Source organism: Streptomyces sp. NPDC098781 (genome assembly GCF_044759995.1).
Lineage (GTDB): Bacteria > Actinomycetota > Actinomycetes > Streptomycetales > Streptomycetaceae > Streptomyces.
Genome location: NZ_JBIWAK010000015.1, coordinates 57,672 through 103,851, shown reverse-complemented (window position 1 = coordinate 103,851; position 46,180 = coordinate 57,672). Strand labels below are relative to the sequence as shown.

The 46,180-nt window shown below is 71.4% G+C and carries 46 protein-coding genes, 3 tRNA genes and 1 other RNA gene (1 of these 50 running past the window's edge); 23 read left to right on the top strand and 27 right to left on the bottom strand.

Translation table 11 applies throughout. The features are described 5' to 3' along the window. Positions 1-276: 276 nt before the first annotated feature. Positions 277-2,769 (bottom strand): MFS transporter, encoded by a 2,493-nt coding sequence (locus ACIQWG_RS39410; RefSeq protein ID WP_404105505.1) that lies wholly within the window; start codon positions 2,767-2,769, stop codon positions 277-279. Positions 2,770-2,782: 13 nt separating this feature from the next. Then, positions 2,783-3,232: a MarR family winged helix-turn-helix transcriptional regulator gene (locus ACIQWG_RS39405; protein ID WP_404105502.1), complete on the bottom strand. Its 450-nt coding sequence runs from the start codon at positions 3,230-3,232 to the stop codon at positions 2,783-2,785. 206 nt (positions 3,233-3,438) lie between these two features. Here ACIQWG_RS39405 and ACIQWG_RS39400 point away from each other — a divergent pair, with 206 nt between their 5' ends. Next, entirely contained in the window at positions 3,439-3,633 is a 195-nt protein-coding gene (locus ACIQWG_RS39400) for a hypothetical protein (protein WP_404105499.1), read from the top strand. A 41-nt stretch (positions 3,634-3,674) separates the two neighbouring features. On the opposite strand, the gene ACIQWG_RS39395 is transcribed toward ACIQWG_RS39400, so the two are convergent. From ACIQWG_RS39395 to ACIQWG_RS39350, 10 genes are all read right to left on the bottom strand, one after another. Next, positions 3,675-4,451 carry a hypothetical protein gene (locus ACIQWG_RS39395; protein WP_404105496.1) on the bottom strand — a complete coding sequence of 259 codons (777 nt, stop codon included), beginning with the start codon at positions 4,449-4,451 and terminating at the stop codon, positions 3,675-3,677. Positions 4,452-4,507: 56 nt separating this feature from the next. Continuing rightward, on the bottom strand, positions 4,508-5,419 hold the full coding sequence (locus tag ACIQWG_RS39390; protein WP_404105493.1) for an RNA polymerase sigma factor SigF: 912 nt from the start codon (positions 5,417-5,419) through the stop codon (positions 4,508-4,510). Positions 5,420-5,687: 268 nt separating this feature from the next. Next, entirely contained in the window at positions 5,688-6,542 is an 855-nt protein-coding gene (locus tag ACIQWG_RS39385) for an RNA polymerase sigma factor SigF (protein ID WP_404105490.1), read from the bottom strand. 157 nt (positions 6,543-6,699) lie between these two features. After that, on the bottom strand, positions 6,700-6,993 hold the full coding sequence (locus ACIQWG_RS39380) for a Dabb family protein (RefSeq protein WP_404105487.1): 294 nt from the start codon (positions 6,991-6,993) through the stop codon (positions 6,700-6,702). Beyond that, entirely contained in the window at positions 6,990-7,406 is a 417-nt protein-coding gene (locus ACIQWG_RS39375; RefSeq protein ID WP_404105484.1) for a cytidine deaminase family protein, read from the bottom strand. Before ACIQWG_RS39375 ends, ACIQWG_RS39380 begins: the two co-directional genes overlap by 4 nt. Before the next feature lies 1 nt (position 7,407). Next, on the bottom strand, positions 7,408-7,587 hold the full coding sequence (locus tag ACIQWG_RS39370) for a hypothetical protein (protein ID WP_404105481.1): 180 nt from the start codon (positions 7,585-7,587) through the stop codon (positions 7,408-7,410). A gap of 166 nt (positions 7,588-7,753) precedes the next feature. Continuing rightward, positions 7,754-7,841: transfer RNA gene (locus tag ACIQWG_RS39365), tRNA-Ser, on the bottom strand. A gap of 55 nt (positions 7,842-7,896) precedes the next feature. Beyond that, positions 7,897-8,328: a tRNA adenosine(34) deaminase TadA gene (gene tadA / locus ACIQWG_RS39360; RefSeq protein ID WP_404105517.1), complete on the bottom strand. Its 432-nt coding sequence runs from the start codon at positions 8,326-8,328 to the stop codon at positions 7,897-7,899. Positions 8,329-8,393: 65 nt separating this feature from the next. Then, a complete protein-coding gene (locus ACIQWG_RS39355) occupies positions 8,394-8,924 on the bottom strand; it encodes a hypothetical protein (protein ID WP_404105514.1) in 531 nt (176 codons plus the stop codon). Between the two features lie 314 nt (positions 8,925-9,238). Continuing rightward, positions 9,239-9,433 (bottom strand): hypothetical protein, encoded by a 195-nt coding sequence (locus ACIQWG_RS39350; protein ID WP_404105478.1) that lies wholly within the window; start codon positions 9,431-9,433, stop codon positions 9,239-9,241. A 137-nt stretch (positions 9,434-9,570) separates the two neighbouring features. Between ACIQWG_RS39350 and upp the strand changes: the two genes are divergently transcribed. Then, positions 9,571-10,206 carry a uracil phosphoribosyltransferase gene (gene upp / locus ACIQWG_RS39345; RefSeq protein WP_404105474.1) on the top strand — a complete coding sequence of 212 codons (636 nt, stop codon included), beginning with the start codon at positions 9,571-9,573 and terminating at the stop codon, positions 10,204-10,206. 94 nt (positions 10,207-10,300) lie between these two features. On the opposite strand, the gene ACIQWG_RS39340 is transcribed toward upp, so the two are convergent. Next, positions 10,301-10,939 carry a LytR C-terminal domain-containing protein gene (locus tag ACIQWG_RS39340; protein ID WP_404105471.1) on the bottom strand — a complete coding sequence of 213 codons (639 nt, stop codon included), beginning with the start codon at positions 10,937-10,939 and terminating at the stop codon, positions 10,301-10,303. Positions 10,940-11,049: 110 nt separating this feature from the next. Further along, positions 11,050-11,346 (bottom strand): type II toxin-antitoxin system VapB family antitoxin, encoded by a 297-nt coding sequence (locus tag ACIQWG_RS39335; RefSeq protein WP_003999914.1) that lies wholly within the window; start codon positions 11,344-11,346, stop codon positions 11,050-11,052. A gap of 269 nt (positions 11,347-11,615) precedes the next feature. Between ACIQWG_RS39335 and ACIQWG_RS39330 the strand changes: the two genes are divergently transcribed. Beyond that, the gene (locus ACIQWG_RS39330) at positions 11,616-13,253 is read left to right on the top strand and encodes a helicase HerA-like domain-containing protein (RefSeq protein WP_404105468.1); all 1,638 of its coding nucleotides are present in this window, start codon (positions 11,616-11,618) and stop codon (positions 13,251-13,253) included. 30 nt (positions 13,254-13,283) lie between these two features. Here ACIQWG_RS39330 and ACIQWG_RS39325 read toward each other — a convergent pair whose 3' ends face one another. From ACIQWG_RS39325 to ACIQWG_RS39305, 5 genes are all read right to left on the bottom strand, one after another. Further along, positions 13,284-13,409 (bottom strand): hypothetical protein, encoded by a 126-nt coding sequence (locus tag ACIQWG_RS39325; RefSeq protein ID WP_404105465.1) that lies wholly within the window; start codon positions 13,407-13,409, stop codon positions 13,284-13,286. A 46-nt stretch (positions 13,410-13,455) separates the two neighbouring features. Next, complete coding sequence (locus ACIQWG_RS39320) at positions 13,456-13,779, bottom strand: hypothetical protein (RefSeq protein ID WP_404105463.1); 324 nt, start codon at positions 13,777-13,779, stop codon at positions 13,456-13,458. Between the two features lie 98 nt (positions 13,780-13,877). Beyond that, the gene (locus tag ACIQWG_RS39315; protein WP_404105460.1) at positions 13,878-14,561 is read right to left on the bottom strand and encodes an HdeD family acid-resistance protein; all 684 of its coding nucleotides are present in this window, start codon (positions 14,559-14,561) and stop codon (positions 13,878-13,880) included. Positions 14,562-14,690: 129 nt separating this feature from the next. Beyond that, entirely contained in the window at positions 14,691-15,284 is a 594-nt protein-coding gene (locus tag ACIQWG_RS39310) for an HhH-GPD-type base excision DNA repair protein (protein WP_404105457.1), read from the bottom strand. 79 nt (positions 15,285-15,363) lie between these two features. Next, positions 15,364-16,083, bottom strand: a complete 720-nt coding sequence (locus ACIQWG_RS39305; RefSeq protein ID WP_404105454.1) for a siderophore-interacting protein — start codon at positions 16,081-16,083, stop codon at positions 15,364-15,366. Between the two features lie 77 nt (positions 16,084-16,160). Between ACIQWG_RS39305 and ACIQWG_RS39300 the strand changes: the two genes are divergently transcribed. From ACIQWG_RS39300 to gap, 14 genes are all read left to right on the top strand, one after another. Further along, positions 16,161-18,293, top strand: coding sequence for a penicillin acylase family protein (locus tag ACIQWG_RS39300; protein ID WP_404105451.1), 2,133 nt, complete (start codon positions 16,161-16,163; stop codon positions 18,291-18,293). Continuing rightward, positions 18,286-18,906 (top strand): GNAT family N-acetyltransferase, encoded by a 621-nt coding sequence (locus ACIQWG_RS39295; protein ID WP_404105448.1) that lies wholly within the window; start codon positions 18,286-18,288, stop codon positions 18,904-18,906. Before ACIQWG_RS39300 ends, ACIQWG_RS39295 begins: the two co-directional genes overlap by 8 nt. Then, positions 18,903-19,376, top strand: a complete 474-nt coding sequence (locus ACIQWG_RS39290; RefSeq protein ID WP_404105446.1) for a cupin domain-containing protein — start codon at positions 18,903-18,905, stop codon at positions 19,374-19,376. The genes ACIQWG_RS39295 and ACIQWG_RS39290 overlap by 4 nt, the downstream gene beginning before the upstream one ends. Next, on the top strand, positions 19,373-20,140 hold the full coding sequence (locus ACIQWG_RS39285; RefSeq protein ID WP_404105443.1) for an SDR family NAD(P)-dependent oxidoreductase: 768 nt from the start codon (positions 19,373-19,375) through the stop codon (positions 20,138-20,140). Before ACIQWG_RS39290 ends, ACIQWG_RS39285 begins: the two co-directional genes overlap by 4 nt. 204 nt (positions 20,141-20,344) lie before the next feature. After that, complete coding sequence (locus tag ACIQWG_RS39280; protein ID WP_404105440.1) at positions 20,345-22,078, top strand: copper resistance CopC/CopD family protein; 1,734 nt, start codon at positions 20,345-20,347, stop codon at positions 22,076-22,078. Positions 22,079-22,337: 259 nt separating this feature from the next. Continuing rightward, positions 22,338-23,651 carry an ABC transporter substrate-binding protein gene (locus ACIQWG_RS39275; RefSeq protein ID WP_404105436.1) on the top strand — a complete coding sequence of 438 codons (1,314 nt, stop codon included), beginning with the start codon at positions 22,338-22,340 and terminating at the stop codon, positions 23,649-23,651. A gap of 23 nt (positions 23,652-23,674) precedes the next feature. Then, complete coding sequence (locus ACIQWG_RS39270) at positions 23,675-24,652, top strand: carbohydrate ABC transporter permease (protein ID WP_404105433.1); 978 nt, start codon at positions 23,675-23,677, stop codon at positions 24,650-24,652. Next, positions 24,649-25,536, top strand: coding sequence for a carbohydrate ABC transporter permease (locus ACIQWG_RS39265; protein WP_404105430.1), 888 nt, complete (start codon positions 24,649-24,651; stop codon positions 25,534-25,536). Before ACIQWG_RS39270 ends, ACIQWG_RS39265 begins: the two co-directional genes overlap by 4 nt. Positions 25,537-25,562: 26 nt before the next feature. Further along, entirely contained in the window at positions 25,563-26,882 is a 1,320-nt protein-coding gene (locus ACIQWG_RS39260; RefSeq protein ID WP_404105428.1) for a glycoside hydrolase family 36 protein, read from the top strand. Beyond that, positions 26,879-28,879: a beta-galactosidase gene (locus ACIQWG_RS39255; RefSeq protein ID WP_404105426.1), complete on the top strand. Its 2,001-nt coding sequence runs from the start codon at positions 26,879-26,881 to the stop codon at positions 28,877-28,879. Before ACIQWG_RS39260 ends, ACIQWG_RS39255 begins: the two co-directional genes overlap by 4 nt. A gap of 18 nt (positions 28,880-28,897) precedes the next feature. Further along, on the top strand, positions 28,898-29,026 hold the full coding sequence (locus ACIQWG_RS39250; RefSeq protein ID WP_404105424.1) for a hypothetical protein: 129 nt from the start codon (positions 28,898-28,900) through the stop codon (positions 29,024-29,026). A 102-nt stretch (positions 29,027-29,128) separates the two neighbouring features. After that, positions 29,129-29,917 (top strand): Fpg/Nei family DNA glycosylase, encoded by a 789-nt coding sequence (locus ACIQWG_RS39245; protein WP_404105421.1) that lies wholly within the window; start codon positions 29,129-29,131, stop codon positions 29,915-29,917. A gap of 78 nt (positions 29,918-29,995) precedes the next feature. Beyond that, positions 29,996-30,955, top strand: a complete 960-nt coding sequence (locus tag ACIQWG_RS39240) for a GlxA family transcriptional regulator (RefSeq protein ID WP_404105419.1) — start codon at positions 29,996-29,998, stop codon at positions 30,953-30,955. Between the two features lie 126 nt (positions 30,956-31,081). Further along, on the top strand, positions 31,082-32,080 hold the full coding sequence (gene gap / locus ACIQWG_RS39235) for a type I glyceraldehyde-3-phosphate dehydrogenase (protein WP_404105416.1): 999 nt from the start codon (positions 31,082-31,084) through the stop codon (positions 32,078-32,080). Between the two features lie 60 nt (positions 32,081-32,140). On the opposite strand, the gene ACIQWG_RS39230 is transcribed toward gap, so the two are convergent. From ACIQWG_RS39230 to ACIQWG_RS39215, 4 genes are all read right to left on the bottom strand, one after another. Further along, positions 32,141-32,869 (bottom strand): GAF and ANTAR domain-containing protein, encoded by a 729-nt coding sequence (locus ACIQWG_RS39230; protein ID WP_404105413.1) that lies wholly within the window; start codon positions 32,867-32,869, stop codon positions 32,141-32,143. Between the two features lie 638 nt (positions 32,870-33,507). Continuing rightward, positions 33,508-33,729: a hypothetical protein gene (locus ACIQWG_RS39225; protein WP_404105411.1), complete on the bottom strand. Its 222-nt coding sequence runs from the start codon at positions 33,727-33,729 to the stop codon at positions 33,508-33,510. 226 nt (positions 33,730-33,955) lie between these two features. Next, positions 33,956-34,681, bottom strand: a complete 726-nt coding sequence (locus tag ACIQWG_RS39220) for a transporter substrate-binding domain-containing protein (protein WP_404105409.1) — start codon at positions 34,679-34,681, stop codon at positions 33,956-33,958. 129 nt (positions 34,682-34,810) lie between these two features. After that, positions 34,811-34,898, bottom strand: a tRNA-Ser gene (locus tag ACIQWG_RS39215). 73 nt (positions 34,899-34,971) lie between these two features. Between ACIQWG_RS39215 and ffs the strand changes: the two genes are divergently transcribed. The 6 genes from ffs (at position 34,972) to ACIQWG_RS39185 (ending at position 44,063) form a co-directional block, all read left to right on the top strand. Further along, positions 34,972-35,066: signal recognition particle sRNA small type (ffs, locus tag ACIQWG_RS39210), an RNA gene on the top strand. Positions 35,067-35,148: 82 nt separating this feature from the next. Next, on the top strand, positions 35,149-37,518 hold the full coding sequence (locus tag ACIQWG_RS39205) for a DNA polymerase III subunit gamma and tau (RefSeq protein ID WP_404105406.1): 2,370 nt from the start codon (positions 35,149-35,151) through the stop codon (positions 37,516-37,518). A 169-nt stretch (positions 37,519-37,687) separates the two neighbouring features. Further along, entirely contained in the window at positions 37,688-38,938 is a 1,251-nt protein-coding gene (gene purD, locus ACIQWG_RS39200) for a phosphoribosylamine--glycine ligase (RefSeq protein ID WP_404105403.1), read from the top strand. 427 nt (positions 38,939-39,365) lie between these two features. Beyond that, positions 39,366-41,285: a hypothetical protein gene (locus ACIQWG_RS39195; RefSeq protein WP_404105401.1), complete on the top strand. Its 1,920-nt coding sequence runs from the start codon at positions 39,366-39,368 to the stop codon at positions 41,283-41,285. A 282-nt stretch (positions 41,286-41,567) separates the two neighbouring features. Continuing rightward, positions 41,568-43,058 carry a N,N-dimethylformamidase beta subunit family domain-containing protein gene (locus tag ACIQWG_RS39190; protein ID WP_404105398.1) on the top strand — a complete coding sequence of 497 codons (1,491 nt, stop codon included), beginning with the start codon at positions 41,568-41,570 and terminating at the stop codon, positions 43,056-43,058. 105 nt (positions 43,059-43,163) lie between these two features. Then, positions 43,164-44,063 (top strand): phosphoribosylaminoimidazolesuccinocarboxamide synthase, encoded by a 900-nt coding sequence (locus tag ACIQWG_RS39185; protein WP_404105395.1) that lies wholly within the window; start codon positions 43,164-43,166, stop codon positions 44,061-44,063. Positions 44,064-44,103: 40 nt separating this feature from the next. On the opposite strand, the gene ACIQWG_RS39180 is transcribed toward ACIQWG_RS39185, so the two are convergent. From ACIQWG_RS39180 to ACIQWG_RS39165, 4 genes are all read right to left on the bottom strand, one after another. Continuing rightward, positions 44,104-44,176 (bottom strand) — tRNA-Gly (locus ACIQWG_RS39180). A 22-nt stretch (positions 44,177-44,198) separates the two neighbouring features. Continuing rightward, entirely contained in the window at positions 44,199-44,813 is a 615-nt protein-coding gene (locus tag ACIQWG_RS39175) for a response regulator (protein ID WP_404105393.1), read from the bottom strand. After that, positions 44,810-46,042, bottom strand: coding sequence for a sensor histidine kinase (locus ACIQWG_RS39170; protein ID WP_404105390.1), 1,233 nt, complete (start codon positions 46,040-46,042; stop codon positions 44,810-44,812). The genes ACIQWG_RS39175 and ACIQWG_RS39170 overlap by 4 nt, the downstream gene beginning before the upstream one ends. Before the next feature lie 37 nt (positions 46,043-46,079). Beyond that, a protein-coding gene (locus tag ACIQWG_RS39165; RefSeq protein WP_404105388.1) for an ABC transporter permease crosses the window boundary here: on the bottom strand, positions 46,080-46,180 show its 3' portion. Its footprint extends 679 nt past the window's final position; 101 of the gene's 780 nt are visible here — the last part of the coding sequence; its start codon lies beyond the right edge, outside the window; its stop codon occupies positions 46,080-46,082.

The following is a 46,180-nucleotide window of genomic DNA, read 5'->3' as shown; positions in this document are numbered from 1 at the left end:
GGTCGCCTGACTCGGTCAGGTTGGGCGCCCGCGTACGGCAGGGGCGGGCTATGGGGGAGGAGGCGGGTGGGGTGTGGGGGCAGATCCGGGGGGGGGGGGGGTGGGGGCGGGGGGGGGGGGGCCGGGGGGGGGGCCCCGCCCCCCCGCCCGGGCCCCCCCCCCCCCCCCCCCCCCCCCCCCCCCCCCCCCCCCCCCCCCCGCGCGCGGGGGGGGGGGGGGGCGCGCGCCCCCCCCCCCCCCCCCCCCCCCCCCCCCCCCCCCCGGGCCGGTGTCCGACTACTCGCCGGGGTGGGCGAGTTCGATGTCGTGGTCGTCGGCGCCCTGGCCGGTCACCGTCAGCGCGGTCGCCACCGGCGGGTAGCCCGTCGCGATGACCGTGTACTCGCCGCCGTCCAGGTCGGTGAAGGCGTACGCCCCGTCCGCACCCGTGGTGGACGTGCCCACGACGTTGCCCGCGGCGTCGACCAGGGTGACCCGGGCGTCGGCCAGCGGTCCGTGCGGCGCCCGTACGACGCCCTGGACCTGGGCACCGGCCTCCAGGTCGACCTCGACACGGGTGACCCCGGTGCCGGCGATCTCGACGGGCAGGGCGCGCGGCCGGTACCCGGCGGCGTTCACCGCGACGGTCACGGCACCCGGCACCAGCTCGGCGAAGCTGAACTCACCCTGCTCACCGGTGGCGGCGGTGGCCAGCAGGTCGCCGCGCACATCGGTCACGATCACCATCGCGTCCTTCACCGGCAGCGCGCTCTGAGCGGTACGGACCACACCGCTCAGCCCGCTGGTGCCGCTGAGCAGGATGTCGTACGCCACCGGGTCGTCGCCGTTGACGACGATCGTGGACGCCTGCGGCTGGAAGCCGTCCGCCGAGGCGATCAGGACGTACGATCCCGCGCCCGGCGCGTCCAGCGCGTAGGAGCCGTCGCCCTGCGCCACCGACCGGCCCAGCTGCCGTCCGGCCAGGGAGATCAGTGTGACGGCGGCCTGCGGCACGGGCGCGCTCTCGGCGCCGCGGACGAAACCGCGGACCGGGACACCGCCGGACGCGCCGCCGGTCTCCTCGGGGTGGGCCACCGTGGCCACGGCGGCGAGCCGCTGGGTGCCGTCGGGGGCGGCCTCGGTCTCGGAGGCGGCGACGGCCCAGCTCGGGGTCCGCTCGGGCGCGGCGGCTTCGGCCGGCTCCGGCGTCTCGGCCTCGGCGGCCTGTGCGAGGGCCCCCTTGGTCTTCAGCGGGACCTCCTTGATGAACAGCGCGAACAGCAGGGCGAGGAAGGCGATCGGCGCGGCGTACAGGAAGACGTCGGCGACGCCGTGGCCGTACGCGCTCTCGATGACCGTGCGTACCGGGCCGGGCAGCGCGTCGAGGTCGGGGATCTCACCGTGGCCGGAGGAGCCCTGCACTCCGAGCTTGGTGAGGCCCTCCTCGGCGTAGTGGGTGATCCGGTGGCTGAGCACCGCGCCGAGCGCGGAGACGCCCATGGCACCGCCGAGGGAGCGGAAGAAGTTCACGACCGAGCTCGCGGCACCCAGGTCGGACGGAGCGACCTGGTTCTGCGTGGCGAGGACGAGGTTCTGCATCATCATGCCGACGCCGAGACCCAGCAGGGCCATGAAGATCGCGACATGCCAGTACTCGGTGTCGTAGCGGATCGTGCCCAGCAGCCCGAGGCCCGCCGTCACCAGCACACCGCCGGCGATCAGCCACGCCTTCCAGCGGCCGGTGCGGGTGATGACCTGGCCGGAGACCGTCGACGAGACGAACAGGCCGACGATCATCGGGATGGTCAGCACGCCGGACATGGTCGGCGACTCGTTGCGGGCCAGCTGGAAGTACTGGCTGAAGAAGATCGTGCCCGAGAACATCGCGATGCCGACGAACAGCGAGGCCAGCGAGGCGAGCGTGATGGTGCGGTTGCGGAACAGGCGCAGCGGCACGATCGGCTCGCTCGCCTTGGTCTCGACGAAGACGAAGATCAGCAGCAGGGCGAGCGCGCCGCCGGTCATCGCGCCGGTCTGCCAGGACAGCCAGTCGTACTTGTCACCGGCGAAGGTGACCCAGATCAGCAGCAGGCAGACCGCGGCGGTGATGAAGAAGGCGCCGGCCCAGTCGACCTTGACCTTCCGCCGGACGACCGGCAGGTGCAGGGTGCGCTGGAGCACGATCAGGGCGATCACGGCGAAGGGCACGCCGACGTAGAAGCACCAGCGCCAGCCGAGCCAGTCGGTGTCGGTGATGACACCGCCGATCAGCGGGCCGCCGACCATCGCGGTGGCGAAGGTGGCGCCGAGGTAGCCGTTGTACCGGCCGCGCTCACGCGGGGAGATCATCGCGGCCAGGATGATCTGGGCCAGCGACGACAGACCGCCCATGCCGATGCCCTGCACGGCACGGAAGGTGATCAGCATCGCCGGGTTCTGCGACAGACCGGCCGCCGCCGAACCCAGGACGAAGACCACCAGGGCCAGCTGTATGAGCAGCTTCTTGGAGAAGAGGTCGGCGAGCTTGCCCCACAGCGGGGTGGACGCGGTCATCGCCAGCAGCGACGCGGTGACCACCCAGGTGTAGGCGCTCTGGCCGCCGCCGAGGTCCTTGATGATGTCGGGCAGGGCGTTGGAGACGATCGTCGACGACAGGATCGCGACGAACATGCCGAGCAGCAGCCCGGTCAGCGCTTCCATGATCTGCCGGTGGTTCATGGGAGTGCCGTCCCCGGCTCCGCTCCCGTGCTTGGCGTGGGCCCGCACACCGGCTGGTGTGGTCGTTGCCATGAAGTTCCTTTTCCTACTGGGTGATCGCGGGTGTACGGCAGTCGTCGAAGCTGGCTCTCAGCCGGGCCATGAGCCGGGTGAGCGCCTCGACCTCGTCGTCGGTCCAGTCGCTCAGCCGCTCGGCCAGCAGCTGTGTGGTCCGCAGGGACATCTCCCGGACACGGTCCTCGCCGGCCGGGGTGATGCGGAGGATGCGGCTTCGCTTGTCCGCCGGATCGGGGGAGCGCTCGATCCAGCCGCGCTCGGCGACGTGGGCGACATGGCGGCTGGTGACCGACATGTCCACGGCGAGCAGCTCGGCGAGCTTGCTCATGCGCATCTCCCCGTGGCGGGCCAGCAACGTCAGTACGGCGGCGGAACCGGCGGGGCAGTCGGACGGCAGTGTCCGTCCCATCTCCCGTTTCACGGCGCCGAAGGCGCTGAACTGGCGGACCAGCTCCTCGTACTGCGCCTGCTCGGCCATCACACCTCCTGCTCTTTGTTGCTTAGGGCAACCATAGAAGCGATTGGTTGCTACAGGCAAACAACAGGGCGGGCCGCGCCGCAAAAACTTGGCAAAGGCAAGTATTGCGGCCGTAAATGTGCAGGTGGGGCGGGTCCTGTGACCTCGTGTGCAGGCCCCGAGCCCGCACTTGGGCCGGACGGGCTGATTCGCTAGGGTCTCAGGCCATGGCTAACACCCAGGGCCCCCAGGGCAACCACGACCCCGCAGGCAGCACCCAGATGTTCCGTGCCTTCGTCGACGAGGGCCCGCAGGCCGGTCCGCAGCAGGCCGCCTCGTCCGGTCCGCGCGTCGGTCTGATCGTCGGCGTGATCGTCGCCGTGGCGATCGTGGCCGCGGTGGCCTGGCTGGCGCTCAAGTAGGCGTCGGCCGCCTCACTCCCACCGGTCGTCCCGCCGGCGCTTCACTCCCACCGGACCTCGACGTCCCGCGTCTCGATGTGCATGCCGAGCGGCACGCGCCAGGCGTCGACGCACACCGTCCAGGTCTTCTTCTCGCGCGCCCCGGCTTCGATCGGCGCCGGGAGTTCGCGCGTCGACTCGATCGTCGCCCAGTCGATGCCGAGCGCGCCGATGATGTGGGTGCCGAAGGTCACGGTGCCCGAACGCACGGGCGTGCCGCCCGAGTTGTGCAGGCCGAGCGTCACCTTCTCGCACCAGCGCTGGTCCGTGGGCTCCCGTTCGGGGTCGCCCACGGCGAGCTTCGCGGGCGCGGGCGCGGGTGCGGGGGTGGTCGCGGGCGCCGAGGGTGCCGGTGAACTGCCCGGCCCGGACGGGGAGTCGGCCGGCGAGTCCACGGGGGCGGAATTTCCGCTCGGCGTGCGGGAAGGGCTCTTCGTCCCTTCGGCTTCCGTTCCCGGAGCGGGTGCCGGTGCCTGACTCCCGTCCCGCCCGGGGGAACTGCCGCCCCCGGCACCCCCATTACCCCCACCACGGCCGCCGTCGCCGCTGTCGCTCTCCGGTCCGTCGAGCGGCACCAGCGTCACGCCGTCCGTCGGCGCGACGGCCGTACCGGAGACACGGGGCGGACCGCCCGCCGCTCCCGTGGCGACATACCCGTCACCGCCCCCGCCGCCCGCGCACGCGGCCAGCGTGCCGCCCAGGCAGACGACGGCCGCCGACGCGCCTACCAGGGCGCACCGACGGCCATGTGTCGAGGTCGTCCATATCCGGCGAAGCATCCGGCCATGGTGGCTGACGGTCCGTCAAATATGAAGGGTCGTGCGGGGATGAGCGGTCAGTCGGAGATGAGGCCCTCGCGCAGTTGCGCCAGCGTCCGGGTCAGCAGCCGGGAGACATGCATCTGGGAGATGCCGACCTCCTCGCCGATCTGCGACTGGGTCATGTTGGCGAAGAAGCGCAGCATGATGATCCGCCGCTCGCGGGGCGGCAGTTTGGCCAGCAGGGGCTTGAGGGACTCGCGGTACTCCACGCCCTCCAGGGCGGTGTCCTCGTAGCCGAGCCGGTCCGCCAGGGAGCCCTCGCCGCCGTCGTCCTCCGGGGCCGGGGAGTCCAGCGAGGAGGCCGTGTAGGCGTTACCGACCGCGAGGCCGTCGACGACGTCCTCCTCGGACACGCCGAGCACGGTGGCGAGTTCGGTGACCGTCGGGGAGCGGTCGAGCTTCTGGGAGAGCTCGTCGCTGGCCTTGGTGAGGGCCAGGCGCAGCTCCTGGAGCCGGCGCGGCACCCGCACCGACCACGAGGTGTCGCGGAAGAACCGCTTGATCTCGCCGACCACCGTCGGCATCGCGAAGGTCGGGAACTCGACGCCCCGCTCGCAGTCGAAGCGGTCGATCGCCTTGATCAGGCCGATGGTGCCGACCTGGACGATGTCCTCCATCGGCTCGTTGCGAGAGCGGAACCGGGCGGCCGCATAGCGCACGAGCGGGAGGTTGAGCTCGATCAGGGTGTCCCGGACGTAGGCACGCTCGGGGCTGTTCTCGTCCAGTGCGGCGAGCCGCAGGAACAGGGAGCGGGACAGGGTGCGGGTGTCGATGTCGCCCGAAGCCGGTACGGCCGGGACATCGGCTGCCGGGAGGGCCGGGGCCGGGACGGCCTCCAGAGCCGTGACGTCGTCGAGAACGGCGTCGGGCGCGGACTCGCTCTTTGTGAGCGTGAGCACCTTCGAGCTGCCCTGGTCTACGGACATGCCACCCCCTTTGGGTCGCGGGACGGTCGTGGCGAACGCTCCGTACGAGGAACGCCAGCCTTCACCTGAATACCGGAGCCGGAGCCACGGCAAACGCGCTTCCCGAAGAATGTCACATGTCGGCAACACGCTGTAGTGACATGTCGACATGTGAGACTTGAATCCGCCCTGGATAAAGGGGGTCTGACGGTATTTCGGGTCAGAACTGTCGGGATCCGCCCTGGTGAGCGATTCGCTCGCGACGGTGATCAGTCGTTCGTGTATGCGGTTACGCGTCGATCCGGTTCGCCGAACGCAACCGTTGGAAGCTACGCGCGAGTAGCCTCGAAACGTGCATCTGGGATACCCCGAGTTCCGCACTGATTTGCGATTGGGTGAGGTTGCTGTAGTAGCGCAGGAGCAGGATTCTCTGCTCGCGCTCGGGGAGTTGCACCAGCAGATGCCGGACCAGGTCCCGGTGCTCCACGCCGTCCAGGGCCGGATCCTCGTAGCCGAGCCGGTCCAGCAGTCCGGGCAGTCCGTCGCCCTCCTGGGCGGCCTCCAGCGAGGTGGCGTGGTACGACCGCCCGGCCTCGATGCAGGAGAGCACCTCGTCCTCGGTGATGCGCAGCCGCTCGGCGATCTCGGCGGTGGTCGGGGTCCGTCCGAAGGCGGTGGTGAGGTCCTCGCTCGCGCTGTTGACCTGGACCCACAGCTCGTGCAGCCGGCGCGGTACGTGGACCGTGCGGACGTTGTCCCGGAAGTACCGCTTGATCTCGCCCACGACCGTCGGCATCGCGAAGGTCGGGAACTGCACGCCCCGGTCCGGGTCGAAGCGGTCGATGGCGTTGATGAGCCCGATCGTGCCGACCTGGATCACGTCCTCCATCGGCTCGTTGCGGGAGCGGAACCGGGCGGCCGCGTAGCGCACGAGCGGGAGGTTCGCCTCGATGAGCGCTCCGCGCACGCGGTTGTGCTCCGGCGTACCCGGCTTCAAATCCTTGAGCTCCCCGAAGAGCACCTGGGTCAGCGCCCGGGTGTCGGCACCGCGGCTGCGGGGCGGCGGGGACGCGGGAGGGTCCTCCTGGGTCGGGGCTTGAGGCGCAGTACTGGCCGGCACGGTCAACTCCACCTCGTGATCCATCAACTCATCCGTCAAAAGCGGTCATAGCATCACAAGACAGTTCATTGTGTTCAAGTACCGCATAATCCCGTGTTGGGGACCGAAGGCCGCGTTAGACACGCGAAAGCCCCCCGCCGTTCCGGCGGAGGGCTTCACGGGGATCGGGGTGCCGCGCTGCTCAGAATTCGTAGTCGGCGATCACCCAGGTGGCGAACTCCCGCCACAGGGCGACGCCCGCCTGGTGCTCGGGGTGCTCCACGTACGCGCGCAGAGCGGCGGCGTCCTCGAAGGCGGAGTTGATGGCGAAGTCGTAGGCGATGGGGCGGTCGCTGAGGTTCCAGCCGAGTTCCCAGTGCCGGATCTCGGGGATCGTGCCCTCCAGCGCGCGGAAGGCCGCCTCGCCCTCCACGACGCGCGGGTCGTCGCGCTCGACGCCCTCGTTGAGCCTGAAGAGGACGAGGTGGCGGATCATGAGTGCTCCTGTGATGGCGAGGGCTGGTGGTCGGCCCAGACATAGCTTTCGGGCAGCAGGTCGGCGACGGGGACGGTACGGACGCCGTCGTGCGCACCGACGATGACGCCGATCCCGGGGAAGTGGTCGAGCAGGACCTGCCGGCACCGGCCGCACGGCGGGACGACCCCCCGGTCGCGGTCGCCCACGGCGACGATCGTGTCCAGCTCGTAGGCGCCCTGCGCGGCCGCCGCGCCGATGACCACCAGCTCGGCGCAGGGGCCGCCGGTGAAGTGGTAGACGTTCACCGCGGTGACGATGCGGCCGTCCCGGGCGCGGGCCGCGGCCGCCATGGTGTGGTGCTCGCCCCGGCAGCGGGTACGGGCGATCTCGGTCGCCGCCTGGACGAGTTCGTGGTCGACGGGCGAGGCCACGTCAGCTCTCGCCTCCGTTGGCGAGCCATGTCATGAAGTCGCCGATGGCCTTCGCGGCGTCCGAGATGCCCTCGAACCCCACCTGGACGTAGTCCGCCGCCTTGGCCGGGTCCGTGATGATCACGTAGAGCGCGAAGACCGCGAGCACGTAGACGGCGATCTTCTTGGAATTCACCGCCATCGCGGCCTCCCCTGTGGCTGCTGTGCTGTGACTGCCATGACTGCCGAGCCGAATGAGTCGAAAGAGCCGAAGGGGCCCCGTGTTACCGGCGGTGAGTGTAACCTTCGCGGCCGACGGGAGATCAACAGCACGAAGGGCCCCGTCCTAGGACGGGGCCCCTCTTCAGCGGTAGCGGAGGGATTTGAACCCTCGGTGACGGGTTACGCCACACTCGCTTTCGAGGCGAGCTCCTTCGGCCGCTCGGACACGCTACCGAGGGAGACCTTACAGCACGGCGGGCCCTGCTCAGAAATCGGTATGCGCGGCCGGTCAGCGATCCCGGAAGAAGTCCGTGAGCAGGCGCGCGCACTCCTCGGCGAGGACGCCCTCGACGACCTCGGGGCGGTGGTTGAGCCGCCGGTCGCGTACGACGTCCCAGAGGGAGCCCGCCGCGCCGGCCTTGTCGTCCCGGGCGCCGTAGACGACCCGGTCCACCCGGGACTGCACGAGCGCCCCGGCACACATCGTGCAGGGCTCCAGCGTCACGACGAGCGTGCAGCCGGACAGCCGCCACTCGCCGACGGCCTCGGCCGCCCGCCGGATCGCGAGGACTTCGGCGTGCGCGGTCGGATCGCCGGTCGCCTCGCGCTCGTTGTGGCCGACGCCGAGCACGGTCGTGTGGTCGGAGGACAGGACCACCGCGCCGACGGGGACGTCCCCACCCCGGACGGCCAGCCGGGCCTCGTCCAGGGCGAGCCGCATCGCGGCCCGCCAGCGGTCACGTACGGGGTCCGGCACCTCGGGCGCCGGCCCCTGGTCGGACGAGGTCAGCGGACGGTCTCCAGCACCTCCGAGGCACCGAGCGCCTCGGCGATCGCGCTCAGCGCGTCCTCGGCGTCCAGGGCCTTCAGCTCCTTCTCGCCGACGCCGAGGTCGTCCAGGATCCCGGTGTCGCCGACGGGGCTGTGCGGAACCGCGTCCGCGGCGCCGCCCTCCTCGTCATCGTCATCCGAGTCGCCGTCCGGCTCCTCGGTGCCGTCGAGGTCCAGGGCGTCCAGATCGGCGTCGTCGTCGGGTTCCCTGCCGAGCAGTTCGTCGGTGAGGAGGATCTCGCCGTAGCTGCTGCGGGCGGCTGCGGCGGCGTCCGAGACATAGATACGAGGGTCGTCCTCGCCGTCGATCCGGACGACTCCGAACCAGGCGTCCTCCTGCTCGATGAGCACGAGCACCGTGTCGTCCTCCGGCGAGGCCTCACGGGCCAGGTCGGCCAGGTCCGACAGGGTCTCCACATCGTCGATCTCTGTGTCGCTCGCTTCCCACCCGTCTTCGGTGCGCGCGAGCAGTGCGGCGAAGTACACCGTGACTCTCCCACTGGTCATAGGCGTGCCGGTTGGGGGTCCCCCCGGCGGAGGTTGGGGGCGGGGAGAGCTGTGCTCCGAGCCCACCCACTCGGAATCGTGGCAGAAACAAGGCGTTCAGGGGACGTCTTCGGCTCCCTGTGTCCGGCAGTTTTGATCGCGTTGGCCCGAGGGGTTCCGCGAGCACGTCCGTGAAGGACTCACCAGCAGACTCGTTGCCGCCACGTCGGGATCGTACGCGGCTTTCCCACTGTCCACGCACGCTCACCGCTCCAACGTCCCCCATGGGCGCGGATCTTCCCCGCCGCCTCGCCCTACCAGCGGAACGTTCGCATCCGCATGGCGTGGCGAAGGCGGGCCGCCTTGGCGCGGCGCGGCTGGACGCGGTCGCGCAGTTCGCGGGCCTCGGCGAGCTCCCGCAGGAACTGCGCCCGGCGTCGGCGGCGCGCGGCGTCGGTCTCCTCCCGCGAGTCCTGCGCGGGATCCGCCGACGACTCAGGATTCGGCATGGTTCACCACCCCCGGTACGTCCCTCCCACTTTCCCTCCGATGGGCGGTTTGATGCCAGCGCACGGGTGAACGGCAGGCCGCGGGCTTGCTGCGCGTGGGGACGCCGGGCATACCCGGCCCGGTTACTGTTGTGGACATGCGTCTCCACGTCGTCGACCACCCCCTGGTCGCCCACAAGCTCACCACGCTGCGCGACCAGCGCACCGACTCCGCGACCTTCCGCCGGCTCGCCGACGAACTGGTCACCCTGCTCGCCTACGAGGCCACGCGGGACGTGCGCACCGAAGCGGTCGACATCACGACCCCGGTCACCCGGACCACCGGCGTCAAGCTCTCCCACCCGCGCCCCCTGGTCGTGCCGATCCTGCGCGCCGGCCTCGGCATGCTCGACGGCATGGTCCGGCTGCTGCCGACCGCCGAGGTGGGTTTCATGGGCATGGTGCGCGACGAGTCGACCCTCCAGGCATCCACGTACGCCACGCGGATGCCGGAGGACCTCTCCGGCCGTCAGGTGTACGTCCTGGACCCGATGCTGGCCACCGGCGGGACGCTGGTCGCGGCGATCCAGGAGCTCATCAAGCGCGGTGCCGACGACGTGACCGCGGTGGTGCTGCTCGCCGCGCCCGAGGGTGTGGAGCTGATGGAGCGGGAGCTGGCGGGGACGCCGGTGACGGTGGTGACGGCGGCCGTGGACGACCACCTGAACGAGCACGGGTACATCGTGCCGGGGCTGGGCGACGCCGGGGATCGTCTTTACGGAGCCGCCGAGTAGGGCATGGCCGCCTGTTCGCCGTAGGGGTGCGGGTCGGTCGCGGCCGGCCGTGCGGCGTGGCCGCTCGTGCGGTTGCCCGCGCCCCTGAGGGCGTTCAGCATCCCTTCTTCGACGACGTGGACGTCGGCTTCGGGTGGGCCAGGGCGGTCAGGGCCTTGTCGGCGTCCGGCTTCTTCTTGAGGTCCTTGAAGGCGTCGCCGATGATCAGGTCGACCGTCGCGCCCTTGCGGGTGTCGGTGCGGCGCTCGGCCGCGGTGAGCTGGGTCGCCAGCACCGGCAGCGAGGTGTTCAGGGACGAGGCGGGGCCGAGCAGTATCCCGGCGCCCTTGACCTTCTTGTCGTACGTCTTGGTCGCGTTGCCCACGTCGCCGATCTTGAAGCCGCGTTTCTTCAGCTCGTCCGCGGTCTTCTTGGCAAGTCCGCTGCGTGTCGTCGCGTTGAAGACGTTGACCGTGATGCCGGCGGGCTTGGGCAGGGGCGCGGTCGCCGTGGGGGAAGGGGTCGCGCCGATTCCGCAGCCGGACTTGGGGCCGGCCGCGGAAGCCTTCCCTCCGCCGCCCGTGAAGACGTCGATGAGCTGGAGCGTGCCCCAGCCGACCATCCCGAGCGCGGCGACGGAGGCGGCGGCGAGGACGGCGAGCCTGCCGTGTCGCCGACGCCGCCGCATCCGTGGGTATTTGTTCCCCTTGATGCGGTACTGGCCGCCCATGCCCTGGGGAGTCAGCATGCTCATGGGCGCAGCGTAGTCCGCCCGAGCGGCAATGCCTACTAGATGATCATTCGAGGCCGCTCGGACCAACCCGAAAGGGGCAACGGGGGACGGCCGGCCGTGTCAGGCCGGGGTCAGTCCAGTTCCAGGACTCTCGCGTGCAGCACCTGGCGCTGCTGGAGCGCCGCGCGGACCGCGCGGTGCAGGCCGTCCTCCAGATACAGGTCGCCCTGCCACTTCACGACATGCGCGAAGAGGTCGCCGTAGAACGTCGAGTCCTCGGCGAGCAGGGTTTCCAGATCGAGCTGGCCCTTGGTCGTCACGAGCTGATCGAGGCGGACCGGGCGCGGCGCGACGTCCGCCCACTGCCGGGTGCTTTCCCGGCCGTGGTCGGGGTACGGCCGGCCGTTTCCGATGCGCTTGAAGATCACACGGAAAGCCTACCGGTCAAGACCTTCCGGGCGCAGCCATGGCAGCGGAGTGCGACGCTGGAAAAGACGTGGCAAACCGGGATGAAACGGCGATCGTCGCGGAAATGGCGGCCGGATCGGAAGCCGGAACGGCCCCGACCGGAAGCCGAGCTGGTGGCCCGGGTCGAGTCGAACACGGTGCCGATCGTCAGCCGGTTCGGTTCCCTGGGCCGGTCGGGTGAGCCGAGCCGGACCGCGAGCGCCGGAGCACGAGTGCGCGGAGGCCTGAGATGAGCGACCGCAAGACCACGCCCGGCGCCGGGTCCGGGACCGTGCCGTCGGCTCCGGCGCCCGAGGGACGCGGCGGTGCCCCCGCGCTGCCGCAGGAGGCCCTGGAGATCGCCGCCGGATACGCCTTCGCCGGCCCCGCCCTCGATCTGGGCGCCCTGATCTGGGACGGGCGGTGTCTGCCGGACGCGCAGATCCGCGTGCCGCTGCCGATGCTCAACCGGCACGGCCTGGTCGCGGGCGCCACCGGTACCGGCAAGACCAAGACGCTCCAGCTGATCGCCGAGCAGCTGTCGGCGCAGGGCGTGCCGGTGTTCCTGGCGGACGTCAAGGGCGATCTGACCGGGATCTCGGCGCCGGGGCAGCCCGACGACAAGGTGCGCTCCCGGGCCGCCGAGGTGCACCAGCAGTGGACGGCGGCCGGCTTCCCCGCCGAGTTCTACGCGCTGGGCGGCATCGGCCGGGGCATCCCGGTCCGGGCGACGATCACCAGTTTCGGCCCGGTGCTGCTGTCCAAGGTCCTCCAGCTGAACCAGACCCAGGAGCAGTCCCTCGGCCTGATCTTCCACTACGCCGACACCAAGGGCCTGGAACTGGTCGACCTCAAGGACCTCAGGGCGGTCGTCGCCTTCCTGACCTCCGACGAGGGCAAGGGGGAGCTGCGGAACATCGGCGGGCTCTCCACCGCCACGGCCGGGGTGATCCTGCGCTCCCTCACCGCCTTCGAGGCGGAGGGCATGGCGGACTTCTTCGGGGAGCCGGAGTTCGACACGAACGAGTTCCTGCGGACGGCGCGGGACGGGCGAGGTGTCGTGTCGGTCCTCGAACTGTCCGCCGTACAGGACCGACCGCGGCTTTTTTCGACGTTCATGATGTGGCTGCTCGCCGACCTCTTCCACGATCTGCCGGAGGTCGGGGACGTCGAGCGGCCGAAGCTGGTGTTCTTCCTCGACGAGGCGCATCTGCTGTTCGACGACGCGTCGAAGGCGTTCCTGGACTCGATCACCCGGACCGTGCGGCTGATTCGCTCGAAAGGGGTCGGCGTCTTCTTCGTGACGCAGACGCCGAAGGACGTACCGGCCGAGGTGCTCGGCCAGCTCGGCAACCGGGTCCAGCACGCGTTGCGGGCCTTCACACCGGACGATCAGAAGGCGCTCGGGGCCACGGTGAAGACGTTCCCCGATTCGCCGTACGACCTGGAGGAACTCCTCACCGGCCTGGGTACCGGCGAGGCGGTCGTGACGGTCCTGAGCGAGCGGGGAGCGCCGACGCCGGTCGCCGCGACCCGGCTGCGGGCGCCCGAGTCGCTGATGGGGCCGGTCGAATCGGGTGCGCTGGAGCGGGCGGTCACGTCATCGGCGTTGTACGGGCGGTATGCACAGGCTGTGGACAGGGAGTCGGCGTACGAGCGGCTCCAGGCGTCGCGCGCAGGCAAGGGTCCGGACGAGATGTGTGCGGCGGCGGAGGCCGGGGAGCGGGCGGGGACGGGGGAGCGGCGCGCCCGGCGCGAGGACGACTCCTCCGTCGTCGAGCAGGTCGTCGGGAGCGGCATGTTCAAGTCCCTGGCTCGGTCGGTGGGTACGCAGATCGGGCGGGAGATCACCCGGTCGCTCTTCGGCACGGCGCGGCGGAGGCGGTGACCCGGAGAGAGCCCGCCTCCGCCGCGACCGTCAGCCGCGCTCCCGGACCTTCGGGGGAAGCTGCGGCTTGTCCTTCTTCACCTGCGGTTTCGGCGTGTTGCGGGTGGCCTCGGCGCGCAGCAGGGCGCGCAGGACCGCGTAGTGGTCGGTGGGCATGACTGTGCTCCTCGTGTCGTACTGACGGACCTCGTGGCGGGGTCTGTCAGCAGCGCAGGACCACGGTGTGCGACAGGTGCGGGACGTACGGCGGCCGGGGCGGCGCGGTGAGCCGCGGGGCCGGTGCGGCACCGGGCACCGGACTCGGCGCCGGGGCCGGGCGGGTGCGTACGGCGTGCCGCCGTTCGGCGCGGGCCGGGGGCCGCAGGGCCGTGTCGAGGGCGTCGTGCTCGGCGACCTCGGCGGAGGCGCCGACGACCGTCGGCAGGGCGTGCGCGTGGGCGTGTGCGCCGGGCACCAGCAGGGCGAGCAGCAGCACGAGGACCCGCAGCCAGGCGCGGCTGCGCGAGCGGCATCGTGCGGTACTCACGGAAGGTCATCTCCCCGGGGGCGGTACGGCGTTCATCGCGTCCGGCGGGAGATCCGCCCGCACGGCGTACGGGGCAGGGGTGGGTATCACTGTGCGTGTCACAGTTCGCGCGGGACCTGATGGGCCGTTCCCCGCAGTCGCAGGGCGGTGACGATCTCGACGATGCCGACCGCCACGAGCCAGCATCCGCCGAGCACCATCAGGACGGTGATCGACTCCACCGGCGAGACGATCAGCACGATCCCGGCGAGGAAGGTGATGACGCCGAGCAGGATCTGCCAGCCACGGGCCGGCACGGACTGGTCGGAGGCGGCGGCCAGCGACTGGGTGATGCCGCGGATGAGCCAGCCGATCCCGATCCACAGGGCGAGCAGCAGCGTCGACTGCATCGCGCCGCGGAAGCAGAACAGACCCAGCACGATCGACAGGGCACCGCTGACGAAGGCCAGCACCCGCAGCGAGGTCGTCCGGTGCGTCCCGAACGCGGCGACCAGCTGGAACACGCCGCTGATCAGCAGGTAGAGCCCGAAGAGGATCCCGGCCACACGAACCGAACCGTCCGGCCAGACGAGGATCACCACCCCGAGAACCAGGGAGGCGACCCCGGTGACGAGCACGACCTGCCAGGCGGCACGGGAGAGCGCGTGCAGCGGCCCCTCGAAGGCCGGCTCCGGCTCGTGCGTCACCACCGGCCCCGGGGGTCCGGAGGGATTGTTGCCGGAGTGAATCCGGCGATCGTCGTAGTCCCGGCCCCAGGGGGAGCCACCAGGCGCCTCGTTCATGCTCCAAGCTCAGAACGGGACGACGACGCCCGCCATTCGGGGCGGTCCAGTCGGCTGACGGGCGGGGGTGGGCGCCACATGTTGGACTGATCCCACCCGCGAACGGACGTCCGATCCGCCCGGCGCCGCCTACTTGCCCGCGGCCTTGGCCGCCTTCGCCGCTGCCTTCATCTCCTGTTTGTGGGCGCGGACCTTGGCCAGGGAGTCGGGGCCCGTGATGTCGGCGACCGAGCGGTGGGACTTCGGTTCGCCGTAGGCGCCCGCGGCCTCCTGCCAGCCCTTCGGGCGTACGCCCAGTTGTTTCCCCAGCAGGGCCAGGAAGATCTGGGCCTTCTGCTTGCCGAAGCCGGGCAGGTCCTCCAGGCGGCGCAGTAGTTCGCGGCCGTCGTCGACGCCCTTCCAGACGAGCTCGGCGTCACCGTCGTAGTGCTCGACCAGGTACTGGCACAGCTGCTGGATCCGCTTGGCCATGGAGCCCGGGTAGCGGTGCACGGCCGGCTTCTCCGACAGCAGGGACACGAACGCGTCCGGGTCCTGCGCGGCGATGTCGTGCGCGTCCAGGTCCTGCGCGCCGAGCCGGTCCGCGATCGTACGGGGTCCCTTGAACGCCCACTCCATCGGAACCTGCTGGTCCAGCAGCATGCCGACCAGCGCGGCGAGCGGGCTGCGGCCGAGGAGTTCGTCGGCCTCGGGGTCCTGGGCGAGATGCAGGGTGACGTCCATGACCCCGATCATGCCGCGCCCGCCGCCCGGACGCGCGCGGGGGCAGGGGCGCGTCAAGGGGTGCGCGCCCCTGCCCGGTTCAGGCGCGCCAGTACCCCAGCGCGTTCACCCGCTGCTTCGGCAGTCCCAGCTCCTTGCGGACGTACGAGGTGAGGGCCCGGGTCGTCGCCGTGTCGCAGGCGATCCAGACGTACGGGTCCGAGGTGCCCTTGAGCAGGTCGGGCAGGGTCTCCTTGACCTGGGCCACGAGGTGGGCCCCGGCGTCCTGCCTCGGCAGCGTCCGTACCTCGTGGCGGGACTCGGCCGTACGGAAGGGCAGGCCGTCCCGCTCGCCCTCGAACCACACCGTCGCGGGCGCCGCGTCCAGCGCGGTGAGCAGGGAGTTGAGGGCGGGCAGCGAGGCGGTGTCGGCGATGGCGAAGACATGGGAGGGCGCCGGGTCGGGGTCGGCGAAGCCCGTGCCGTGGATGGTCGCCTCGATCGTGTCACCGGGCTCGGCCGTGCGCGCCCAGTCGCTGGCGACTCCCTCGTGCAGCGCGAACTCCAGGCTGAAGGTGCCGGCCTCCGGGTCCGGGTCGACCAGGGTGTAAGCGCGCTGATGCGGCTTGCCCGCGTTGTCGAACCAGAGCCGGACCCACATGGTGGGGTGGACGCCGGTCGCCGCCAGCATGCCGCCGTCCGTGAGGTGGACCCGGCGGTAGTGCTCGGTGACGTCCTCGGACCCCGTCACCGTGAACACGAAGTCCTTGGCGCGCAGCAGCTTCAGGACCGCGCCCTCCCAGCCGTGCCCCTGCCCCATGGTGTCTTCACCCTTCGCGTACGATTCCTGCACCAATAACTTAGGGAAGCCTAACCTAAAGCAAGGGAGGGGCACAGGTGACCGGCGAGATCTTCCGCGATGCCTGGGGCATTCCACATCTCCGCGCCGACGGGGCGAGAGAACTCGCCCGGGTACAGGGCCGGGTCACCGCCCTCGACCGCGCCTGGCAGCTTGAGGTCGAACGGCACCGGGCGCAGGGCACCTCCGCGTCCTTCCTCGGGGCGGAGGCCCTGCCCTGGGACCGGTTCGTCAGACGGACCCGCCTCGACGACACGGCGAGACGTTGCTTCGCCGAGTTGGAGAGACGGGACCCGGAGACGTCGGGGTGGGTGCGGGCGTACGTCGACGGGGTCAACGAGCAACTGGCCGAAGGCGCCCGCCGCTCCCCCGAGTTCGCCAGGGCCGTTCTGGCGCCGGGCCGTTGGGAGCCGTGGACCCCGCTCGGCGTGTGGCTCGGCATCCACATCCTCTTCGCGGGCTTCCCGGCCAAGCTCTGGCGTGAGCAGGTCGTCCGGCATCTGGGCGCCGACGCGGTCGGGCTGTTCGCCGCGGACGGGCCGGGCACCTCCGGCAGCAACGGCTGGCTGGTGAGCGGGGAGCGCACCGTCACCGGGCAGGCGATCATCGCCGGCGACCCGCACCGCTTCATCGAGGAGCCCGGCGTCTACCAGCAGATCCACCTGTCCTGCCCGGAGTTCGACGTCGTCGGCCTCGCCGTCCCGGGTGTCCCCGGCATCGCCCACTTCGGCCACACCGGCAAGGTCGCCTGGGCCATCACCAACGCCATGGCCGACTACCAGGACCTGTACCGCGAGCGGTTGCGGCGCACCGGCGCGGGCGTGGAGGCGCTGGACCCGGACGGGGTGTGGCGTCGGGCCGTCCGGCACACGGAGGTCGTGGAGGTCGCGGGGGAGGAGCCGGTCGAGGTCGAGGTGATCGAGACGGCTCGCGGGCCGGTGGTCATCGGTGGGCCGGAAGGGCTGCCGGACGGCTTGCAGGAAGGTTTCTCCAGCGAGTTCCCCGACGACGCCCAGCCGCTCGCCGTAACCCTGCGCCACCCGCCCCGCGTCACCGCCGACCTCGGCTTCGGCGCCCTCCTCCCCCTGCTGCGCGCCCGCACCGTCGCCGACGTCGACCGTGCCGTCGACCTGTGGGCCGAGCCCGTCAACGTCGTCCAGGCCGCCGACACCGAGGGCGGTCTGCTGCACCGCGTCGCCGGGAAGGTGCCGGTGCGGTCCGAGGCCAACGGCTGCCGGCTGGTGCCCGCCTGGGAGCCCGGTCACGAGTGGCGCGGCTGGCACGAGACACCCCGCGCCGGCCTCACCGACGGCGTCGCCGCCATGGCCAACCAGCGCGGTGTCGCCGGCCCGCTCGGCGTCGAGTTCGCCCCGCCGCATCGCGCCGACCGCATCACCGCCCTGCTGGCCGAGAAGCCGCGCTGGTCGGTCGCGGACATGCCGGCCATCCACATGGACACCCAGCTGGCCTCCGCCGAGCCCCTGCTGGACCTCCTGCGCAGTCTCGACGAGCTCACCCCCGAGGCCGCCCGCATCCGGGAGACCCTGCTGGGCTGGGACCGACACATGGACGCGGACAGCGTGCCGGCGGCCGTGTACGCGCGGGTGCGCGGGGCCGTCGTACGGCGACTCGCCGCCCATCCGGCGTTCGCCGCGCTGGCCGCTCCGCCCGCCTACTCGGAGGTCCTGCTGCCGTGGCTGGCGCTGCTCCCACGGGTCGGCTTCGCCCTCGAACACCTGTTGAGTGCCGAGAAGATGTACGGCGTCGACCGGGCCGAGACGGTCCGCGCGGCGGTCGAGGAGGTGGCCGCCGAAGAGAGCGGCGAGCCGTCCGCCACAGCCCGGCCGACCTGGGGCGACAGCCACCGGCTGGCTCCCTGGCGGGCGCTGCCCGATCCGTCGTACCCGGAACCCGGCCTCTCCGGCGACCACGACTGCGTCCTGTGCACCTCGTCCGTCCCCGGCCTCACCGACCTGAGCGCCCGCGGCCCCGCCGCCCGCTACATCTGGGACCTGGCCGACCGTGAGGACAGCCGCTGGGTGGTGCCGCTCGGCGCCTGCGGCATCCCCGGCTCGCCCCACCACCGTGACCAACTCCCCCTGTGGCTCCGCGGAGAGCTGGTCCCGGTCGTCACCGATTTCACCGAGTTCGAGAAGGAATCCGATGTCTGAGCTGCCCACGGCCGCCCGCGAGACCGCGCACCCCGTTCATCAACAGGCTGTGGACGGCTTCGGCACCGTCGTCATACGCCCCCTCGACCCGCGCACGGACGCCGAGGCCGTCCACGGCTGGGTCAGCCAGGAGCGGGCCGCGTTCTGGGGCATGAACGGCCTGACCAGGGACCAGGTGGCCGAGATCTACGCCCACATGGCCACCCTGGACACCCACCACGCCTTCCTGGTCGTCAGGGAGGGCGCGCCCGTCGCGGTGCTCCAGACGTACGAGCCGGAGGCCGACCGGGTCAGCGAGTCCTACGACGTCCGGCCCGGCGACATCGGCGTCCACCTGCTGCTGGCGCCCCCCGGTCCCGAGGGCGGGCGGCCCGGCTGGACCTCGGCGCTGCTGACGGTCGTCGCGTCGTACGTCTTCGGCACCCTGGACCGCGAGCGGGTCGTCGTCGATCCGGATGTGCGCAACGAGAAGGCCGTCGCCCGTTTCCTGCGGCAGGGCTTCACGGCCGGGCCGGTGGTCGTGCTGCCGGAGGTCGACCTGCCCGACGTGCACATCCCTCAGAAGCAGGCTCAACTGGCATTCCTGGACCGGGAGGTAGCCTTCCGGGCGTGACCCCGGATGAACTCGTCGCGTATTTCTCCCTGGAGCCGATCCCGCGCGAGGGCGGGCTGTTCCGGCAGACCTGGGCGGGGCCGGAGCGGCCCGACGGGCGGCCGCAGGGCACCGCGATCGTCGCGCTGCTCACCGCGGACGACTACTCGGCCCTGCACCGGCTGCCGTCGGACGAGGTCTGGCACTTCTACCTCGGCGTCCCCCTGGAGATGCTGCTCCTCGCCCCCGACGGCAGTACCCGCACCGCCGTGCTGGGCCCCGACCTGAAGCGCGGCCAGCACATCCAGCTCACCGTCCCGGCCGGGACCTGGATGGGCGCGCGGGTCGCGGCGGGCGGTTCCTGGAGCTTCTTCGGCTGCACGATGGCGCCCGGTTTCACCTACGAGGGCTATGAGCACGGCGACCTGGCCGAACTGACGGCGCGCTATCCCTCCGAGGCCGCCCGGATCGCGGCACTGTGCCGACCATGAGCGGACTCCTCGAAGGACAGGTCGCCCTGGTCACGGGCGCGGGCGGCGGCATCGGGCGGGGGATCGCGACACGGTTCGCGCAGGAGGGCGCGGCGGTCGTCCTGCACTGCCGTACGGCCGTGGCGGCGGCGGACGAGGTGGCCTCCGGGATCCGGGAGGCGGGCGGCCGCGCCGTCGTGCTGCGGGCCGATCTCACCGACGAGGAGGAGTGCCGGCGCGTGGTCGGCGAGGCCGCCGAGTGGGGCGGGGGGCGGTTGACGGCGCTGGTCAACAACGCGGGGGTGCAGCCGACGCGGGAGCTGCCGGGGATGTCCCTGGCGCAGTGGCGGGCGGTCGTGGACACCAACGTGTCGAGCGTGTTCGCCTGCACCCAGGCGGCGGCGGAGGTCATGCGGGGGCAGGGCGGAGGCGGTTCGGTGACCCACATCGCCTCCATCGAGGCGAGCCGTCCGGCGCCGCTGCACGCCCACTACTCCGCGGCGAAGGCGGCGGTACGGATGCACGCCCGCTCGGCGGCACTGGAGTACGGCCCCTTCGGCATCCGCGTCAACTCCGTCTCGCCCGGTCTGATCCACCGGGAGGGGCTGGAGGAGGCGTGGCCGGAGGGCGTACGGCGCTGGAAGCAGGCGGTGCCGACCGGCCGGCTGGGGCGCGCGGAGGACGTGGGGGACGCGTGCGTGTTCCTGGCGTCGGGGCTGGCGTCGTGGGTGACGGGGCACGATCTGGTCGTGGACGGTGGGGTTTCGGCGCGGCCGACGTGGTGACTGCGGGCACGCGCCCTGGTGGGGCGATGGGGGGCCGCCGCCCCTTCACGCCCCGCACACCTCCGCGCTGAGTCCGAAGGGCTCCGCGTCCGTACATACCCTCGAGGCCTCGAGTCCGACGACGGAGATGTGACAGACGTGGGGTGCAATGACCGCCGACAACCGCTCCGCCGACCCGCCGACCGGCGACGACTTCAAAGGCTGGTGCTGCTGGGCACCCTGCTGGTCCTGTTCCTCCTCGGCGGTACGGGACCGGCGTCGGCCCACGCTGCCCTCCGGGCCACCGACCCCGAGGACGGAAGCGTCCTCAAGTCGGCCCCCCGTGGCATCACCCTGACCTTCACGGAGTCCGTCGGCCTGCTGGAGGACTCCTTCCGCGTCCTGGACCCCGACGGCCGCCGGCTGCGCACGGGCGAGCCGCAGCACGGCTCGGACGGCGCCGAGACCGCCAGTGTCACGCTGCCCGGGAAGCTGGCGCAGGGGACGTACACCGTCGCCTGGCGGGTGGTGTCGGCCGACAGCCACCCGGTGTCGGGGGCGTTCACCTTCTCCGTCGGCAAACCCTCCCTCACCACGGCCACCGTGGACACCGGCCCCACCGAGGACCCGGCGACCAAGAGCCTCTACAACATCGCCCGTTATCTGGCGTACCTCGCCGTCGCCCTGCTCATCGGCACGGCGACCTTCACGGCGGTCTGCCGTCCCCCGGACGCCCCGGTCCTGCGGCGGCTGCTCCGGACGAGCTGGTGGACCCTCGTCGCCGCCACCCTCGCGCTGCTGGCGCTGCGGGCCCCGTACGAGACGGGCGAGGGCCCCCTCGGCGCCCTGGACGCCGGCTCCCTCACCCGGACCCTGACCGGCCGCCCGGGCGAGATCCTGCTGGCCCGGCTGGCCCTTCTGCTGGCGGCCGCCCTCTATGTCCTGCGGCTGTCCAGGAGCCGCAAGCCGTACGGCTGGACGGGCGCCGCGCTCGCCGTGGGACTCGCCGCCACCTGGGCCGCCGGCGAGCACGCCTCCGCGGGCATCCAGGTGCCGGTGGCGATGACGTCCTCGGCCCTGCACCTGCTGGCCACCGCCGTCTGGCTGGGCGGCCTCACGGCCCTGCTCGTCACGCTGTACCGCGCCCACCTGACTTCGGCCGCCGTCACCCGCTTCTCGCGCCTCGCCTTCGCATCCGTGACGGTTCTCGTCGTCACCGGCGTCTACCAGTCCTGGCGCGGTCTCGGTTCCCTGGACGCGCTCACCGGCACGACGTACGGCAGGCTCCTGACCCTCAAGCTGGTCGCCGTGGTGCTGCTGCTCGGCGCCGCGGGCGTCTCCCGGCGCTGGACGGCCCGGCTTGCGTCGGTCGACGCGGCGGCCGAGACGGTCGTACGGGAGAAGGTGCCCGAGCCGGTCGGCGGCCCGCCGCTGCCCGAGCCGCCGCGGGCCGACCGGCCCGACGCCCCCGCCGCGGATCCGCAGCGCCGGGCCCTGCGCCGCTCCGTGCTCGCCGAAGTCGCCGTCGGCGCGGCCGTCCTGGCGGTCACCACGCTGCTCACCAGCACCCTGCCCGGCCGCGCGGAGGCGGAGGCGGCGGCCGGGGCGCCCACGGTCATCGGTGCCTCCGTGACCAACGTCCCCTTCGACCTCGGCACCCCCGGCGGCCACGGCAAGGTGCAGATCACCATCGACCCGGGCCGGGTCGGCGACAACTCCATCGAGGCCCTCGTCTACGGCCCCGACGGCGGTGTGTCCATCGTTCCCGAACTGCGGATCTCCTTCACGCTCCCGGCCAAGGACATCGGCCCCCTCGACGCCGAACTCACCGACAAGGGCGGCTACTGGGGCAACAGCTTCCTCAATCTGCCGATCGCCGGGAAGTGGGAGATGAAGGTGACCGTGCGGACGTCGGACGTCGACCAGGTGACCGAGTCGAGCACGGTTGTGGTGCGTTAGCAGATCAGACGGCCTGACAGGTCGTCTCTTCGGCCGGGCCGCGCCGTGAACGTTCCCGGATTTCGATCATCACGGCGCTCACCACTGGGTTCGAGATATCGGTCACGTTTCCGAAACGGCGATCGACATCTCTTGACGCATGACCAGACATACGGCTGTTATTGCGCCACCGTGTTCGGTCAAGTTGATTTCTGATCGGTTACGACGGACTTCGACTCGCCCAACCCTCATGATCGAACCTTGCCACCAGGAGCCGTAGATGCAGCACTTCTCCCCCTCCGGTCTCTCCCTGCCCTCGGCCAGTCGACGCACCCTGCTGCGCGGCATAGGCGGCGCCGCCGTACTCGGCGCGGGCATTCCGCTGCTCAGCGCCTGCGGCGGCAGCGGCACGGCGAGCGACCCGAAGACCGTCACCCTCGGCTCCAAGGCGTCCGACGCCGTGCCGAAGAAGGCGTTCGCGGACATCTACGCGGCCTACAAGAAGAAGTCCGGCATCACGGTCGACGTGAACACCAAGGACTCCAACACCTTCCAGGAGCAGATCAACTCCTACCTCCAGGGCACGCCGGACGACGTGTTCACCTGGTTCGCCGGCTACCGGATGCAGTTCTTCGCGGCCAAGGGTCTGGCCACCCCGATCGACGACGTGTGGAAGACCATCGGGGACAACTTCCCCGAGGCGATGCACAAGCTCAGCAAGGGCGAGGACGGCAAGTACTACTTCGTGCCGCTGTACACCTACCCCTGGGCGATCTTCTACCGGAAGAGCGTCTTCAAGCAGTACGGCTACGAAGTCCCCACCACCTGGGACGACTTCATCGCCCTGTGCAAGCAGATGCAGAAGGACAAGCTGGTCCCGATCGCCTTCGGCGACAAGGACGCCTGGCCCGCGCTCGGCACCTTCGACCAGATCAACTTCCGCCAGAACGGCTACGACTTCCACGTCGAGCTGATGGCGGGCAAGGCCTCCTGGACCGACGCCAAGGTGCGCAAGGTCTTCGACCTGTGGACCGAGATCCTCCCCTACCACCAGGAGGGCGCGGTCGGCCGCACCTGGCAGGACGCGGCCCAGACGCTCGCCTCCAAGAAGGCCGGGATGTATCTGCTCGGGACCTTCGTCGCGCAGCAGTTCACCGACAAGGCCGCTCTGGATGACCTCGACTTCTTCGCCTTCCCGGAGATCGACTCGGCGTACGGCCAGGACACCGTCGAGGCGCCCACCGACGGCTTCATGATGAGCAAGAGCCCGAAGAACAAGACCGAGGCCGTCAAGCTCCTGGAGTACCTGGGCACTCCCGAGGCCGAGACCGTCTACCTCAAGTCCGACCCGAGCTCGGTCCACGCCTCCACCAAGGCCGACACCTCGTCGTACACCGCCCTTCAGAAGAAGGCGTACGACATGATCGCCGGCGCCAAGTCCCTGACCCAGTTCATGGACCGCGACTCCCGCCCCGACTTCACCTCCACGGTGATGCAGCCGGCGCTCCAGAAGTTCATCCGTGACCCCAAGGGCGTCGACAGTCTGCTGTCCTCGATCGAGCGCCAGAAGAAGACGATCTTCGCGTCCGGCTGAGCCGGCTGACCTGGCTGATCGATATGACTACAGAAACCACCAAGGAGATCCCGGAGGCGGCCGCCGTGCCGCCTCCGGGCGCTGCCCCCGCGAAGAAGGTGTCCCAGGGACACCGCCGTCTGCTCACCCGCCGCGACCGGCTCACCCTCGGTCTGATGGCGGGCCTGCCCACGATCCTGCACATCGCCCTCGTGTGGGTGACGGCCCTCGCCTCGGTCGCGCTGGCCTTCACCACCTGGGACGGCATCGGCTTCGGCTCGATCAAGTGGGTCGGCCTGGAGAACTTCAAGGAACTGTTCTCCAACAACCCGCAGTTCTGGCCGGCCGTCGAGCACAACGTCATCTGGTTCGTCGTCCTGATCGTGATCCCGACCCCGCTCGGCCTGTTCCTGGCCGTGCAGCTGGACAAGCGGATCCGGTTCAGCAGGGTGTACCAGACCGCGTTCTTCCTGCCCGTCGTGATGTCGATGGCCGTCATCGGCTTCGTCTGGCAGCTGATCTACAACCCCGACACCGGACTGATCAACAGCGTCATCGGCGCCAACGAGCCGGGTAAATACATCGACTGGATCGGCGACCCGGACCTCAACCTCTGGGCGATCCTCGTCGCCGCGTCCTGGCGGCACACCGGCTACATGATGATCCTCTACCTGGCCGGTCTGAAGGGCGTCGACCCCTCGCTGCGGGAGGCGTCCGCGCTGGACGGCGCCAATGAGTGGCAGACGTTCAAGAACGTCATCTTCCCGACCCTGCGCCCGACGAACACCGTCGTACTCGTCGTCACGATCATCGAGGCGCTGCGCGCCTTCGACCTGGTCTTCGTCTTCAACAAGGGCGCCGAGGGCACCGAGTTGCTCTCGATCCTGGTCACCAACAACATCATCGGCGAGTCCAGCCGCATCGGTTACGGCTCCGCGATCGCGGTCGTGCTGCTGCTGATCTCCCTCGTCGTGATCATTCCCTACCTGGTGGCCACCTTCCGGAAGGAGCGGCGCGCATGAGCACCAGCACCGTTGCGCTGAAGAAGCGCACTCCCCTCCGCCCCGCCCGGATCCTGCTGCACCTCTTCCTCGCGGGAGCGGCGCTGGCCTGGCTCGCGCCGCTGCTCTGGGCCGTCTACGCGGCGCTGCGGCCGTACGCGGAGACCAGCGAGAAGGGATACGTGTCCTGGCCGGACACGCTGAACTTCGACAACTTCACCAACGCGTTCACGCAGTCGGACATGAGCCACTACTTCGTCAACACCATGATCATCGCCGTCCCGGCGGTGCTGTTGACGCTGTTCCTGTCCTCGATGGTCGCCTTCTACGTCAGCCGCTTCGACTTCCGTCTCAACCTGGCCCTGCTGCTGGTCTTCACGGCAGGCAACCTGCTCCCGCAGCAGGTCATCATCACCCCGCTGTACCGGCTCTACCTGCTGATCGACCTGCCCGGCATCACCATGAGCGGCAAGCTGTACGACTCCGCCCTCGGCCTGGTGCTGATCCATGTCGCCTTCCAGTCCGGCTTCTGCGCCTTCGTGCTCAGCAACTACATGCGCACGCTGCCGCACGAGCTGACCGAGGCCGCGCTGGTGGACGGCGCCTCGGTGTGGCGGCAGTACTGGCAGATCGTGCTGCCGCTGTGCCGCCCGGCGATGGCGGCCCTGGCGACGCTGCTGTCCATCTGGATCTACAACGACTTCTTCTGGGCCCTGGTCCTGATCTCCACCGGCGAGAACATGCCGATCACCTCGGCGCTGAACAACCTCTCCGGCGCGTACTTCACCGACCCCAACCTGGTCGCGGCCGGTGCGTTGATGACCGCGATCCCGACGCTGATCGTCTACTTCGTGCTCCAGCGGCAGTTCGTCAGCGGCCTGACGCTGGGCGCCAACAAGGGCTGACGGCCCCTTTCGTGAAAGAGACACCCGTGCACCACCCCTTCACCCCCGTCGCCTCCGTCCCCGTGGACCCGCGCACCGCCCGCGTCCACGAGGAGGGCTGGCAGTCCTGGAGCCCGAGCGGTGCGTACGCCCTGGGCGACCGCCCGTACCGCCCGACCAACGAGAACTGGGCGACGGTCTGTTACCGGCCCGGCGTGACCGTCCCCGAGGGTGCCTTCCAGGGCGAGGGTCTGCTGGCCCTCGACCCTGGCGACGGCTCACCGGTCCGTCTGTGGGCGGCGGCCGACCCCTTCGGCGCGGTGCCGTCCATCCGGCTGGTCGTGACGGACGGCGGCATCGCGGACGTCACCGCCGACGGCCCGGTGAAGGAGTGGACCGGAACGGACATCCAGTCGGTACTCGCCGACTGGGCGGACAGCCTGGGCCTGGCGGCCCCCCGCCCGGCCCCGACGGTCTGGTGCTCCTGGTACGAGTACTTCACCGCCGTCACCGAGGACGACATCCACGAGAACCTCCGCGCGATGGACACCCTCGACCTGCCCGTGGACGTCGTCCAGATCGACGACGGCTACCAGCAGGCCCTCGGCGACTGGCTCACCCTCTCCGGCCGCTTCCGCTCCCGCGCGGCCATCGCCGACGCGATCAGGGTGAAGGGCCGCCGCGCCGGCATCTGGACGGCCCCCTTCCTGGTCGACCCGGCGAGCGACCTGGCCGCCGAGCACCCCGAGTGGCTGGTGCGCACCGCCGACGGCGACTTCACCCACGCCGGCCGCAACTGGGGCCACGACCTGCGCGTCCTGGACACCACACACCCCGAGGCGGCGGCGTATCTGACGGACGTCTTCCGGACGCTGCGCGCCGAGGGCTACGACTACTTCAAGGTCGACTTCCTCTACGCGGGCGCCCTGGACGGCGTACGGCACGAGCCGGACGTCGACGCGCTGACCGCGTACCGCGACGGCATCCGGCTCATCCGCGAGGCGATCGGCGCGGACGCCTACCTGCTGGGCTGCGGTGCCCCGATGCTGCCGTCCCTCGGCCTGTTCGACGCGATGCGGGTCAGCCCCGACACGGCCCCGCACCGCCGCCCCGAGGCCGACGACTACAGCCAGCCCGGCCAGGACCCGGCCGAGTTCACCGGCGTCGGCCGCCAGTGGCAGCACGGCCGCCTCTGGATCAACGACCCCGACTGCCTGATGGCCCGCCCCGCGGTGGAGACCCGCGAGCAGTGGGCGGCGCATGTGGAGGCGACGGGCGGCCTGATGGCCTCCAGCGACCGCCTGCTGTCCCTCGACGAATGGGGTGTGGCCACCACTCGCCGCCTCCTCGGCGGAGCCGCCCGATGAAGCGCGAACTGTCCGTCCCCGGCATCGCCTACGGCGGCGACTACAACCCCGAGCAGTGGCCCGAGGAGGTCTGGGCCGAGGACATGCGCCTGATGCGCGAGGCCGGGGTCACCATGGTCAGCGTCGGCATCTTCTCCTGGGCGCTGCTGGAGCCGAAGGAGGGCCAGTACGACTTCACCCTCCTGGACCGCGTCCTCGACCTGCTGCACGCCCACGGCATCGCGGCCGACCTCGCGACCCCGACGGCGGCGCCCCCGGCGTGGTTCTTCCGCGCCCACCCCGAGGCGCTGCCCGTCGACAAGGACGGCAGGGGACTGTCGTACGGCAGCCGTCAGACGTTCTGCCCGAGCAGCCCGGCGTATCGCGAGGCGGCCCTGCGGATGGCGGGCGAGCTCGCCCGGCGTTACGCGGACCACCCGGCGCTGGCGATGTGGCACGTCCACAACGAGTACGGCTGCCACAACGCCGAGTGCTACTGCGACGAGAGCGCGGCGGCGTTCCGGCGCTGGCTGCGGGTCCGGTACGAGGACCTGGCGGCGCTGAACGACGCGTGGGGCACCCGCTTCTGGAGCCAGTGGTACTACGACTGGGACGAGATCCTCCCGCCCCGCCCCACCGGCGCCGTCCCGAACCCCACCCACCAGCTGGACTGGCGCCGCTTCTGTAGCGACGAGCTGCTGTCGCTGTACGACGCGGAGCGCGAGGTGCTGCGGGAAGCGGCCCCGACGGTCCCGGCGACCACCAACTTCATGGTGATGTACAACTTCGACGCCCTCGACTACTGGCGCTGGGCCCCGAAGCTGGACGTCGTCTCCAACGACCACTACCTCCGGTCCACCGATCCCGAGTCCGAGATCGACATCGCGCTCAGCGGCGACCTGGTCCGCTCCCTCGCGGGCGGCCCCTGGCTGTTGATGGAGCACTCGACGGGCGCGGTGAACTGGCAGCCGGTCAACCGGGCGAAGGGCCCCGGTGAGCTGCGGCGCAATGCCCTCGCCCACGTGGCCCGGGGCGCGGACGGCATCGCCTACTTCCAGTGGCGAGCGGCGAAGGCGGGTGCCGAGCAGTGGCACTCGGCGATGCTTCCGCACGCCGGCACGGACAGCCGGATCTGGCAGGACGTGGTCCGGCTCGGCGCGGACCTGAAGGCGCTCGCGGAGGTGCGCGGCAGCGTCGGCACGGCCGAGGTGGCGATCGTCTGGGACTGGAACGCCCGCTGGGCGCTGGAAATGCCCTCCCAGCCGAGCGCGGAGCTGCGCTTCCTGGACCTGGTCCGTGCCTGGTACGAGCCGCTGTGGCGGTCGGGCGTGGCGGTGGACTTCGTACGGCCGGACGCGGACCTGTCGGCCTACCGAGTGGTGTTGGCCCCTTCCCTTTACCTGGTGGACGACGAGGGCGCGAGGAACCTGACGTCCTTCGCGTCGGGCGGCGGCACGCTGGCCGTCGGCTTCCACAGCGGTGCGGTCGACGAGAACTGCCATGTCCGGCTGGGCGGTTACCCGGGCGCGTTCCGCGAGGCGCTCGGGGTACGGACCGACGAGTTGTTCCCGCTGCTGCCCGGCGAGTCCGTGTCCCTGAGCGGCGGCGGCACGGGAACCCTGTGGTCGGAGCGGGTACGGCTGGACGGCGCGGAGGCGGTCGAGTCGTACACCACCGGTCCGCTGGACGGCGTACCGGCGGTGACCCGCAACTCCCACGGTGACGGGGTGAGTTGGTACCTGGCCACGCTGCCCGATCCGGCGACCCTGGCCGCGCTGCTGGACCGGGTGCGCCGGGAGGCGGGAGTGGAGCCGGTGCGCGGCACTCCGTACGGCGTCGAGGCGGTCCTGCGGCGCGGCTCGGACGCCGACTACCTCTTCCTCATCAACCACACCGACACTCCCGCCCATGTGGCGGTCGCGTCGGACGCCACGGAACTGCTGACGGGCAAGCAGGTGCCGGGCTCGGTCAGTGTTCCGGCGGGCGAGACGGCGGTGGTGCGGGAGCCGCACCGGTAGATCCCGCCGTGTGGCAGGGTGGCCGAGGGCGCGGCGATCCATCACGTCGAGGCGTACAGCGTCCGGATGACCGAGCGCCGCCCGGTCCTGCACGCGGACGGGACGATCGGGATGAACGCGGGCCCGGTGGAGTTCAAGCGCCGCTGAGCCCTCGGCGGGCTGGGCGGGCCCATGGGCGGCGCACATGGGGGTATTCGGACGGTATGAGGCATTCAGCTGCCGGAGTGCGCCGTCCCCGTCGTCCCCGCCATGCCTGAGCTGCCGGATGTCGAGGGTTTCCGCAGGGTGCTCCAGTCCTGTGCGAAGGGCAGGATCGTGCGGCACGTCGAGGTGCGGGACGCGGGCGTCCTGCACGAGGTGAGCGCGCGGCGGCTGCGGGAGGTGCTGGAGGGCCGGCGGATCACCGCGGCGGAGCGGCACGGCAAGTGGCTGCTGGCCCGCACCGGCGGCCCCACCCTCATGCTGCACTTCGGCATGACGGGCGAACTGCTCTGCGCCCACCCCGACGACGCCCCGGCCCCCCACGACCGCGTCCTGTTCACACTCACCCGCGACCACCAGCTCCGCTACCGCGACCAGCGCAAACTCCAGGGCCTGTGGCTGGCGGACGCCGAATCCGACGTCGTACGACGGCTGGAGCGGCAGGGCCCGGACGCGCTGACGATGGACCGCGCGGCGTTCGATACGGTGCTCCGCACCCACCGGGGCACGGTCAAGAGCGTGCTGATGAACCAGTCCGCCCTGGCGGGCCTCGGCAACCTGCTCACCGACGAGATCCTCTGGCGCGCGAGGCTGCACCCGTCGGGCCGGGTCGGCGACCTCACGGAATCCGACCGCCGCTCCCTCCACACCCATATGCGCCGCACCCTGCGTGCCGCCTTGCCCACCGGCCGAGTCCCGCCGCGCGACTCCTGGCTCACCGGCCACCGCGACACTCCCGACCCCCACTGCCCCCGCTGCGGCTCCCCGCTGCGCCGGTCCAGGGTGGCGGGGCGTACGACGGTCTGGTGTCCGGGGTGTCAGGGCGGAGGTGGGTGAGGGAGACGAAGATCCGGCGCACCGCCTGAGGCGCAGGGGACTCGGGCCCCGGGGGACACGCCCTCGTACGCTGTTCCCGTGCCGCCCTCCCCCCGCCTGCACCGTGTAGCCGTCCTCGTGCTCGCGGGTGCGAAGCCGCTCGATGTCGGCATTCCGGCGCAGGTGTTCACGACCCGCGCGAGCATGCCGTACGAGGTGCGGGTGTGCGGTGCGGAACCCGGGCTGGTGACCGGCGGCGACGGCCTGTCGTACTACGTCGCCGACGGCCTCGACGCGCTCGACTGGGCCGACATCGTCTTCATCCCCGGCTACCGGTTCCCGGACCGCGAGGACCCGCCGCGGGCCGTCGTGGATGCGCTGCTGGCCGCCCATGCCCGGGGCACACGGCTCGCCGCGATCTCGACGGGCGCCTTCGCGCTCGCCGCCACCGGCCTGCTCGACGGCAGGCGCGCCACGACGCACTGGCATTACTCGCGGGCGCTCGCGGCGAAGCATCCCCTGGTCCAGGTCGACGAGAACGTCCTGTTCGTCGACGAGGGCAGCGTGCTGACCTCGGCCGGCGCCGCCTCCGGCATCGACCTGTGCCTGCACATCCTGCGCGGCGACCTCGGGGTGGCGGTGTCGAACCACGCGGCCCGGCGCCTGGTGGCGGCCCCCTACCGCAGTGGCGGTCAGGCGCAGTACGTGCCGCGGAGCGTGCCCGAGCCGCTCGGCGAGCGCTTCGCCGCCACCCGCGAGTGGGCGCTGCACCGGCTGGATCGGCCCCTCACGCTCGACATCCTGGCCCGGCACGCGGCGGTCTCGCCGCGTACGTTCTCGCGCCGCTTCGTCGAGGACACGGGGTACACGCCGATGCAGTGGGTCATGCGAGCCCGCATCGACATGGCCCGTGAGCTGCTGGAACGTTCGCAGCGAAGCGTCGAGCAGATCGCCACCGACGTCGGTCTGGGCACCGGCGCGAATCTGCGGCTGCACTTCCAGCGCATCCTCGGCACCACGCCGAGCGAGTACCGGCGCACCTTCGCCCAGGGCGAGTAGGCCGCCGCGGCGGGCAGCCCGCAGGTGGCGCGCAGGTGGCGCGATCCTTTTGAACCGTGGCGATCTCGCCGCTGTCAGCGGCGGAAGCCGCGCGCGAGGCTGATGGCGACGGAAGGGACACCACTCATGACTCGCATCGCGATCAACGGATTCGGCCGCATCGGACGCAATGTGCTGCGCGCACTGCTCGAACGCGACAGCGACCTCGAAATCGTCGCCGTGAACGACCTCACCGAGCCCGCCACCCTCGCCCGGCTGCTCGCCTACGACACCACGGCCGGCCGGCTCGGCCGCCCGGTGACCGCCGACGGGGACACCCTGGTCGTCGACGGCCACCGCATCACGGTGCTCGCCGAGCGCGAACCGGCGAAACTGCCCTGGGCCGAGCTCGGCGTCGACATCGTCCTGGAAGCCACCGGCCGCTTCACCTCGGCCGGGGCCGCCCGCGCCCACCTCGATGCGGGAGCACGGAAGGTGCTGGTCAGCGCCCCGTCGGACGGCGCCGACGTGACCCTCGCCTACGGGGTCAACACCGACGCGTACGACCCGGAAGCGCACACGATCGTCTCCAACGCCTCCTGCACCACCAACGCCCTCGCGCCACTGGCCGCGGTCCTCGACGACCTCGCCGGCATCGAGCACGGCTTCATGACGACGGTGCACGCCTACACGCAGGAGCAGAACCTCCAGGACGGCCCCCACCGCGACGCCCGCCGCGCCCGCGCCGCCGCCGTCAACATCGTGCCGACCACGACGGGCGCCGCCAAGGCGATCGGTCTGGTACTGCCGAACCTCGACGGCAAGCTGTCGGGCGACTCGATCCGCGTGCCGGTGCCGGTCGGCTCGATCGTCGAACTCAACACCACCGTCACCCGAGACGTGACACGCGACGACGTCCTGGCCGCCTACCGCACCGCGGCGCAGGGCCCGCTCGCCGGCATCCTCGAGTACTCGGAGGACCCCCTCGTCTCGTCCGACATCACCGGCAACCCGGCCTCCTCGATCTTCGACTCGGCCCTCACCCGCGTCGACGGCCGCCACATCAAGGTGGTCGCCTGGTACGACAACGAGTGGGGCTTCTCGAACCGCGTGATCGACACGCTGGAACTCCTCGCGGGCGCCTGAGCCGGGACGTTTCACCCGAGCCTCATCTGGCGGCTGCGGCGCGCAGCTCCCCGGGCCGCGTCAGGGGCGCGGGCTCATGGCGCGGGCGGTGGGTGGCTGACCGGTCAGGGTGGTGATCAGCTCGGCGCACACGTCGCGGAGTTTGATGTTGCGGTGCTGGGACACCGAACGCAGGAAGGCGAAGGCTTCCTCGGCCGTGCAGCGGCGCTGGCCCATCACCACCCCGATGGCCTGGTCGATGGCGCTTCGGGACTGCATGGCGGCCTTCATCTGGCCGGCGAATTCCTCGGCGTCGATGATGCGCTGGGCCAGTGCGATGCCACCGGTGGCCTGCGCCGCCAGCGACCGCAAAGCGGCCAGGTCAGTAGGGGTGAAGGCGTCGGACGGGCCGGCATACAGGTTGAGGGCGCCGGCGGTGCGGCTGTTGGCGGAGATCGGCAGGGACAGCGAGGAGTGGATGCCGTGGGCGGCGGCATAGGAGGGGTAGTCGCCCCAGCGGGTCTCGCCCAGCATGTCGGCGACGTGGACCTCCTCGCCGTTGCGGGCGGCCTGCAAGCAGGGGCCGTCGTCCTGGCCGTACTGCTTCTCGTCCAGTTCCGGTGCCGCGCGGCCGGCGCTGACGACCGTCATCGGGCGGGTCTCGCGTTCCAGGGTCACCCCGGCACCCTCGGCGTGGGACACCTCCAGCGCGGCGTCGGCCAGGGTCTGGAGAAAGTCTTCCAGTGACTGGGTTTCCAGCAGCCACTGAGTGATGGGCGGGCTGCTGTCGTGGGCGTTGTCAGCACTCATCGCTGCGTTCCTTCGCGGGCCTCGGGCCCCATGGGCGGCATAGTCTCCTGCCGCTGGGGCGACGGAGTCCCATGTCCGAAGGAACGTCTCCAGCGAAGCCACCACCTGACGCCAGCACATCGTCGGCGCGGCACGGCCTTCACTGTCACCCTACGCCCGCCGTCAGGGCGCAGCGGGTGGCCGGACAGCACTCGCCACGACGCCTCGGGCCGAGCCGTTCGCTGTCGTCGACCGACAACGTCGAAGGGCCCCACCGCGAACGGTGGGGCCCTTAGACATCGTGCCCGGTGAGGCACTGGCGGAGGATTCGAGATTCGTTCATGGGCGGATGACCACTGGCGTGGGGGGCGGCCCGTGGCCGGTTGCCGAAGTCACCGTCACTGGTGGAGCTAAGCCGCCTTGGGGCGTGCCGCACGCATGCCTGGGGCAGGCTCCTGTGCATCGTCGAGAGGGAAGATCTCGTCTTCCCCGAAGTGTGGGGCCTGGAAGGGGTTTGTCGTCGGAGGCGGCGACGATGCGCTGGAGCAGCGGGGTTGCTCTTCCAGAGCGGAGAACAGCGACGTTGGCTCGATGAGAGGTCTCGCTTTCCTTACAGGTCCCTGATGGGGCCTGGCGTGCCGTGATCGGGCACAGTGGTCCTACAGCTTGGTCATCTTGGCGTACGGGCTCAAGATCCGCAGTTGCGCCGAGCCGAAGTCCACCAGCGCCGCGATTCCGTCCTCGATGCCGATCACCCGGCCGAGACCGTGCACGTCATGCGTGACCTGGTCGCCCATGGCGAAGTGCTTGGGAGCCGGTGTGACCGGGGCCTTGAAGGGGCTGGTAGGCAAGTGACGCTTCATGGCAGCTGACTTTGTCATGACTCAGTATGAGCCTACGTGAATCCCACTTGCTATGGCCGTCGGCACAGATCCAGAAGTCAGCAACCGCTTCACGCCTCTGACCTGCGGTTACGAGACCATGGTGAGGCGAAACTCGGCCGTAGGCTCCTGGATCAGGCGCGCGGGCGCTCCAGCCACGCGGCCCCTCGGGGCACGTCATGCCCATTCGGTCGTCACGGAGGCGCTGCCGACGTCCGAGCCCGGGTCACACCGTGGTGGGGGCAGCCAGCGTCGGGTCCTGGCCGGAGTGGCGCAGCGCCTCGGCGACGAATCCGGACGCCACCAGCTCGGTCACGAGGTCACTGAGGAACTGTGTGGTCTTCGGGCGCCGCTCCTTCGGGGTACCCATGGCCTGTCGGATCGTCATGAACGCGGGCTCCAGCAGGCGCAGTTCGGCCCGCTGGGAAACGTGCGCGGTCAGCGGTTGGCGGATGCCGGCCGCCACGTCCAGGCCCTCGGCGTGGAAGACGTCGGCCCCCTCGTCGCCGCGCACCACGGTGGCGTGACGCAGGGTGCGGCTCAGGTGAAGGTCGTACGCGGACCCCTTCTTGACGCCGATGCGCACCCCGTCCCGGTCCACGTCGTCGGCAGAGACGAACGCCGAGTTCACTGGTGCCGCGTACACCCCCTCGATGTGCACGTACGGCGTGCTGAACGCGACTTCCTTCTCGCGGTCCGGATCCACGGCCAGGAAACACAGGTCGGCGTGGCCCTCGGCCATCGCGGCGTACGACTTGCGGGCCGCATCGAAGCAGATGAACCGCACCGGCAGAGCCAGACGTGCGGCAACCTCGCGGGCAAGCTCGACCGTGACCCCGGACGGCTCGTCGGGGGTGCCCTGAGCAAGGACTGGGTTGCCGAGGTTGATGGAGGCGCGCAGCACTCCGGTGGGGGCCAGGTCGTGAGCAAGCTCAGCGTCTATAGGCGTCATGGCCCGAGCCTAGGGCGACCGTCGCCCCATCGTTCGTGGTCGAAGGCTGAGACGGAAACGGGGACGGAGAACGTCGAAGGGCCCCACCGCGAACGGTGGGGCCCTTCGACATCGTGCCCGGTGAGGCACTGGCGGAGGATACGAGATTCGAACTCGTGAGGGGTTGCCCCCAACACGCTTTCCAAGCGTGCGCCCTAGGCCTCTAGGCGAATCCTCCGCCGGAAACATTACATGACCGAGAGGAGTGCTCGCGAACTCGTTCCTACCCGCTGACGTCGGGTACTCTTTGCGGAGCCCCTCACGCGGCGCTATCTGACTGAACTCCCCCAGGGCCGGAAGGCAGCAAGGGTAGGTTGGCTCTGGCGGGTGCGTGGGGGGCGTCTGCGTTCCGGGCGGAGCCTGGGTGCCGGAGCCGCTGACTCCGGCGGCGGGTCATGTTGTCAGTGGCCGCCTATAACCTCGTATGCGTGTCGTCTCTCGCGCTGTACCGCCGCTATCGCCCGGAGTCGTTCGCCGAGGTCATCGGGCAGGAGCATGTAACCGACCCGTTGCAGCAGGCGCTGCGGAACAACCGGGTCAATCACGCGTACCTGTTCAGCGGTCCGCGCGGGTGCGGCAAGACGACCAGCGCGCGGATCCTCGCCCGGTGTCTGAACTGTGAGCAAGGTCCCACTCCGACGCCGTGCGGCGAGTGCCAGTCCTGCCAGGACCTGGCTCGCAACGGGCCGGGTTCCATCGACGTCATCGAGATCGACGCAGCGTCGCACGGTGGTGTGGACGACGCCCGTGAGCTGCGCGAAAAGGCGTTCTTCGGCCCTGCGAGCAGCCGCTACAAGATCTACATCATCGACGAGGCCCACATGGTCACGTCGGCCGGTTTCAACGCGCTGCTGAAGGTCGTCGAGGAACCGCCCGAGCATCTGAAGTTCATCTTCGCCACGACCGAGCCCGAGAAGGTCATCGGCACCATCCGGTCCCGGACCCATCACTACCCCTTCCGGCTGGTGCCGCCGGGGACGCTGCGGGACTACCTCGGCGACGTCTGCGGCCGCGAGAACATCCCCGTCGAGGAGGGCGTGCTGCCGCTCGTCGTGCGCTCCGGCGCCGGGTCCGTGCGTGACTCCATGTCCGTCATGGACCAGCTGCTCGCCGGAGCGGGAGCGGAGGGTGTGACGTATGCCATGGCCACCTCCCTGCTCGGGTACACCGAGGGCTCGCTCCTCGACTCCGTCGTCGAAGCGTTCGCGACGGGTGACGGCGCCGCCGCCTTCGAGGTCGTGGACCGCGTCATCGAGGGGGGCAACGATCCGCGCCGCTTCGTCGCCGACCTGCTGGAGCGGCTGCGGGACCTCGTGATCCTCGCCGCCGTTCCGGACGCCACGGAGAAGGGCCTCATCGACGCGCCCGCCGACGTCCTGGAGCGCATGCAGGCCCAGGCCGGCACCTTCGGGGCCGCGGAGCTGAGCCGCGCCGCCGACCTGGTCAACGAGGGGCTGACCGAGATGCGCGGCGCCACCTCGCCCCGGCTACAGCTGGAGCTGATCTGCGCGCGCGTGCTGCTGCCGGCCGCGTACGGGGACCAGCGTTCGGTCATGGCCCGGCTCGACCGGCTGGAGCGGGGCGTCGAGTTCTCCGCGGGCGGTGGCATGCCCGCGATGGGGTACGTGCCCGGTCCCGACGCGCATGGCGGAGCGGCCGCAGCACCGGTTGCTCCGGTTCCTCCTGGCGGCGGTCCCGCCGCGGCCCGCGCCGCCGTACGCGCTTCCGGCCCGGCACAGACAGGCGCGGCTCCGGCGGGGCAGCCCCCGCAGCCCTCTCAGCCCCCGCAGCCCTCTCAGCCCCCGACCCCCGCCGGGCCCCCGCAGAGCGAGCAGCCGCAGCCCCCGCAGACTCCGCCCACCCCGGCGCCCACACCCGCGCCTACGCCCGCCCCGCCCCCGCAGGCACCCGCCGCACCCGCCCCCGCACCCGCACCCGGCGCCTGGCCCACCGCCGCCCCCGCGGGCGGCGGCCGGCGTCCCGGCGGCTGGCCCACCGCGGCCCCGGCCGGCGGCGGCGCCCAGCCCCCCTCCGCCGGGCCCGGCAGCACGCCCGCGCCCGCACCTCAGCCCGCGGCCCCGACCCCCGCTCCGACCCCGGGAGCAGCGCCCGCCTACGCACCTCCGAGCGGCGGCCTCGACCCCCGCATGCTCTGGCCGAACATCCTGGAGGCGGTCAAGAACCGCCGCCGCTTCACCTGGATCCTGCTCAGCCAGAACGCCCAGGTGGCCGGCTTCGACGGCACCACCCTGCAACTCGGATTCGTCAATGCCGGCGCACGCGACAACTTCGCGAGCAGCGGCAGCGAGGACGTGCTGCGCCAGGCGCTGGCCGAGCAATTCAACGTCCAGTGGAAGATCGAGGCGATCATCGACCCGTCGGGCGGCGGCTCGGTCCCCCCGCCGAGCGGCGGCTCAGGCGGTTCCGGCTTCGGCGGCTCGGGCGGTGGCTACGGCGGCGGCAGCACCGGCGGACAGGGCGGTGGCGGCGGCACCAGCGGCTACGGCGGTGGCGGTACGTCCGCCCAGCGCCCGCCCGCGCCCGAGTCGACGCCGCCGACCGCAGCCACCTCGGCTCCGGCAGCCCCGACGGGAGCCGCCGCCGCATCCACCCCGGCGACCTCCCAGCCGTCCACGCCGTCCAGACCCTCCTCCCCGGAGCCCCCGCACCCGGTCGCCCCCGAGGACGACATCCCCGAGGACGACGACCCCGACCTCAACGAGTCGGCGCTCTCGGGCCACGACCTGATCGTGCGGGAGCTGGGGGCGACGGTGGTGGAGGAGTTCACGAACGAGTAGGCGAGCAGCGGGATTCGGGCACCTGCGGCCGGCCTCCCGTCGCGGCACCCGAGGGCCATCTCCCGACGTCCGGCGCCCTGAACAGCGGGCCTGGACTTGGAGGAACGTACAGGTCACCAACCCCCGGCCCCTCGGCACCCCGCACAAAAACCCCGTTAGGCTGACCCCCGTGAAGGTCCTCGTCATCGGTAGCGGCGCCCGCGAACACGCCCTGTGCCGCTCCCTGTCCCTCGACCCCGACGTCACCGCGTTGCACTGCGCCCCCGGCAACGCCGGCATCGCCGAGGTCGCCGAGCTGCACCAGGTCGACGCCCTCGACGGCGCGGCCGTGACCGCGCTGGCGGAGAAGCTCGGCGCCGGCCTGGTGGTCGTGGGCCCGGAGGCGCCCCTCGTCGCCGGGGTCGCCGACGCCGTGCGCGTGGCGGGCATCCCGGTGTTCGGCCCCTCCGGGGAGGCCGCGCAGCTGGAGGGCTCCAAGGCCTTCGCGAAGGACGTGATGGCCGCGGCCGGCGTCCCGACGGCCCGCTCCTACGTCTGCACGACCCCCGAAGAGGTCGACGAGGCCCTCGACGCCTTCGGCGCCCCCTACGTGGTCAAGGACGACGGTCTCGCCGCCGGCAAGGGCGTCGTCGTGACCGCCGACCTGGAGGCGGCCAGGGCACACGCCAACTCCTGTGAGCGCGTCGTCATCGAGGAGTTCCTCGACGGCCCCGAGGTCTCCCTCTTCGCCATCACCGACGGCGAGACGGTGCTCCCGCTCCAGCCCGCCCAGGACTTCAAGCGGGCGCTCGACGGGGACGCGGGCCCCAATACCGGCGGCATGGGCGCGTACTCCCCGCTCCCGTGGGCCGACCCGAAGCTGGTCGAGGAAGTCCTGGAGACGGTGCTGCGGCCGACCGTCGACGAGATGCGCCGGCGCGGTACGCCGTTCTCCGGACTGCTCTACGCCGGGCTCGCGATCACTTCGCGGGGCGTGCGGGTCATCGAGTTCAACGCCCGCTTCGGCGACCCGGAGACCCAGGTCGTCCTGGCCCGGCTGAAGACCCCGCTGGCCGGTGTCCTGCTGGCCGCCGCCAAGGGTGACCTCGCCGATCTGGAGCGCCTGCGCTGGAGCGACGACGCGGCGGTCACCGTGGTCGTCGCCTCGCACAACTACCCCGGCACCCCGCGCACCGGCGACCCGATCACCGGCCTCGACGAGGTGGCCGCCGAGGACGCCCCGCACGCCTACGTCCTGCACGCCGGCACCAAGCGTGACGGCGACGCGGTCGTCAGCGCCGGCGGCCGCGTCCTGTCCGTCACGGCGACCGGCAAGGACCTCTCCGAGGCCCGCGACCGCGCGTACCAGGCGGTCGCCCGGATCAAGCTCGACGGCTCCCAGCACCGCACGGACATCGCGGCGAAGGCGGCGGGCGCCTGACGACGGCGTACACGACGGGCGCCTGACGACGGCGTCCACGATGGGCGCCTGGCCACGGCGCACGCCGCTGCGGCTCGCGCCGCTCGCGCTCCGGCCGCCCCTGCGAAACAACGCTCCCGATAAACCCGGCAGGCCCCGAGTCCGTCTCAGGATTCGGGGCCTGATCCTTGCCCGACTGGACTTCGGTCAGGATCAGGGGCCTGATCCTCGCAGTCCGTCATCCACCTCTCCCCAAAGCCATTCCATCGAGTGACCGATGCCCCATCCGGCTGACGTGGGTCGAAGCCCCAACTATGGTGCGGCGCAAGCGTTCCGGCACTTGGCCCACCGGCATTGCGATGTCAGTGGTGGGTGCCACAGTGGGGGAGTGAGCAAAGCCAGGACAGTACGGACAGCCAGGGCAGTGGGGAGGGGGTGAGGTCCGGCCGTGACCGGTCTGGGTGTGGAGGCGGGTGCGCAGGCAGCGCGTGCCCGGGCCCTCGTGGTGCTGCGCATCCGCAGCCGTGCGCTGGCCGTGGCCCTGTTGCCCGCGGCGGTTGCCGTGGTGCTGCTCGCCGGCGTCTCCACCGGCCATTTCGTCGGCCCCGGCTGGCACGCGGCCCGCTGGGTCGTCGTCCCGATCGCCGTCCTCGTCCTGCTCGCCGCGGCCGGCATCGCCCTGGTCGTCGCCCGCGCCCGCCCCGCCGTCAGCCCGACGGTCGCCATCGCGGAGGAGCAGGCCCCGGATCTGTACCGCCTGGTGCGTGACCTCGCCGACCGCCTCGACGTCCCCGCCCCGTCCGCGATAGCGCTCACCCCGGACTGCGACAGCTGGCTGGAGGACCGCACCCACCGCGCCCACGGCCCGCCACCGGCCGAGGGCGACGACGGGCTCAACGGCCTGCGCGGCGGCAGCGTGCCCGCCACCCATCGCCGTACGCCCGCCGCCCCCGTCCTGGTCATCGGCTCCCCGTTCCTGTGGTGGATGCGGGTGGGCGAACTGCGCGCGGTTCTCGCCCCGGTGGTCGCCGGTACGGGACCCTCGGCGCACCCGGACATAGCCCAGGCCCGGCGCTTCGTCCGGGGCCTGGACGCCGCCGTGGCCGTCGCTTCGACCCGTGGCCGCTGCCCGGGATCGCGTGCGGTCTGCGCGGGCGTCGGGTGGGTCGCGCGGCTGCTGTTGCGCAGCTGCCGGGACCACGCCGCCGAGATGGAGCGGGGTGTGGCGGCGGCGGCCGCCGAGCGTGCACAGGCTGTGGATTACGGACTGCGGATCGTCGCCCAGGAACAGGTCGGGCTGGCGTACGCGGGCTGGGACCGGTTGCTGACTCGGGTCGCGTTGCCCGCCTGGCGCATGGGCCGCTGGCCCTCCCGGCTGGACGCGGGCGTCGTGGCCGCGCTCACCGAACTGTCCCGCCGGGACCGACTGGCCGAGGGATTCGCGTCCCGGCTCGGCGAGCGCCCCGCGTGCGACCTGCTCGAAGAGCCCGGCGCGGTCGACGAGGCCGCCTCACTCCTCGCCGCCCGCCTCTTCCACGGCGGCCCGGCCGAGCGCGGCCCGGACTGGTCGCCGGTGGACTGGCAGGAGTACCCGGAGGAGGTCGTCGACCGGAAGTGGCGTACCGACGCGGCCCGTCTGCACCGCGTCCTCGACGCCCTGGGCGTCCGCCGCACCACCGACGACACCTCCCCGGAGACCGACGGCCCCACCCTGGCCCGCGTCCTGGACCACCTGTCGAGCCCGCCGACCGAGCCGACCGACCCGACCGACACAGCACCCCACCCTTCCGACGGCCTCCCCTCAAGCCGCAGCGACGCCCACGGCGAAGCCGCCGCCGGCCCGAGCGCCGCCTCGCCGAGGCTCCCCGACGACGATTCAGCCGCGGGCACAGGCACAGGCACGGGCACCCCCCGCCCCCCCAAACCCCCCTACGCCGCAATGGCCGAGGACCACCCCACCGACGACCCCGAAACGGAGCGAAGCTCCGCGCTCGCCGTCGGCCTGACCGCCGAACTGGCCCGCGAAGAGGCCGCGGCCCCCGCGGAGCGGACGGTGTCCCCCGACCTCGGCAGCACGCTGCTGGACATCGGGGCGCTCCCGCTCTTCCCGCTCCAACCGCCCTGCACTTCCCGCGAGTTGCTCACCGACCATGTGACGGCGATGGTCTGCTGCGCCGCGATGGACACCGCGGGCGCGGCCCCCGGCCTGGACTGGCTGGACGGCCCCACGCTGCTCATCAACGGCGAACGAGCCGCCGACCTCACGCCCCGAGTGCTCAGCCTCATCGAGGAGGGCGACCCGGCACCTCTGCGTGCCTGGCTGGTCGAGTCCGGGATACGCCCGGAGAAGCCGGTGCGCCTCGTCTGACCCTCTGCGCATCCGGAGGCCCTGGTTCCACTTTCGGCCAATTCGCAACGAATAGTGACAGGATGCGTGCGTAATGTGATGTGCTGGGACCGATAGCGCTAGTGGCAAGGGCTTACGTCATACGACAGCCATACGAAAGCCCACGCCACCCACCGCACGCCAGGCATCACATCGCACGCCACGCATCACACCGCACGCCACGCATCACACCGCACTGCACACAACGCAGACCACCACGACACTCGCCGCACCACCACGGGGGAACGAGGGAGGGGTATGGCCATGGGGTCGGAGCAGATCCGCCGCTGGGAGTCGGGGGCACTCGCGCATGCCGTGACGGACCCCTTCGGTCAGGGCCCGGTCCCCTGGCTGCGCGGCAACGTCACCTACTTCGACGACACCGGCCAGGTCGTCCCCTGGTACGTCGACGGCCAGGCCCACCCCCCGACGTCGGACACCCCCAGGGTGCCCGCCCCCCGGAGCGCCGGCCCGCGCTCCGCCGACGACGTCCGGCGTCAGATCAAGGGCTTCATCTCGACCGGCGCGGTCGCTCCCGGCGAGGCGGTGGACTTCCACATCACCGTCGACCCGCCCCAGGAGTTCAGCGTCGACATCTACCGGATCGGCCACTACGGCGGCGACGGCGCGGCCAAGATCACCACCAGCCCCCGGCTGTCCGGCATCGTCCAGCCCCCGCCGCTCACCGCGGACCGCACGGTCTCCTGCCATCACTGGTGGCTGTCCTGGCGTCTACAGATCCCGTCGTTCTGGAGCATCGGCGCGTATGTCGCCGTCCTCACCACCGTCGACGGCTACCGCTCCCACATCCCCTTCACCGTCCGCGACAACCATCCCGCGGACCTGCTGCTGCTCCTGCCCGACGTGACCTGGCAGGCCTACAACCTCTACCCCGAGGACGGCCGCACCGGCGCCAGCCTCTACCACGCCTGGGACGAGGACGGCCGTCTGCTCGGCGAGGCCGACGCCGCCACGACGGTCTCCTTCGACCGCCCGTACGCGGGCGCCGGCCTGCCCCTGCACGTCGGCCACGCCTACGACTTCATCCGCTGGGCCGAGCGCTACGGCTACGACATCGCCTACGCCGACGCCCGTGACCTGCACGGCGGCCATGTCGACCCCACCCGTTACCGCGGTCTGGTCTTCCCCGGCCACGACGAGTACTGGTCGTCGAACATGCGCCGTACCGTCGAGCTCGCCCGCGAGAACGGCACCTCCCTGGTCTTCCTCTCCGCCAACTCCATGTACTGGCAGGTGGAGTTGGGCCCCTCCCCGTCCGGTGTCCCCGACCGCCTGCTCACCTGCCGCAAGCGCAAGGGCCCCGGCCGCCCGGTCCTCTGGCGCGAGATCGACCGGCCCGAGCAGGAGCTGATCGGCATCCAGTACGCGGGCCAGGTCCCCGAGCCGCACCCCCTGATCGTCCGTAATGCCGACCACTGGCTGTGGGAGGCGACCGGCGCCCACGAGGGCGACGAGATCGAGGGCATGGTCGCCGGCGAGGCCGACCGTTACTTCCCGCGCGCCCCGCTGCCCGATCACGAGGAGCGCATCCTGCTCGCGCACTCCCCGTACACCGACAAGGAGGGCGCCCTCCGCCACCAGGAGACGTCCCTGTACCGCTCGCCCTCCGGCGCCCTGGTCTTCGCGTCCGGCACCTTCGCCTGGTCCCCGGCGCTGGACCGCCCGGGCCATGTCGACACCCGAGTCCAGCGTGCCACCGCGAACCTCCTGGACCGCATCTGCAAGCGGGACTGAGCCGACCCGGCACCCCCGTCGCCAGGCACCACGCACACCCCCGGTCCAAGGTCACCGGGCCATACGGGACAATCGACCCGTTGGACAGAACCACGGGGAGGAACCGTGTCCGGATTCGTAGAAAAGCCCGAGCCGATCCAGGTTCCGGGCTTGGTGCATCTGCACACCGGCAAGGTGCGCGAGCTGTACCAGAACGAGGCGGGCGACCTCGTGATGGTCGCCAGTGACCGCTTGTCCGCCTATGACTGGGTGCTGCCGACCGAGATCCCCGACAAGGGCCGCGTCCTCACCCAGCTCTCGCTGTGGTGGTTCGACCAGCTCGCCGACCTGGTCCCGAACCACGTCATCAGCACCGACCTGCCCGAGGGCGCCCCCGCCGACTGGGCCGGCCGCACCATGGTCTGCAAGTCGCTCCAGATGGTCCCGGTCGAGTGCGTGGCCCGCGGCTACCTCACCGGCTCCGGCCTGGTCGAGTACGACGACTCCCGTACCGTCTGCGGCCTCGCCCTCCCGGAGGGCCTCGTCGACGGCAGTGAACTGCCCGCCCCGATCTTCACCCCGGCCACCAAGGCCGAGGTCGGCGAGCACGACGAGAACGTCTCCTACGAGGAGGTCGCCCGCCAGGTCGGCGCCGACACCGCCGCCCAACTGCGCCAGGCCACCCTCGCCGTCTACTCCCGCGGCCGGGACATCGCCCGCGACCGGGGCATCATCCTCGCGGACACCAAGTTCGAGTTCGGCTTCGACGGCGAGCGTCTCGTCATCGCCGACGAGGTGCTCACCCCGGACTCCTCCCGCTTCTGGCCGGCCGACCAGTGGGAGCCGGGCCAGGCGCAGCCGTCGTACGACAAGCAGTTCGTCCGTGACTGGCTGACCTCGCCGGCCTCCGGCTGGGACCGCAAGAGCGAGCAGCCCCCGCCGCCGCTGCCGCAGGAGGTCGTGGACGCGACCCGCGCGAAGTACGTGGAGGCGTACGAACGCCTGACGGGCACGAGCTGGGTGTAACGCGAAAGGCCCCCGGAGAACCGGGGGCCTTTCGAAAGTGAGCGAACGACGAGGTTCGAACTCGCGACCTCAACCTTGGCAAGGTTGCGCTCTACCAACTGAGCTACGTTCGCATGCGCCGTGGCGCGAGAACCACTATACCCAACCTCGCTCCCGGGCGAGCCGTACCGCCGCGTGCCGGTTCTCCGCCCCGAGCTTCGAGACGGCCGAGGACAGATAGTTCCGCACCGTCCCCTGGGACAGCGCGGCCCGCTCGGCGATCTCCGCGACGGGCGCCCCGTCGGCGGCGAGTTCCAGCACCTCCGCCTCCCGCGCGGTCAGCGGTGAGTCCCCGGCGGCGATGGCGTCGGCGGCCAACTCGGGGTCGACGTAACGGTTTCCTGCGTGCACGGTACGGATGATCTCCGCGAGCCGCTGAGCGCTGACGGTCTTCGGGACGAACCCGCGCACACCCGCCGCAAGCGCTCGCTTCAGATGTCCGGGCCGTCCGTGACTGGTCACGATCAGCACCCGGCAGCCGGGCAGTTCGGCGCGCAGGGATGTGGCGACCTTCACACCGTCCGCCCCGGGCATCTGGAGATCGAGTACGGCGACATCGGGCTCGTGGGCACGGGCCATGGCCAGCGCCTCGGGCCCGGTGGCCGCCTCGGCGACGATCACGAGGTCGTCCTCCAGGGAGAGCAGCGTGGCGAGCGCACCCCGGATCAGATGCTCGTCGTCGGCGAGCAGCAGCCGCACCGGCCCAGTCATACGGTGACCTCCCGCACAGCCGCCCCCGCCAACGGCACCTCCGCCACCAGCCGGAACACCCCCTCGCCGACCCGACCGGCCACCAGCGTGCCGTCCACCGCGGCGAGCCGCTCCCGCAGCCCGGCGAGCCCGGAGCCGCCGCCCCCGTCGGAGGCTTCGGCGACCCCGTCGTTCTCCACCGTCAGCACCACACGTCCCCCGCTCACCCCTACTCCCACCGAGCACCGCCCGGCATTGCCGTGCCGCAGCACATTGGTGGTCGCCTCCCGGACCACCCAGGCCAGCGCCGACTGCACCTCGACGGGCAGCCCGGCCGCCCGGCCGGTCACCTCGCACTCGATGCCGGCGGCGGTCAACACCCCCTGTGCACCGGTGAGTTCGACCCGTAGGTCGGCCTCCCGGTAGCCCCGTACGACATCCCGCACCTCGCGCTGCGACTCATGCGCGATCCGCTGCACCTCGATCATCTGGTCGACGGCCTCGGGCCGCTCGCGCCGGGCGAGCTGGACGGAGAGCTCGCTCTTCAGGGCGATGACGGCCAGGTTCCGCCCGATCACGTCGTGCAGATCCCGCCCGAACCGCAGCCGTTCCTCGGCGACGGCGAGCCGGGCCCGGGTCTCGCGGGCCTCGTCGAGTTCGTAGACGGCGTTGAGGAGCCAGACCGAGAACCCGGAGGTGAGGGCCAGCAGCCCGCAGGCGAAGAGCACCGCGACACTCGCGCCCAGCGCCGCCGGGACCGGGGAGCCGAGGGTGAGGGCCACGAGTCCGGTGGCCGCCGCGGTCCCCACGACGATCGCGGACACCCGCCGCCTGCTGCCGACGCCGAGCGCGAGGGTGCCGACCGTGAAGGCCAGCGTGCCGCCGAGGACCGTGCCCACGCCGGTGTCGATGTCCTCGCCGGCCGGGCCGTACCGCGCGATGAGGGTCGAGGCGACGACGACCACCAGCGCGACGCAGCCGAGCCCCCACATCGCCCGCAGCGGCTGCGCCCGGCGGCCGCGCGTCCAGTCCAGCGCCCGTGACGCGGTGAAGGCGCAGGCCACGGCGTGCGCGCCCACCATCAGCAGCAGCCAGCGCGCGATCCCGGGATGCGACAGCGTCTTGTCGACGGCCGGCAGACCGAGCGTGGCGATCTCGATCACCGCGAAGAAGTGGAACGACCACCGTGTGTACGTCTCCACCTTCGCGGGCGTGCTCTTCCCCCGCCACCACCTGTCCGGACCGCGCATCTGCCCCGCTCCCCCTACGTTCTCGTCGTCTCCTACGTCAGCGGCGCGGTTCCCAGCGGAACCACCGCCGTACAGCAAACACGCCCACAGCGGTCCAGGCCAGCGCGACGGCCACGGCACCCAGCGCCTCGGACGCCG

Bases quoted from the DNA above. Each gene is read 5' to 3' on its own strand.
- ACIQWG_RS39385 (WP_404105490.1), bottom strand. From the start codon at position 6,542: ATGGATCACGAGGTGGAGTTGACCGTGCCGGCCAGTACTGCGCCTCAA.
- ACIQWG_RS39325 (WP_404105465.1), bottom strand. From the start codon at position 13,409: ATGCCCACCGACCACTACGCGGTCCTGCGCGCCCTGCTGCGCGCCGAG.
- ACIQWG_RS39340 (WP_404105471.1), bottom strand. From the start codon at position 10,939: ATGAGCATGCTGACTCCCCAGGGCATGGGCGGCCAGTACCGCATCAAG.
- gap (WP_404105416.1), top strand. From the start codon at position 31,082: ATGACTCGCATCGCGATCAACGGATTCGGCCGCATCGGACGCAATGTG.
- ACIQWG_RS39270 (WP_404105433.1), top strand. From the start codon at position 23,675: ATGACTACAGAAACCACCAAGGAGATCCCGGAGGCGGCCGCCGTGCCG.
- ACIQWG_RS39170 (WP_404105390.1), bottom strand. From the start codon at position 46,042: ATGCGCGGTCCGGACAGGTGGTGGCGGGGGAAGAGCACGCCCGCGAAG.
- ACIQWG_RS39275 (WP_404105436.1), top strand. From the start codon at position 22,338: ATGCAGCACTTCTCCCCCTCCGGTCTCTCCCTGCCCTCGGCCAGTCGA.
- ACIQWG_RS39190 (WP_404105398.1), top strand. From the start codon at position 41,568: ATGGGGTCGGAGCAGATCCGCCGCTGGGAGTCGGGGGCACTCGCGCAT.
- ACIQWG_RS39220 (WP_404105409.1), bottom strand. From the start codon at position 34,681: ATGACGCCTATAGACGCTGAGCTTGCTCACGACCTGGCCCCCACCGGA.
- ACIQWG_RS39175 (WP_404105393.1), bottom strand. From the start codon at position 44,813: ATGACTGGGCCGGTGCGGCTGCTGCTCGCCGACGACGAGCATCTGATC.
- ACIQWG_RS39410 (WP_404105505.1), bottom strand. From the start codon at position 2,769: ATGGCAACGACCACACCAGCCGGTGTGCGGGCCCACGCCAAGCACGGG.
- ACIQWG_RS39330 (WP_404105468.1), top strand. From the start codon at position 11,616: ATGAGCGACCGCAAGACCACGCCCGGCGCCGGGTCCGGGACCGTGCCG.
- ACIQWG_RS39390 (WP_404105493.1), bottom strand. From the start codon at position 5,419: ATGTCCGTAGACCAGGGCAGCTCGAAGGTGCTCACGCTCACAAAGAGC.
- ACIQWG_RS39405 (WP_404105502.1), bottom strand. From the start codon at position 3,232: ATGGCCGAGCAGGCGCAGTACGAGGAGCTGGTCCGCCAGTTCAGCGCC.
- ACIQWG_RS39400 (WP_404105499.1), top strand. From the start codon at position 3,439: ATGGCTAACACCCAGGGCCCCCAGGGCAACCACGACCCCGCAGGCAGC.
- upp (WP_404105474.1), top strand. From the start codon at position 9,571: ATGCGTCTCCACGTCGTCGACCACCCCCTGGTCGCCCACAAGCTCACC.
- tadA (WP_404105517.1), bottom strand. From the start codon at position 8,328: ATGCGGCTCGCCCTGGACGAGGCCCGGCTGGCCGTCCGGGGTGGGGAC.
- ACIQWG_RS39255 (WP_404105426.1), top strand. From the start codon at position 26,879: ATGAAGCGCGAACTGTCCGTCCCCGGCATCGCCTACGGCGGCGACTAC.
- ACIQWG_RS39245 (WP_404105421.1), top strand. From the start codon at position 29,129: ATGCCTGAGCTGCCGGATGTCGAGGGTTTCCGCAGGGTGCTCCAGTCC.
- ACIQWG_RS39230 (WP_404105413.1), bottom strand. From the start codon at position 32,869: ATGAGTGCTGACAACGCCCACGACAGCAGCCCGCCCATCACTCAGTGG.
- ACIQWG_RS39285 (WP_404105443.1), top strand. From the start codon at position 19,373: ATGAGCGGACTCCTCGAAGGACAGGTCGCCCTGGTCACGGGCGCGGGC.
- ACIQWG_RS39295 (WP_404105448.1), top strand. From the start codon at position 18,286: ATGTCTGAGCTGCCCACGGCCGCCCGCGAGACCGCGCACCCCGTTCAT.
- ACIQWG_RS39350 (WP_404105478.1), bottom strand. From the start codon at position 9,433: ATGCCGAATCCTGAGTCGTCGGCGGATCCCGCGCAGGACTCGCGGGAG.
- ACIQWG_RS39315 (WP_404105460.1), bottom strand. From the start codon at position 14,561: ATGAACGAGGCGCCTGGTGGCTCCCCCTGGGGCCGGGACTACGACGAT.
- ACIQWG_RS39310 (WP_404105457.1), bottom strand. From the start codon at position 15,284: ATGGACGTCACCCTGCATCTCGCCCAGGACCCCGAGGCCGACGAACTC.
- ACIQWG_RS39265 (WP_404105430.1), top strand. From the start codon at position 24,649: ATGAGCACCAGCACCGTTGCGCTGAAGAAGCGCACTCCCCTCCGCCCC.
- ACIQWG_RS39305 (WP_404105454.1), bottom strand. From the start codon at position 16,083: ATGGGGCAGGGGCACGGCTGGGAGGGCGCGGTCCTGAAGCTGCTGCGC.
- ACIQWG_RS39380 (WP_404105487.1), bottom strand. From the start codon at position 6,993: ATGATCCGCCACCTCGTCCTCTTCAGGCTCAACGAGGGCGTCGAGCGC.
- ACIQWG_RS39395 (WP_404105496.1), bottom strand. From the start codon at position 4,451: ATGCTTCGCCGGATATGGACGACCTCGACACATGGCCGTCGGTGCGCC.
- ACIQWG_RS39225 (WP_404105411.1), bottom strand. From the start codon at position 33,729: ATGACAAAGTCAGCTGCCATGAAGCGTCACTTGCCTACCAGCCCCTTC.
- ACIQWG_RS39370 (WP_404105481.1), bottom strand. From the start codon at position 7,587: ATGGCGGTGAATTCCAAGAAGATCGCCGTCTACGTGCTCGCGGTCTTC.